This is a genomic window from Bacillus sp. EB01, from assembly GCF_000613125.1.
Taxonomy (GTDB): domain Bacteria; phylum Bacillota; class Bacilli; order Bacillales; family Cytobacillaceae; genus Bacillus_D.
In genome coordinates this window covers 88910-146580 of sequence record NZ_HG964497.1, presented here as the reverse complement: position 1 = coordinate 146580, position 57671 = coordinate 88910, and the positions used below count along the sequence as shown (strand labels likewise).

Below are 57671 nucleotides of genomic sequence, written 5' to 3'. Positions count from 1 at the left end.
TTAAGAGTAAGAAAACAATGATGGCACTGTTAGTTTTGGCATTCTCAATCGTTTCTTTGATGCACGGTTTGGCACAATCTTTCGCAGTTTTATTCGTTCTTCGCCTTTTAATGGGAATTGTAGAAGGCCCGCTGATTCCGCAAACACAATCCATTTTAGCAATTGAATCATCGGAGCGACGCAAAGGATTTAACTTAGGTTTCACAATGAACACTAGTAACGCGCTATTCGGAAGTATTTTAGCTCCAGTTGTAATCGTTGCTCTAGCAACCACCTTTGACTGGCACACTGCATTCTATTTAACAATTATTCCAGGAATTATTTTGAGTTTTGTCATCTTAAAAACAGTGAAAAATCCTGACCCAGGAAAACTCCATGCCATGCATGAGTTTAAGTCGACAGATAAAGTAAAAGTGAAAGATGTGCTAAAGCACCGCAATATTTGGCTATCTATTCTTATATTCAGCCTTGTCATGACAACATTGATGGCATTCCAAATTTTTGGACCAACTTATTTGGTGCAGGCAAAAGGGCTGTCCGATACAACAATGAGTTTTGTCATGGCTTCATTTGGTGCTGGCTATGCAATCTTTGGTTTCTTAATCCCGACAATTTCAGAGCGTACCGGCCGTAAGCCAGCTTCATTGGTCTCCGGATTGGCATTAATTCTCGTGCCTCTAAGTATTGTATTTACGGATTCCGTTCCATTAATGATGGCGCTTTTGTTCTTGGGCTCTGCCGGTTCGGGAGTAATTGGTATGTCCATGTCCGTCATTCCGGTTGAATCCGTACCATTACGCTACTCTGGCCTTGCGATCGGCCTGACAATCGGTATAGGAGAGTTAATCGGCGGATTCCTGAATCCAATGATCAATGGCAAGTTAGCTGATATTTACGGGATTCAAACCCCATTATACGTCGCTGCTGCTGCCGGGGTTATTGCTCTTGCATTGACGTTCTTTTACAAGGAGACAGCACCTCTAAAACTAAAAAGTACCAAGGAAGAAGAAACACCAACAGCTGTCCAGGTATAGCATTAGCAATTAATCACTTAGCCCGCATCTACTTTAAGCCGCGGGCTAAGGATTAGTGAACAATATATTTAATAAATAATTCACAAATTAAGTTATTAAGAGGTGAAAAGATGAAAAAATATTTAGTCTTCATTGAAAGAAAGCCTTCCTTCACTGGGAACCTTATTCCTGGCCACCGGGAGTTCCTTGGAAAATTAAAGGAAAGTGAAAGATTATTAACAGCGGGAGCTTTTGAAGATCATACTGGCGGTGCCTATGTTCTTTCCGCGGAATCACTGGAGGAAGCGAGAGAAACTGTCAGCAAAGACCCTATGAACGATGAAAGTGAAGCCACTTACAAGATTAGGGAATGGAACGCCAACTAATTTACTAGAAAGGAAGTTTTTTATGAAACTGATTACATTTACAAAGGATGGCATTACCCGAATTGGTGCAGTTAAAGATGGGGAGGTCGTTGATCTCCATGAATCCTACAAGGCTCAACTGCGGGAGCAAGGGAAATTGAGGGCCAGTCAAATTGCCGAAGCGTTTGTTCCAGCTAATATGATCGGGTTTTTGCAGGGAGGGAAAGAAAGCCAGGAGCTTGCAAAGGAGGCTGCTGAATTCGGGCTTTGCAAGCGTGAAGATCAAGGTCGCAAACTTGTTTTTGCTTTTGACGATGTGAAAGTGGAAGCGCCGGTACCTGTGCCTGGAAAAATGATTTGTGTTGGCCATAATTACCGCGAGCATATTTTGGAGATGAAGCGCGAACTGCCACCGTATCCGGTCGTTTTTGCTAAATTTGCGAACACTGTTGTTGGGCCGCAGGACGATATTCCGTTTTTTCCGATATCAAAGCAATTAGATTATGAAGCTGAATTTGCGTTTGTTATTGGCCGGCGCGCAAGGAATGTTTCCAAAGAGGATGCCCTTGATTATGTAGCCGGTTATACAATCGTCAACGATGTTACATACCGCGACCTCCAACGCAGAACCCTTCAATGGCTTCAGGGGAAAACGGTCGAGGGCAGCGCGCCTATGGGTCCATGGCTTGTCACGTCCGATGAACTTGCAGATCCCGCGGGCCTTGAAGTTGTCCTATCAGTAAATGGTGAAGAACGCCAGCGCTCAAATACTGCGAATCTCGTATTCTCTGTGCAATACCTGGTTGAATTCCTATCGAACCTGATGACGCTTGAGCCAGGCGATGTGATTTTGACGGGAACACCCGGAGGAGTCGGTGTGGCGCGTGAACCTCAAGTGTTCCTGAAAGATGGCGATCTCGTAAAAATAGAGATAGTGAAAATTGGCGTCCTTGAGAACCGGGTAGCGGCTGTTAAAGAAGCAGTAGGGGTGAACTAGCATGAGCACTCCAACATTGACAAGCTCAATTGCATCTATTCATCAGTCTCTTGACGAACTAGTTTCGAGAGTAAAAGACCTGCCTGAGGATTTGTTGCGCTGGAACCCTTCTCAGGAAGAATGGTCAATCATGCAAATCCTCTGCCATGTGGAAGAAGCAGTTCAGTATTGGCTGGATGAAGTCGAGCGTCTGCTCGTTTCCCCAGGCAGCGAGTGGGGCAGGGGGCTGCAGGATGAAAAGCGGCTTGAAGCTGTGGGCCAGGAAAAGGTGGCTGGCACTTCTCGTGAGAAAATATTAAACGCACTTGTGGAACTGAAGCCACGGGTAGCCGAAACGTTGAATAAACTAAACGATGAAACACTCGCACAGGAAGCGCCTAGCCGAAACCCGCGTTTTGGAGTTAAGCCGCTTTCCTTTATTGTCGACCACTTGCTTGTTGACCACAGCGCCAAGCATTTGAGGCAGGTTGAACGGAATATATCAAAGGCAAACCTTTAATTATATTCAATAGGAGGTTAGTAGAATGGCAGAAAAAAACGATTTTTTTAAAAGTAAAATTGTACAGGATTTTACCCAGGATATCCGCCAATACAATCTCGGACCGCTTTGGGAGGCAATACCTGCATTGATGCACCACCAGCCAGAACCGCATGCTCAGGCGTATTTATGGAAATGGGATCTTCTCCAGAAAAAACTAATGGAGGCAGCACAGATTTTCACTCCTGACCGCGGCGGCGAGCGCAGGGCGATTTACCTTCAAAACCCTGGGCTTGATTACCGTCAGCCATGGGGGTGGGCGTCTACCTCACAAACGCTATATGCGGCAGTACAGCTATTACAGCCAGGGGAAGTAGCACCATCCCATCGCCACACACAAAATGCTCTTCGGTTTATTACCCACGGTGAGGGCGCATATTCAATCGTTGAGGGCGAACGTATTTTTATGGAGGAAGGCGATTTTGTCATTACTCCAAAAAATCTCTGGCATGGGCACGGCCATATTGGAACAGAACCGATGATTTGGATGGACGTATTGGACATACCAACCATTTATATGCTTGGCGGCACATTCTTTGAACCTTACCCTGAAAGAATTGAACAGCCAAAAGTTCCGGACAACTATACGGCCCAGCGCTATCAGGGAGGGATGGTTCGCCCAATTTCGGATCGCCATCCAAAGGTTGCGCCACTTGGCGCGTATAAGTGGAAACAAACCTTGAAAGCAATTGAGGGACTATCCCGCTTCGAGCCAGATCCTTTCGATGGCTACGCTGTCGAATTCATCAACCCATCAACAGGCCAGACAGCCAATCCCAACATCGGTGCCTGGATGCAGTATCTGCCAAAAGGATTTCACTCAAAGGCCCACCGTCATACACATTCAGCCATTTACCAGGTGTTTAAGGGATCAGGCTACAGCATCATAAATGGTGTTCGTTTTGACTGGACAAAAGGCGATTACTTTATCATTCCAAACTGGGCAGTCCATGAACATGCCGCAGAGGAGGAAACGTATTTCTTCTCGGTTAACGACCTGCCAATCATGGAAAAGTTTGACCTTGAGCGTGAAGTCGCCTTTGAGAGCAATAACGGGTACCAGGAAGCGAAAAATGAATTCAAACCTGTCTTAGTGTAAATAAACCTGTGAAATTTATTGAAGGGGGATAGAATCATGGTAAAACAGGATAATCCAGTTCTTGTAATCGGGGGAGGAATCGGGGGACTGGCAGCTGCTCTTGCAACTGCTGAAGCAGGTCACCGGACAACGGTGCTTGAACAGGCGCCGCAGTTTGGAGAAATTGGTGCGGGGATCCAAATGGGCCCGAATGCAATGGCTGTTCTTGATCGTTTTGGTGTAGCGGACGAGATTTCGAAACACGCTGTATTCCCTAATCGGCTTGTCTTAAAGGATGTATACACGGCTAAGGAATTGGCCTCGCTCGATCTGGGAGATGAATTCAAGGCGAAGTATGGATTTCCATACATTGTGCTTCATCGTTCAGATCTCCATCGTGTGCTGGTCGAGGCATGTGAAAAAAATCCGCTCATAAGCCTCGTGAATGGTCAGACCATTGATACGGTTGAACAAAATGAGGAAGAGGTTACGGTCATTAACAAAAATGGCGAACGTCATGTTGGGAAAGCCGTAATCGGAGCGGATGGCCTGTGGTCAAAAGCCCGAAAGTATTTTTCGGATGACAAGCCAATTTGTTCCCAATACGTTGCATATCGTGGAACCATTCCGATTTCTGAAGTTAGCGGAGACGCTGAAATGGACGATGTGATTATGTGGATTGGCCCTAACTTGCATGTCGTCCAGTATCCTGTGCGCCGCGGTGAACTTTATAATCAGGTTGTGGTTTTTAAGAGCACAAATTATAAGGAAGACTCCGATGATTGGGGAACTCCGGAAGAGATGGATAAGGTGTTTGAAGGCTGCCACCCTAAAGTGGAAACAGCTTTGTCCTTCATTCAGCGACAAATTCGCTGGCCGATGTATGACCGAAACCCGATAGACAATTGGACCAATGGCAAGTTTACGCTGCTGGGAGATGCTGCCCATCCAATGCTACAGTACCTTGCCCAGGGTGGTTGCCAGGCATTGGAGGATGCATCGTATCTAGCGGACATGCTAAAAGTTTATGGAGATAATTTTGAAGAAGCATTTAAGGAATATCAAAACGAACGCATTCCTCGAACAGCCAAAGTACAAAGAAGTGCACGAACATGGGGAGAAATCATTCATGCCACTGACCCTGTCTCAGTACTCTTACGAAATACGCTGCTAGAGAAAAAAGAAGCGAAAGAATTCGAGATGGTTGTCTGGCTATATGGATATAAAACTATAGGAGCTAAAGCAGTACAGCTTGGCAGCTAACCCTAATACACGTATAGAGGAGCAAGGGCGAGCAGCCTTGCTTCTTTTTTTATTTTAAGAAAAGTGCAATATGTTGGATCGGTAACATTTCAATGCTGGATTTCGAATAAAGCAATCTTTAAAAACTCTATTGGTAACGTTTCAGTGCAAGACTTTAGGTAAAACGATATCAATAAGCTTCATTGATAACATTTCAGTATAAAATTTAAGGCAAAACGATTCCAAGAGCCTCTATTAATAACATTTCATTGATAGATTATGAGCAAAACGGTGTCAAGAGAGTCGTTGGTACCATTCGATGCAGAAATATCCAGAATACAGAAGCACAAAACTTAAATCAGAAACTAAGGACAATTTTCTTTTCCAAGAAGTAAAATGTCCTTGGAATCCAATATCAAGGACATTTTAAATAGTTCTGCCGTATTTAATAAAACACACCAACCAATAAAAAAGTAACGGCTCCCATAAGTATAGATGAAAGCAGGCCAACTATTAATGGCCGTAAGCCGACGGATTTAATTTTTCCAATGTCAGTCCCAAGCCCAACACTAGCCATGACCATCAGGATAATATATTTTGCGACAATGGAAGTTGCCTCCACAGCTGCACCAGGTAATGGAACGATCGTGTTGAGTGCTGCAGCGCCTGCAAAGACGAGGATAAAGTACGGAAACACTTTTGATATCTTAACTTTATCTGACCCGACTGCCGAAGCTTTTGTTTTCATGGTAATCATAACAGACAATATGACTGCGACTGGCACGAGCATAAGTGTCCGGATTAGTTTAAAAACAACGGATGTGTCACCTGCTGCAGCGCTGTAATTATATCCCGCAGCAACAACAGATGATGTATCATGGATCGCTATACCCGCCCATACCCCGAATGCATGGTCAGTCATGGACAAGAGATGCCCTATAAGAGGATACACCAGAACAGCAAGCACGTTAAACGCGAAGATCGTATTGACCGCATATACGATTTCTTCTTCTTTTGCCTTTATAATCGGCCCTGAAGTAGCAATGGCAGTTGCACCGCAAATTCCGGTTCCCAGGCTGATGAGCAAGGGGATATTTCCTTCCAGTTTAAAAAGGCGGCCCAGAAAGTATGTAAGGAAGATACCAGTAAGGACCGCTATTATAACAATGATGAGAGCATTCAGGCCGAGACTGTAAATTTCTATAAAGCTGTAGCCGAAACCAAGTAAGACAATCGCTGCTTTAAGGAGTTTTTTTAATGTAAAGCTTATGCCTTTGGAAAATAAGGACGGTACACCAACCGTTTGTTTAATGATGACTCCCAGAAGTATAGCAATAACTGCTCCGCCAAGAATTGGGAAGGCCTGACCTAAAAAATGAGCCAAAATTGCAATAAGTGCTGTCAATATGATTCCTGGAATACATGATGAAAATTTGTTTTTGTCTATAAATGATTGCATTGTTTCATGCTTGCTCTTCAAGATGTGGACCTCCGAATAAGCTAGTTTCTTTTCAAATGCCTTTCCTATCCTACCATCGTACAACTTCTTTGACCAGCTAAAATACAGCTATTATATAAAACATCCAACCGTTTGCAGACTACAAGTTAATTGATACTTAGTTCATTAACTAATAGTAATGGGTACCAAGTGTTAAAGCTTGGTACCTTTTTCGTATCCTGTTAAGTTCTTGAAGAATGGCAAGCTGCGACACGGTTTGTTATGATAAATAGAAGATATTAGTCCTCGAGGTGAAAGACTTGAAATTGTATCAATCAGTTCTTGATTTAATTGGAAATACCCCAACCGTAAAACTGAATAAATTGCCGGATCCGGCTGGAGCCGAGGTATATATGAAACTGGAATCCTTTAATCCGGGGGGAAGTGTGAAAGACCGTGCAGCGTTCAATATGATTACCCGTGCAGAGGAAGAAGGAAAACTCATTCCGGGAAAAAGCACGGTCATTGAACCGACTTCAGGAAACACAGGAATTGGAATCGCAATGGTTTGTGCAGTTAAGGGATACAGATGCATCATCACAATGCCGGACAATGCTACACAGGAAAGGGTTAAAATCCTGAAAGCATACGGCGCGGAAGTTCATTTAACCCCGGCTGCCAAGCGGATGAGTGGGGCAATTGAGGAAGCCAATCAATTGGCTTCGAACTATTCCGATAGCTTTATCCCGATGCAGTTCGAAAACGAAGCGAATTCTGACGCCCATCGCAAGACAACCGCCGTTGAAATACTGGAGTCGTTTGAAGGAAAGCTTGATGCACTCGTCGTAACAGCGGGAACTGGAGGGACTGTAACGGGAGTAGGAGAGGAGCTAAAAAAAGCCAACCCGAACCTGAAAATTTATGTTGTGGAACCATTTGGTTCACCTGTTTTATCAGGAGGGGAACCAGGCCCGCATAAAATTCCTGGAACAGGCCCCGGTTTTATTCCCAAGATTTTAAACCGTGAAATCTATGACGAAATTCTCCATATAAAGGATGAGGATGCACAGGATATGGCCAGAAAACTTGCTGCCAAAGAAGGGGTTTTCGTAGGTGCCTCGGGTGCTGCCTCTGCATTTTATGCAGTTGAAATCGCAAAAAACCTTCCGCCTTCTGCACGTGTTTTATGCTTTGCTCCTGATACCGGTGAACGGTATCTATCTTCGGATTTATTTCCCGGTTAAAATATGATCTATAAAAAAGGCCCAAAGCATTAATTGCTTGGGCCTTTACTGTATAACCGCGCCAACTCTTTAATAAGAATATCAACTTCATCTTTTGTGTTCTCATATGAAAAACTGATACGGATCGCACTTTTAGCGATTTCTCGGCTTAACCCAAGCGATTCCAGGACTGAAGGCCCCCGCGATTGATTGGATTTGCAGGCAGCAGCAGAGGATATGTATATCCCCAATTCATCCAACTTTTCAACGACTTTTTTGTTATCATGGCCAGGCAGGGAGAGATTGACAATATGCGGGGCACCTTGTCTTGATGAGTTGATCACAGCCTGTGGGAGACGTTCCTCAATCTGATCCATGCAATAATTCCTCAATCCTGCTAAATAACCCATCGTTTCTCCGATAGTGGAAAAAATGATTTTGACAGCTGTACCGAATCCAGCAATAAAGGCCGTATTTTCTGTTCCCGACCGTAAACCTCGTTCCTGCCCGCCTCCAAACATAGTTGAGAACATGGTTGTACCCCGTTTTACATATAAAGCACCAATACCCTTTGGTCCGAGTATTTTATGGCCGCTTATACTGATAAGATCTGCCCCAAGACTCTCTGCGGAAAGGGGCAGCTTTCCATATCCCTGAACAGCATCACAGTGCAAAAGAGCGGGTGACGCCTTTTTTTCAATGATGTTCTTTATTTCATCTACAGGAAAAATTACACCAGTTTCATTCTGGACGAGCATAGCACTGACAAGGACAGTGTCTTGTTTGATAGAATGTTCCAATTCCGCCAAATCTAGTACACCATTTGGTGCTGGAATGTACGAGACCTTCCAGCCTTGCTTTTTCAAGTCGCGAATTGTTTTTGTAACTGCAGGGTGCTCCACTTCGGTGGTGACAATATGATTGCCAAGGTGAGAATTCGCCAGGCAGGCCCCTTTTATCGCTAGATTATCAGCTTCAGTTCCTCCGGATGTAAAATAAATCTCCTCCGGTTCCGCCCCAAGTGAATCAGCAATGATTATCCTTGTTCTTTCAATCTCGCGCTTGCTTTCTTTCCCATACTGATGAAGAGAGGAGGGATTCCCATAAACCTCAGCCAACATGCGAGTTATTGTATTGATAACTTCTGGATATGGCTTTGTGGTAGCGCTGTTGTCGAAATAAATCGTTGGCATATCGCTCATCCTTCTAAAATAAAATCTCATAATCATTGTAGCAATCAGATTAATACATAGTAAATGTCTAAACCAGTACAAAAATATGTAAACATTTTTTGGAAAGTTTATAGTTACATTTCCAATACTTATAAGGTAGAATTTTAATAGTGTGGTAAATTACTACCTTGAATATGAAGGGAGAAATATAATGAAGTCTTGGTTGTTAAAGGCAGGCATTGTTGGAACGTTGCTGCTTAGCAGTTTTCCTGTTATTCAAGTGTCAGCGCAAACGGAAACCGATAGTAGTTGTGCGAGAGATTTAAGTGGTGTTCCAGATAAATTTAATCCGTCTTATCAACAAGTTAATTCTATACTAACAAGTGCGGCTTTGGAGGCAAATATTCCTCCTGAAGTTGTTAAGTCAGTTGCGTGTCAAGAAAGTACTTGGAGGCAATTTGATTCTGAAGGAAATCCTTTGGTAACCTCAGATGGCGGCATCGGAATTATGCAGATTACCAATTATAAAAGGGAAGGATCTTCTGGTTTTACTGAAAAGGATGCTGCATATATAAAAGCTTTAAAAAATGACCTCATTTTTAACATTAAAGAGGGCTTGAAAATTCTAAATGCCAATTATAGCCGTACTGATCTTCCGAAAATTAAAGGAGCAAAACGGGAAATAATAGAGAGCTGGTATTTCCCGGTCATGGCTTATAACGGTATTAAGCCTGTAAACAGCCCTTTATATCAAGAAGATGGAACAAAGAATACAAACGCTTATCAAGAAAAAGTTTTTTCTAAGATAGTAAAAGAGAGCTTTTTGGGAGGTTCCGTCCTAGCTAAATTTCCTTTTAAAACTAGTGATTTTAGCTACGATAGGGAATCGGATGAAAATATAGTATTCAATGTAAAGGAATATACTCTGACAGGCCCATTGACCACATCTGCCTATTTATACAAAGCAAGGGATAGGGTTATTGTAACCGAGAATAATGTCAGTTTTAGGGATGGTCCAAGCAGTAGTTATAACCGGGTACTTTTAACAGAAGGTACATTTTTAATAGTAAATGGTAATTTCGTTTACGACTCCAATAAGGATAGTCAGAACCACTTTGTCTGGTATCCGGTTAAATCTGCTAGTGGCAAACTAGGTTATATTTCATCAGCCTATGTAAATAAGACCAACCCCTTGGCTCCAGTTATTGATAAGGTAACGAATAAAGCCACAAAAGTTACAGGAAAGACAGAGTCAAAAGCAACTTTAGCTTTGTCTATTTCCGGTAAGCATTATAAGACTGTAACAGCAAGCGAAGAAGGTAATTTTAGTATAACAATTCCAGTCCAAAATACCGGCACTGAAATTTCGGCTGTCGCAACTGATCGAAGAGGGAATAAAAGCCCGGCCAGGAAGATTAAAGTCACCAGAGCGGCGCCGAATATGCCGACTATGAATACTGTAACAAACAAAACAACTTTGGTTTTGGGAAAGACAGAAGCAAATGCCAAAGTAACGCTATATATTTCAGGAAAATCATATAAAGCGGTAACGGCGGACAAATATGGCGCTTTTAAAATTCCATTCACTGCCCAAAATGCCGGTACAGTGTTAACATTGACAGCAAAAGATGCAGCAGGGAAGGTCAGTGCGCCAAAATCAACTAAGGCATTGAAGGTCGCTCCGAATAGTCCTTCCGTTTCTACAGTAGATAACAAGGATTTTGCGGTCTCTGGGAAAACAGAAGCGAATGCTACAGTAACAGTGGCAATTGCCGGAAAAAAGTATGTAAAAAAGGCAGACAAATATGGTAATTTTAAAATTGGAATTCCAGTTCAAAATTGGGGAACAAAAATCTCGGTAACAGCCAAAGATAGTGCTGATCGTGTAAGTGCTGCTAAATCGGCAACGGTTGTCAGAATCGCTCCGAACCAGCCTGTCGTTAATAAGGTCCGTTATTATTCCACTTCTGTGACGGGTAAAACCGAGAAATATGCTACTATCACCGTAAAGGTTGGTACCAGGACATATACAGCAAAGGCGAATGTGTACGGCAACTTTTCGGTGAAAATTCCGAAATACCGCGTTGGAACGAAAATGTACATCAATGCAAAAGACTCCAAGGGTAAAATTAGTGTCACTCGTACGGTCACAGTCTCCTAAGGATGAAAAACTTAAATATCAAGCTTTTAAAGGCCAATTCTTTGAGAATTGGCCTTTTTTATAGCTGTTTTAGTTAAGACTGTTGCTATAGCTACAAAAGGGATTTTTTACCATTTTATGGTGGTATATAGCTTTATATATAAATTACTTTTTTAGTGAGGCGGTATAGTATAAGTAATAGTGAATAATCGTGATTGAAGCTGAAACCTTGTGTTTAATAAACCGTAAGTAATTTTTAGGGAGGGAGGGGTGTTGATGAAAAAGGCATTGTCCATACTAATGTTTTTATTAGTTCCATTGTTAATAGTTGGATGTAGTCAAAAAGAGATAATGTTTAACCATACTGAACTTAAAGAAGAATTAAAAAAGGAAGGAATTTCGCCAAAGTTGCCAACATCATTTCCAATGACCATAGTAGAGTACGAACGAGTTATTCCGCCCCATGAAACAAATATAAACGAGGTAATATTTAAAGGGGAAGAAGGAATGCGACTTTCATTGACTATAGAACCGCCCCAAGTTGAATATCACAATCTTCAATACCAAGAGGATGTTACGATTAATGGAAACGATGGTTTCTTTATAGAGGGTCCTGGACCATCGATTCATTGGACAGATGGTGATTATCATTACATCTTGACATACTTTACAGACGAAAAAGTCACCAAGGAAATGATGGTTGCAGTGGCAGAGTCATTTCAGTAAAAAATAGCATTCCTTTTTAACAAAAGTCATTGTTGAATAACAAAGCAAAGCCGCTTATACCTGGGAGTGGCTTTTTTTATACCTATTTTTAAGGTTTTCACTATAATCGCGGTGTAAATTATTCCAATCCAGTATATTTTTACAATATTTCAAAGTTTCATTTACAAAAGTTCATATTTTTAAAAAATATACTATTATAAATACCTATTATCTGAATTTACCTAAGAATCCCTGAATTAGCAATATAAAAACTTTATTTTTGTTCAAAATAGGTGAAACAAATGTTCAAAAATATGTTATAGTTATTTTGCAATAACGAAATAAATGAAAGCGCTAACGGTTTGGGCTTGGTTTTTTAGGGAATTGGAACTCCATCGTTAAACATAAAAGCCTGCTTGTTTGGAGATATATCATTTCTATTTTAGTTATGGGGGTAAAACGAATGACAATTTTACTTGGTATTATAGGAATCCTCGCACTCATTGGGATTGCTTGGGTAATGTCGAACGATAAGAAAAACATTAATTATCGGGCTGTCGGCATCATGCTGGCTGTACAGCTTTTTATAGCCTGGTTCATGCTCAATACCTCAATTGGTAAAAAAGTTTTGCAAGCAATAGTCGATGTCTTTAATAAAGTTTTGTCTTTCGGTCATGAAGGAATTTCATTTGTATTTGGTGATTTATCGACGAAGGGCTACTTCTTTGTTGACGTCCTAATGATGATTGTTTTTGTATCTGCATTGCTATCTATCTTAACGTATACGAGAATCTTGCCATTAGCTATTAAATATATTGGCGGTGCTGTTGCTAAAGTAACTGGCCTGCCTAAAATTGAATCATTTGTAGCGGTCAATTCAATGGTTTTTGGTGATACAACTGCGATTCTTTCAGTTAAATCCCAGCTGCATAAACTTTCTCCAAATCGTTTGTTTATAGTAGTAACATCTTCTCTGGTAGCGGTATCATGCTCGATATTAGGTGCCTATATGCAAATGATTCCCGCGGAGTTTGTACTGGTAGCTTTACCTATTAACGTCTTTTCTGGATTAATTCTTTCTTCAATGGTTTGCCCGGTACCAAAGGAAGAAGATGAAGAAATTGATATAAAAGAAATGATTCCTGAAAAATCATTATTTGAAGCAATCGGTAATGGTGCTTTAATTGGAGGAAAAACCGCTCTGATCGTAGGAGCAATGTTGATTACGTATATTGGGTTACTTGCGATGCTGAACTTCATTCTCGAAGGTTTGGTAGGGATGTCGTTCCAGGAAATTCTCGGGTACATTTTCGCACCTGTTGCATTCATAATGGGAATACCGACCTCGGAAATTGTAAGGGCAGGTTCTGTTATGGGTACGAAAGTTGCGGCTAATGAATTTGTTGCAATGCTTGATTTTATGAAAATAATTCCCGATATGACTCCGAAGACAGTCGGTATCGTTTCAGCATTCTTGGTTTCATTTGCGAACTTTTCTTCAATTGGAATTATCCTTGGAACCGTACAAGCCATCAATGGTGAACAGGCAAGCCGGTTGGCCAAGGTTGGTTTGAAGGTATTGTTAGTGGCTACTATGGGATCTGTTCTGACCGGAACCATCGTAGGCTTGTTCCTTTAATATAAAAATAAAATTAACCCTCTTTCTTATGAGAAAGGGGGTTTTTATGCTGAGTGAAAATTGGCATCGGCACTGCAATGCTCTAAACACTGCACACTTCTGATAGCCGGGCTATAGCCCTGCACCAAAATTATAAAACCCTTAACTCCACATGTATCGCCGTTATTAGAGAGGCTAAGCACTGAAGCAAGACTGGCTTATCGCCCGCCTTATCCAAGAATACCCTTTCTCATAGATTAAACAGTGTCTGGAGCAAGCAGAATAATCCAAGAGAACCTCTCTCATAGATGAATCGGAGTCTGGAACAAGCAGATTAATCTGAGAGAACCCGTCTCGTAGATTAATCCGTGTCTGGAGCGAGCAGATTAATCCAAGAGAACCTCTCTCATAGATTAAACAGTGTCTGGAGCAAGCAGATTAATCCAAGAGAACCCTCCTCATAGATGAATCGGAGTCTGGAGCAAGCAGATTAATCTGAGAGAACCCGTCTCGTAGATTAATGGTGTCCGGAGCAAGCAGATTAATCTGAGAGAACCCGTCTCATAGATTAATCGGTGCCAGGAGCAAGCAGATTAATCTGAGAGAACCCGTCTCATGGATTAATCGGTGTCTGAAGCCAGCTGCTTCACGGATAGTGACATGGTTCGCGATCAAAATTCACCTTTCCCGTGATAAAGAGCTCCCTGTTGTAGCGGAAATCAACACACTTTTTTTACACAGCAAAATAAAAAATGCCCCTCCATAAATGAAGGGACAATGACTTATTTAGATTGCTTCAGTTTTTCTATTGCTTCGCCCAGCTCGTCCTTGACGGTTGTCTCGGCCATTTTCACATTCGTAATATAAGCAGCCCTGGCAATTAAGTGTGCTGATACCGGGGCGGTCAGGAATACGAAGAAGATTCCAAGCAGCAGCCTGACGCTAAAGAAGCCATCACTAAAAAGGAAGAATATAAAAGTACCTACCAGTGTAAACAAAACACCCAGAGTTGAGCTTTTTGAAGCGGCATGGGAGCGTGTATACACATCTGGCAGTCTGACTAATCCGATGGCGCTTAAAAAACTAATGAACGTGCCCGCCAAAATAAGAATAGCCGCGATCATTTCACTCAGATCGTTTGGATTCAATGGCTACACCCCTTTCGAGGAATCTTGCAAACGCAAGGGTTCCAATAAAGGATAATATACCAATCAGCAATATCACTTCAAAAAAAGCATGTGTCCTAAGAAGGACAGAAGTAATGGCAACACCGGCTATCAAATTAATCCCGATTGAATCCAGCGCTTGAATCCTGTCAGGAGACGATGGGCCTTTGATGAGACGATAAAAGGTGGCAAGAATGGAAAGGGTCAGGAAGACCAATGAAATCTTTAATATTAAATCTAACATTTCCGTGTCACCTTCTTAATATAATTTTCAAATCGCAGTTTCGATTTAAGCACAGACTCACTTGATTCAGGGATATCCATTGCATGGACGTATAACGTTTGGCCGTCATCTGAAACCTTAATAACAACTGATCCCGGGGTCAAGGTTAACAGCAGGGAGAGAAGGGTCACCTCTGTGTCTGTCTCCAAATCTGTTTTCACAGTAAAGATTCCTGGTGTTATATTTAACTTTGGCCTTATGACTTGCCGAATCACAAGGTAGCTGGAGGTAAATAATTCTTGAATAAAAACGAAAAATAATTTAATGATATTTAAAAATGTAATCAAATAAAAATTGTCCGGAAGAAAGCGGCGCATTAAGAATAGGACGAGGATTCCGACCAAGTAGCCGCTGAAAAAGGTCAGAACACTCCAATCCTCCTGGAGAGCCGCCCAAAGCAAGGCGATAAACAGATTGGTTAATACCTGCATTGCCACGAAGACCACCCCTTTCCGTAATAATCAAAAAATCTTTTTGAGATCAACCTTTGTACTCTCCAAGGACTGCATCAATATAAAGTGAGGGATCCATCAAGCTTTCAACAGCAAGCTCTGCAAAGGAATGAATTCCCTCAGCCCCAAGCCCCAGTGCGATGGTAAGAGCAGTCAGGGCTGCAATTGGGAACAGTAATCCTTTCGTTTTCCCTTTTTCAGTTTCTTCATTAAGGTAGGATTCTCCCCAAAAACCATACATAAAGATTTTTAAAACAGAATAAAGGACCATCAGGCTTGTTAGGAGGCCTATTGCCCCTAGCCAGAAGTAACCAGCCTCGAATGTTCCTTCTGTAATATAAACCTTGCCGATAAACCCGCTTAACGGCGGAATCCCTGACAATGACAGTGCTGCTACAAAAAACATCCAGCCTAGATAAGGATATGTTTGGATCAAGCCGCTGAAGTCTCTCAGGTTAGCCGTTCCTATAATCGCGATAACAGTTCCCCCGATAAGGAAGAGAAGGGCCTTAATTATCATGTCATGAATAAGGTAGTAAAGGGATCCGGTTAATCCTTCCGGTGTGCTTGAGGCAAGTCCTGCTAAAATAAAGCCAACTCCAACAATTACGTTATACGTAAGGATCTTCTTAATGTCCCAATATGCAATTGCACCTATTGCACCCAATAGCATGGTAAGTGCACTCATGATTCCGATAATCAAATGGGTTATTTCCGGCTCGTGGTAAAACACGAGCGTAAAAATTCGAATTATAGAGTAAATACCCACTTTGGTAAGAAGCGCTGCAAACACAGCCGCAATCGCTGTGGGAGGTGCGCTGTAGGAACCAGGCAGCCAAAAGAATAATAACAATCCCGCCTTCAGGCTAAAAACAATTAAAAACAGCAGTGAAATAGCAGTAAGCAAGCCGTCTTGTCCGGCCTCAGCAACGCGGACTGACAGATGTGCGAAATTCAGCGTCCCTATTGTGGCGTACAAGTAAGAAATTACCACAAGGAAAAGGAAGGAGGATATTAGATTTACAAGCACATATTTAATCGATTCCCGCAGTTGCAGACGCGTTCCGCCCAGGGAGATTAATACGTAAGAGGATATAAGCATAACCTCAAAGCAGACAAACAGATTAAAGATATCACCTGTAATGAATGATCCGTTAACCCCTGTAATAAGGAATAAAAATAACGGGTAAAAATAATGCAGTTCCCGTTCCTTCCCAATAGAACGAAACGCGTAAAGAAAGCAAAATAGCGCAACGATACTTGTTGTAATTAGTAGAAGAGCAGAGAACATATCAGCAGCAAAGCTTACCCCGAAAGGCGCCTTCCAGCCGCCAATATGGAGAACCTGGATGCCATCCGTTTTAATTTGAAACATTAAAACGGCTGATACCGCCCCGGTAGCCACGATAGCCAGAATCCCCAGCAGCCGCTGCAGCATTATCCTGTTTCGAATGATGACCATGACCATCCCTATGATTAAAGGGATAATAATGGGCAGAATGAGTAAATTATTCATTTTCATTACCTCGCATTTGTTCCGTGTCATCAGTTCCAAGCACCCTGTATGCACGATAGCTAAGGACTAGGAAAAGGGCGGTGGTCGCAAAGTTGATGACAATTGCCGTAAGAATAAGTGCCTGCGGCAAAGGATCAGTAAAGGTATCCCCGCCAATTCCTAAAAGGGGAGCTCCACCTGTTTTTAATCCGCCCATTGTAATGATCAGCAGATTGACAGCATGGCTAATGACCGAGGTCCCCAGTATAATCCTCAATAGATTTTTAGATAAAATCAAATACGTTCCAATGGTAAACAAAACCCCGACAAGTACCGACATTAAAGTTTCCATAGTTATCGGTCCTCGCTTATCGTAATAATAATAGTCATGGCTGTCCCAATTACCGCCAAAGCGACACCGAGATCAAAAATCACCGCTGTTGCCAGCTCGGTTTTTCCGAATATGGGCAAGTTGAAGTAGTCGAATGCCTGTGTAAGGAATGGTTCATTAAAGAGCATTCCTCCAGCCCCTGTCATTACTGCAATAAGTACTCCTACTGCCGCCATTGCTTTAAAGTCGACAGGTACATTCTCCCGTACCGATTCAATATCATAGGTAAGGAACAGCAGTGTAACGGCAGAAGCAAGCGTAAGCCCGCCGATAAAACCTCCCCCAGGATAATGATGGCCAGAGAAGTAGAGGTTTATAGCAAAGGTGAGAATAATGACAACTGCAACTCTTGCCACACTTCGCAGTATGACATCATTTAGTTTCTTCATTCTTCTCACTCCTGTTCATTTCAAGTTTAATTAATGTAAAGACTCCAAGGGCGGCAATCGTCAGAACCGCTATTTCCATCATGGTATCAATTCCCCTGAAATCAACCAGAATGGCATTTACAATATTTCTTGCTCCGGCAAGTTCATAGGAATTCTCGTAATAGCTTGAAATAGGTTCAAATAGCCTGTTGCCATTGGCAGACAAAGCAAACAGTGTTACTGTTGCTCCTACACCAAGAGAAATAATCAGATTTAAAGGCTTAAATGGTACTCGCTCGTTGCCTTTAAAGAATTTCGGCAGGTGGTAATAACATAGCAGGAATAAAGCAGTCGTCACCGTTTCCACAACCAATTGCGTCAAGGCTAAGTCCGGAGCCCTGAATAAAACAAATAACATGGAAACGAGATACCCCAACCCTCCAAGAGCAACGATTGCAGTCATTCTGGATTTTGTGAAAAGAACCGTCAAGCCAGCTGCTATCATTGCGGCAGCAACTGCTCCTTCAAACAGAGTGACGGGCGCATTGTTTGCCGCATCAACTGAAAGCCGATTTGAAACCAGGAGAGCACCCCCGGCAAGCAGAACTAAAAACCCGAAAATATAGACTAAGTAATTCCTGATACTGCCATTCATATATCGATTGGTCAGTGACCTGGAAATCTCTTCGCTTCGTTCGAGCAACACATCATAGAAATGATTCAAGGTTAGCGAATGAGGATACTTCCTTAGGGAAACGACCCATTTTTTTAAATATACATAAAGCAGAACCCCGAATACGACAACTCCAATTGTCATGAATAACTCAAGATTAGGTCCGTGCCAAGCGCTGATTTCTTTGGCAAATACACTTTCCGGCAAGCCAGGCAGAACAGCATGTGCTGCTGGCTGGAGCAAATATTCGGAAAGGACATTCGGAAAGAAGAAAATAACTACAACAAGGATAGCCAGTACGATTGGCGGAATCAACATACCAATCGGGGCTTCATGTGGCTGTTTATCCAATTTTTCAGGCTTGTATCTTCCTCTAAACGTTTTAAACACAAGAATCATACTGTAGATGAATGTAAACACACTGGCAACCCAGGCGATGACAGGAAAAAGTATACCGAGTGTTTCCATATTGAAGATCGACATGCCTGAAGCATTCACCACAGCTGTGAAAAACATTTCCTTGCTTAAAAACCCGTTAAACGGAGGGAGCCCTGCCATTGAAAATGCTCCAATTACAGCAAGCGTAAAGGATATCGGCATGATTTGCATTAAGCCTCCGAGTTTACGGATATCACGGGTACCGGTTTCGTGGTCGATAATTCCTACAACCATAAAAAGTGCGCCTTTAAAGGTGGAATGGTTGATAAGATGGAATATCGCAGCAAAGACAGCAACACTGTAAACGGAAGATTCATCGCCTCCGTTAAAATACAAAGCCGCAGACCCCATACCGAACAGGCTCATAATGAGGCCCAATTGGCTTATGGTTGAATAGGCAAGCAGAGCCTTTAAATCAGTTTGTTTTACAGCGTTTATAGAACCATAAAGCAACGTAATGATACCTATACCAGAGACAAGCCAGAACCACTCGGCTTCTCCTCCAAAAACAGGCGTAAAGCGCGCAACTAAGTAAATACCTGCTTTTACCATGGTAGCTGAATGGAGGTAGGCGCTAATTGGTGTAGGAGCTTCCATCGCACCTGGCAGCCATATACTGAACGGGAACTGAGCGGACTTTGTAAAAGCACCCAGCAGTATCATGATCATTGCCGGTATGAACAAGGAATGAGCGGTGATATCATCAACCTGGCCAATCATTTCCCGAATGCTGTAGGTTCCAGTTATCATCGATAACATAATGAAGCCCGAAAGCATGGCAAGCCCGCCGAATACAGTAATAAGCAAAGACTTTTGTGCACCATAGCGTGACCGTTCACGCTGATACCAATAAGCAATCAATAGGAAAGAAGAGATGCTCGTTAATTCCCAAAAAACATAAAGAAGCAGGATATTGTCCGAGAAGACAACCCCGAGCATTGCCCCCATAAATAACAACAAGTAAACATAGAAATTATGGAGGGCTTCCCTGTGTTTGGACATATAATAAATGGAATAAAGTATGACAAGAGCCCCTATACCAGTAATCAGTAGGCCAAAAATCAAGCTGAGCCCATCACTATACACGGTATAGTCAATGCCGAGTGAAGGCATCCAGGGAACAGAGGCTAAAAGATTATCGCCATCTGGGAGCCGGGGGATAAACCGGAGAAAGTATAGGAAGATTGCTGCTGGAACAAATAATACAAACCATCCTGTGTGTATCCGCGGTGCAAAGTATTTATATAAAAACGGCACAAAGAGAGCGAATAGAAAAGGAAGTACTATCATTAGGTGTATGGAATGCAATTTGACCGCCTCCTTCTAAAAGAAATTTTTGTTGATTAAAAACTGATTTTTACCATTATGTTTTGGGTTACGGGATTAAATGGGATTGACTACCCAATTGGCATAGGCTATAGTCATACAGAGTCCACTTACATTCAATATTTGTTAAGTACATCACATCTATTCCGAGGTGACATTTTAATGAAAAAAATCAAGGGGCGCATGGACGAAAGCATCCTAGTCTGTGTTTATTACGGGCCAAATGGCGAACGGCTCATCCAGCGCGGCTGCAAAATAGCGAATATGCTGGACTGTCCGCTTTACATTTTGACCGTAGACCCAACTCCATTCAGTGAAATGGATGCAGAGAAATCACACTATATTTCCAAATGGAAACAAATCGCCGATGCTCACGGGGCTGACTCGTTCATTTTAATGGATAATGAAAAAAGGCCTATTTCAAAAGTGATTGCTCAAGTAGCAAGGGAAAAACAGGTCACCCAGATCATCCTTGGGCAGACTGCACAAAGCAGATGGGAGCAGCTTGCAAAAGGATCAATCATCAATTCTTTATTAAAAGAAGTACCTTTTGTCGATTTGCATATTGTATCTGTTTCACGATATTTAAGGGAGGCGGAAGGGACCTATGAAAAAGGTGTCCGTGCCTACCTTGTGCAAGATCAAGAAAACTTCAGGGTAATCTTTAAGCATACGAAGGACGTATTATATGATGGGATTTTCTTTAAGGAACAGGGAACAGATTTTAATACTGGAGTGTTCAAGTTCATGAAGGATAACCAAATGCTTCATGTCCAGGTAACAGATGATTTTGTCGTGAAACTAGAAAATGTAGATATGGAATTGGAACTTCAAGACGAAGAAGACCAATAAGTCCGATTTGACCTCCGCCATTATGGCGGGGGTTTTATTTTTAACAAAAACAATCAGTTGCTCACCTTAACAAAAGCCACTTAGTTGATAACTCTTTTCTTAATAAAAGGCTAAAGAACAGTATGGCTTTCTGATGGGATGGTTATTTAAAGGAGGTGGAATTCTCCCTGTTATAAATTTACATCAACCCTTATTAAATGTTCTTCTTCTTTGTCAATTCCAAGATACTTAAGCGTTTCCCTTGAGCTATGGTGGTTAAAAACCTCCATTAAAATAGAAATTGCTATCCCTTTTCGGTAGGCATGATACCCAAATGTCTTACGCAGCGTATGGGTACCGATTTTGCCAGACACGCCAACTTTCTTGGCAGCATGATTAATGATTCTATAAGCTTGCTGTCTGGTGATTGGAAGTTCATTCTTTTTAGACTTGAACAAATAATCCTTATTCTGGAGAGGATATTGCCTGAAGTATAATTCAAGTTCATTATTGATACTTTTGTTCAAATAAAAAGCCTTTGGTTCCTCACCTTCGCCATCATCGACATATAAAAATTCCCGAACTGCTTCTCCATCCCATACATCTTCAACTTTCAAAGAAAGCAAATCACTTACCCTAATCCCGGTATTTATTCCAAACACAAACAACAAAACGTCCCGCTGTGAATTCTTCCTTAATTCTTCCTTAATGGAATTAATAAGTTCAATGTCTTTTATGGGGTCAACATACTCCACCGGAATTCCTCCTAATGTTACTTAATTTAATTTTATCATAAGTTATGTAACATCACAAAGTCATATGAACTTGAAATCTATACCATATCTTTTAGGGTATCCAACGGGTAAAAACGCATTCTATTTGTAATAATGTACTTGAGTATTGCTGTTATCTAAGGTTTTTGTAATCCAGGGAGAAATTTATTTTTTATTCTATTCCTAAATCCCATCCCTTTTCAGCTGCTTCGTTTTGTTCGGTAAATAAGGGGTAAGTGTGAAAGAGAGCATAATAATCAGGGTTTTTCGTTTGTTTGATAGGGTAATGTTTTAGATGATTTTAAATTTCACCCTTGCCAGGAGTGACGTAGGATGAGAAAGAAACCATATTTAATTGATGGGCTGATTGGGAATTCCAAAATGCTTGCCTCCTTGACAAAGGATGGCCAGCTTCAGCGGTTGAACTGGCCGCGCATTGACTTCCCGCAGCACCTTAATAATTTTTACACAGGAATTTATGGGTACGACACCGAGAAACCAGCCTGTTTCATGCATGAGGATGGCTGGAATTATGAGCAATATTATGACGGGAATACAAATATCCTTGTGACGGTTGGTGTCAATACCACAATGGAGATTGAGATAAAACAGATCGATTTTGTCGTGCCAGGTATGGATGTTTTGGTGCGTGACTATACGATTCGGAGTTTATCAAGCTCAGAAAAGGACCTTACCTTTATCGTTTATTCAGATTTTACAATAGACGATCGAGAGCGATTCAATACTGTCTTATATAACAAGGATGAGGATTGTCTTGTGCACTACCATCGCCAATACTCTTTCGCAGTTGGCAGCAGCCTTGAAACCACGCATTACCAGTGTGGCCAAGCTTTCGCATCGGCCAAAGAAAATAAATTAAGCGGCCGTGAGGTGATGAACAAAACGGATGGGGCGCTATCCTGGAGTTTCGGTTCCGTCAATCCCGGGGAAGAAAGGCGCTTAACTGTTTTTATCGCTGCAGGAATTTCAAAAGACGAATCATCTGAAATGCTGGCGACAGCGAAAAGATTAGGGTCTGAGGAGCTTTACAGACGGACCGTGTTATATTGGGATGAATTCCTTTCACAGGCCACCCCGATAAATATTAAGGATGAAAAAATAAATAATGTTTATATTCGTTCTCTTTTAACGTTCAAACTTTTGAATGATGAGGTTAGAGGAAATTTTATAGCAGGACCGGAAGTTGATGAGGATTATGATTACTCGGGAGGATATGCCTATTGCTGGGGCAGGGATGCCGCCTATATTGCAACTGCGGTAGACCAGGCAGGCTATCATCAGCTTGTCTCAAAATTCTATTATTCTATGATTGCCACCCAGGGAAAGGATGGAGCTTGGGATCAGCGCCATTACATAGATGGAGTTTTAGCTCCAACCTGGGGCCTGCAGATTGATGAAACAGGATCGATATTATGGGGAATGAACGAACATTATACTCTTACAGGTGATGATGAGTTTATTCAAAGAGTATGGCCTGCTGTTGAAAAGGGAGCAAATTTCCTGAATACCTTCATTGATTCCGAGACAAATCTGCCACTGCCAAGTATGGACCTTTGGGAAAAACGCAGCGGTGAACATCTTTATTCGGCTGCGTCTGTTTATGGAGGGTTGATTGGGTCGGCTGAGATAGCCAGAAAGTTAGGGCATACAAAACTGGCCATTAAGTGGGAAAAGACTGCCCGGAAAATTAAAAAAGCGATACTAGATCACTGCTGGAACGAAGAAAGTGGTTCCTTCCTAAGGGCTTTGAAGCTCGCTGTTGATGAAGGAATGTATATTGAAGTCAATGAAGCAGGAAAGGAAACAATGGTTGAAACCAATACGAAAGGCTATAAGACGTATCGGATTATGAAGGATCCGGTAGTTGATATTAGCTTGCTTGGTCTTAACGTTCCATTTAACATGATAGACGAACAAGATGAGCGGATGATAAAAACAGCCGAGACAATTGAAAGGCTGCTCACTTCGCCTAAGGTTGGCGGAATCGAACGATTTACCGGAGATATATACATTGGCGGTAATCCATGGATTATCTCGACACTCTGGCTTGCGCTTTATTATGCAAAGATAGGCAGGTTCGAGAAAGCAAGAGGCTACCTCGACTGGTCCGTTAAACACGCCAATCATCTTGGGTTGCTTCCGGAGCAGATTGATAAAATGACGGGGGATCCGGCCTGGGTCATGCCACTCACATGGTCTCATGCGATGTACGTCCTTACAGTAATAGCCCTGGAGAAACATGGAGAGTTGAATGTTACTTAATCCTGCGATTTCGCAGGATTTTGTTTTTTAAAAAGCTGTATTAAACAAGTCTGTTGATTATAAGATGTCGCTGAAGTGTTAATAGAGGCGATAAATTTTTCATTCAGGGTTATTAAACTTTCGTTCAGGGCTATAAGTGTTGCGTTAAGTTTTATAAATCTTGCTACTCGAGTACGGGTGTTAAGTGCATTGTAGGAGAGGCATAAGGGAAGCTTGCAAGAATAATCCTTGCACGAAATTATTTGAAGCCTAAATGAGTATTTGCGAACGAGTCTTCGCACCATCCACTCCAATCCACACTATAAAAAAGTCTGCTGACACAGCCTATTTTTTAAAAAAACGGCCTGGTGTAATTTAAGGCATCATTTCATATAATCTCTCGAGGCAGAAATTTGCCGGGAGGTGGATGGGATGATGGAATCCAAAATGCGGAAAGCTATTTTACTCTCTGAAAATATTGAAGCCTTTGTTAAATTCATTTCGAAGCACCAAGAAGGCAATTTAGTACTAGAAAAAGATAAGCTGTACCAGCTGAAGCTTTTTTTGGAGGAGCACAAGTTCTTAATGATTGCAGATGAATTGAAGCGAATTAATCAATTTGATTGGGATGAAAAATATACTCTTTACTTGATAGGTTTATTTAAAAAAGGATTAGCGCCAATCTCTGAATATATTGAACGGAATTATTCCGAGCTTTTCCTCTTTTCGGCAAGGGTGCACACATTAATCAAACTTAGCGAATCGTTTGAATGATAGGACTGGGAAAACTGGGATCGGGGATGTCCTGTTCATGTCTTTTTTCTTTTCCTTGAAAATATCTAAAGTTAATAAATGCACAAGGCCTTTCCTTTGTAAAATAAACTTTTTAAATCCTTCCTGCTATCCTCATAGGTTTTGTACTCCTAATTTATTTGAATTTCTCACTTCGATTTGAGCAAACTCCAGCGTAAAAGTGATGTAAGAAGACTTCATACCTAGTACATTATGTATTAATATTTTTCACCATAAAAAAGTTGGGAAAATTTCTTGGTCCATGGAATGTTGCGATTCAGCGGTGAATAAGTATAAAGTACCATTGGCGAGGGGTGAAGCGTCCAATTAAGACGTACACCTTTCTTTTTTTGTCGTGATTCTAATACTTTAGACTCATTTTAATTTGGATATTACATTTGAAGGAGTGTGTATAGAATACAAGATGAAAAGACGCGAATTTGTTAAGTATGCAGGGGGGAGCCTTGCAACTCTGATTGTTGGAGGCATGATGCCTAAATGGATTGCAGGCAATTCATCGTTTGCGTCCGCCATACAGGTACAGGAATTAAAATTCACCATTACGGACGCAATAAAGAATATGGTAACACATAACTCAGAAAATAAGGCTCAGTGCTATTTTTGGATGTTCAAAGAAGATAATTTTCCTGCGGAAGTACCTGGGCCTAATATCTTTACGACTGTAGGAAGCCTTGTCAAAGTTACTATAACAAATACACTGGACGAATCGCATGCGTTCTATATCAACGGTATGGTTGATTCAGGGCCCATACCGCCAGGAGGAACAAAAACAGTTGAATTTGTCCCATCCGAGGCAGGAACGTATTTGTATTATGATAATTTGAATACGCCAGTAAACAGGATGATGGGATTGCATGGTGGAATCGTAGTAATGCCGAATGAAGCGGCAGCCGGGCATAAGTATACTCCATATACCAACCCTACACATTCTGTCCAGCAGCTATTTGATGATTTTGGAACAACAGAGCATTTCCCAGGTTTGTCATGGGAGGAAGGAGACCCGTCAACCCATACACCTGCTTTCAGGCAATATGTATGGATTCTTCATGAAGCAAGCTCACGATTGTTTGCAGAGGTTGGCAACTATTACCCCGGTAAGGATTATCCGGCTAACCAATTTATAAAAATCTTTCAAACTGACAGGTTTAGGTCTGATGGAAGAAATAAGAAGCCTGAATACTTTACAATTAATGGCCAATCCGGGTACTTTGCGGCTCATAACCCATATATAGCCCCTAGTCACAGAGTTGGGGAGCCAGCAGTTATCCGAATTCTAAATGCTGGCTTATCAATGCACTCCCTGCATATTCATGGAAACCATGTTTACGTAACGGGGTTTAAAGGAGAAGTGCTGAACAATGTATTATGGCTTGATACGTTTACCGTGAATCCTATGGATATAGTCGAATGGGTAGTACCATTTATCCGTCCGCCTGATGTTCCAAATGAAAGAGGTATTGGGATGCCGGATAAACCACTTCAGTCAATTGCAAATTCTTTAATTTCAGGTTCCGCTCCCCATCCGGTATGGCCACCTGTGGAGGAGCTTGGGATGCATTTCCCGAAAGTAGGGACAAAAGCCGGCAATTTTGATATTTCTGTCAGCCAGTCCCCGATTTGCTATCCGATGCATGACCATGCAGAAACGAGCCAATCCGCACAGGGAGGAAATTATGGCCTGGGGCTAATGAGTGGAATCAGTATTATTGGTGACCGGAACACGGATCAAGGGGTAATTACATTCCCTAATTCCCCGCATTATCATGGGCCGGAGAAAAGCGGACCAGCTGCTGGAATAGTTATGGATATGAAAAAGAAGAGCTGAGAACAAATTTTTTGTTTCTAAGCCAACTCGCGAAAAAAGAGATTGCTAGATTGAAACGAAACTAACAAAAGAATGCAATTCATGCTTTTAAAAGGAGAACTGCGATGTCTTATACGAAACCTGGATACCGAATTGAAAGAAGATCTGTTGCTGGTCACGAAGGTGAATGGGTAAAATCGTTCAATCCGCCCCAGGCAAGCCCTCCTACACCAGAGCTGCTTGAACCGAATAATCCAGTTCCGGCATTTGTTGCTGCTACAGTAGCTGGAGCGACAAACACGATTCCATTTACACAAAGAGTGTATTTAATGCATGGGACGGACTTAACAATGTGGGATGGGAAAAAGCTTGAATTTTTCTTGATTGGAAACCCCGATGTTCCAGCGGCGAAAGGTGGGACTTTCCCCGCTCCGACAATTAGGGTTCCGCGCGGTGTAGTTTTTCATAGCCATGTAGAGGGCCATGGGCAAACACCACATACCGTTCATTGGCATGGGATTGAACCAACAGCTATGAATGATGGGGTTGGCCATACTTCAATGGATTTGGGTGAATATACGTACCAGTGGCAGCCGAATCACATCGGAAGTTACTTTTATCATTGTCATCGCAATACGCTTCAGCATTTTGATTTTGGACTTTATGGTTTTTTGGTCATTGAGCCACCGGATGCATTTGATCCTTCCGATGGGAAAAATGTCGGTGGATATCCACGACGGACAGCAGCAAACTTAAACGATTATCCCAATTTTCCCGGTTTCATTGGCGGCGCTCTTGAAAGTGGGGATCCCCAAGCGATGACAGTCCCTTACGATGTTGAAGCATTGTGGGTAGTTGATGACATAGATTCTGTTTGGCGTGAACAGGCAAGCCATGCCCATCAGACGTTCGCAAAGTATGGAAATGAACCAGGTATCGATGATGAATTCCACGAAAATGATAGTGGAAAGTACGATTTTTTTGCATTCCATGATTACAACCCTAATTATTTCGTAGTGACTGGGGTGAACTTTCCCGGTAGAGTTGGAAGCACTGTTTCAATTAAGCCAGGGATTACCATACCTGCCGATTTGAATAGTGGTGTAAAAGGGATGCAGGTATCTATTAGTACAAAAACGGGCCAAACAATTTTGGTGAGGCTTCTTTGTGCGGCCTACGCAAAGATTAATGTCACTTTTCCAATCGATGTAGTCGTGATCGCGGTTGACGGGCGTGCGCTCGGAGTTCCTCCTTTTGGGAACTATAATCGCCCTTTTACTGTTAAGTCAGGGACGCCGATTGAAATGTCAACGGCCCAGCGCTTTGATATTATCTTCCGAACGAACGGGTCGTTAAACTCATTTGCACAGGTGGAATATAGACATCATCTCAGTGATGCATTCTTATTTAACGGCCGGATTCCAATCCAAATAACGTAAGCTACCTACGATTTTTTTTGCATAGCGCAGGGAATCTATTTGAACTGATTTCCCTGCGTTATTTTTAGAAAAATAGAAAAACAGGCGGGTGCAAAACTTGAGAAAATATATTATTCCACTACTTATTCTCATTCTACTCACATCACCTTCAATGGCTAATGCGCATACCGGGCTGTCCAAATCCATTCCAGCCAATGGGCAGGAAATAGCAGAACCTCTTGATAAGATTACTCTTACATTCGAGGGCTCCCTTGAAAAGATAAGCACGATGACCGTGTATAAAAATGGCAGTGAACATCCACTGGAAAATGTTGAAGTAAGTGGTTTAAATCTAATTGGATCCTTTTCAGAACCACTTGAGAAGGGTTCATATATTATTGATTGGCAGGTCACTGGAAAAGATGGTCATCCGATTTCAGGAAAGCTGAATTTTACAGTCATAGCAGAGACAGAGACAGAGACAGACTCCAAGAGTGATGCACCTCCAATTACTGTTTCCGAAGAGGGTAACAAGAAAAATAATAAAGGTACCGAGCCCTCTAAACCAGCTGATAGCCAAAAAGAAAGCAAAAAAGTGGAATCTGCTGAAAATCAAAAGCTTTTCATTGCATCTTCCGGATTCATCGGTCTGTTATTTCTCATAATAGGCGTTGCATTATTCCTAAGTCTAAGAAAGAAGTGAATATGATGGGCTATCTTATACCGATCAGTGAATTTGGGTATTATATATTATTTTCAATCATCACCGGCTACGTAGCGCTTCAATTTATTCCTCTTTCTAAAAAACCACTGATTGTTGTTCCAGAAGGAATACTGCTTCTTTGTCCGTTAGGTCTCATCGTGCTTTTATTTATGCCTATCCTTAACATCGCATTATCTTTCAAAGGAACCACTGGTGTCTTGATGGCTGGCTATTCGGCGATAACAGAGACTTATACTGGACGTGCCTGGATTGCAGTATGTATTCTCACTCTCTTACTGTGGGCATCTCTTTATTTTAAACGTTCGAAATGGATACAGGCTCATTTGATTCTTTTGATTATCTTTGCATCGGGCAATGCCAGCCATGCTGCTTCACTTTCGCAACTTAGTGGAGGGGTGTTTCATTCTGTTCATTTTTTAATGATCACTATTTGGGTGGGGATTTTGCTGATAGTAGGCTGGTTTTCAAAAGGATTAAATAATTGGCGATTTTTTTTGAGATGGTTTTCACCCCTTGCAATGATCTGTTTTATCTCAATAGTTATTTCAGGTTTTTTATTAATGTCTTTAGTACTAAATGATAAGACCTACCTTGACACTTGGACAATTCCATACGGAAGGATGTTGTTAATTAAGCATCTCAGTATTATTCCTGCACTGGCCTTTGCACTTATTAACGGAATACTTGCAAGAAGGATGCTATCAAACAATGATTTCAATCCGAAACCTTGGATTAGAGCAGAATGCATAATTCTATTTGTTGTCTTCTTTTTCACGGCAGTTTTGGGAACGTTTCCTCCCCCAAATGCAGCAGAGTCAGTCTCTGTTTCAGCGGACAAACTGACATGGCTGGATTGGATAATAGCCCAAGGTCCTTTTTCGCAATTTAATTTGGAATTATCACCTACACTCTTATCGGCTGCACTAGTTCTTATTTCGATACTATTTATTTTTCTGCTTTTCGTCAGTTTTAAAAGGAAAACGCGTAATTTTGCTGTCCTATTTGCAGGATGTTTTATTGCTACTCTCTATTTAGGTCTGCTTCTTTCGGTAAAGCCAGACTTGCAACAAATACAGCCAGCTCAAGCTGAACAACCACAAACAAATTCATTATTAAAACTTGGGCAATAAAGTTGTGAAAAAAAGAGCTGCATTAGGAAAGGGGAAGGCTGTTGAAAAGAGCAACACCAGATCTATTTCTTCTCATTTGTTTTAGTTCATTAATCGTTACAGCATCAATTATTGTCCTTTTTATCATGAACTCACCATTCCTTGCAATAGACGCAGACCTCATCTCATCTCAATCCTCGTCAGAGAACGACTCGACAACAAATGCAGACATAAAAATAAAGCATGTATCACAAAAAACGTCTTCCTCAGCCCAAACATTGAATCTTTCGGTTGGCAAAACGGAGACAAATGAAACAAATATTTGCGGGAAGGGAGAACGTATTCGTCATTTTACTATAGAAGCAATTGAAATCAACATGGTTTTCAATAAATTTGGGGACTATGACCCTGATGCAAAAATTTACGCCCTGCAGGAGGAAGTTGAAAAAATTAGAGAGGCAATTGCAGAAAATCCCGGCAAGCCAGTCAAAGAGGTTCAGCCCCTGACAATTAGGGCGAATATAGGGGATTGCATCAGTGTTTCTTTTGTTAACAAGCTTAAAGAAAAAGCATCCATTCATATTGATGGCGTAGATTATGATGTGAAAACCTCAGACGGGCTCGCTGTAGGTTATAATCCGAATTCATCAGCACCTCCGAATACAGAAATCCGTTATCGCTGGAAAGCCTCCGAAGAAGGAACCTTTTACTTTTTTTACGGTGCTGATCTAACGCATTTTACCGACCCTGCCAGAGGCAAAGGGACAATGGGTGACGGGTTATTTGGTGCCTTGATTGTGGAGCCAGAGGGTGCAAAATGGACAGATCCTGAAACGGGTGATGAATTAAGGAGCGGGTTATATGCAAATGTTGAAATTCCCGGCCAGCCTGATTTTAGGGAGTTTGCGATTTTCCTGCATGATGGGATATCTGCTATCCGAGGAAATTCACCTGCTATTGAGGAACAACTCCAAAACGAAAATGAAGACCATGAAGATACTGGTCACAGTGGTTTAGCGGAAATTAAAGAGAATCCTAATGAAAAAGAATTATATGCCGTCAATTACCGGGCCGAACCTTTAGATGAAAGAATGAAGAATGCTTTGACCGATGATGGTAAGGATCCCACTATGTTCTACTCATCTTGGGTGTTTGGAGATCCTGCCACACCGATTACTTCAGCGTATGTTGGTGATCCGGTGAATTTTAGGATTGTTGGTGCAAATAGTGATGAAAACCATGTTTTTCATCTTCATGGTCACCGCTGGAAAAGTGATACACGAAAAACGGATACTGTAGATTCAGAGACATTGAATATCGGGGATGCTCAAACCGTCAAAATTAAATTTGGTGCTGGCTATGTTCAAAATGGAAAGGGTGCTCCCGGAGATTATTTATGGCACTGTCATCTTTTCCCTCATTATCTTGAGGGCATGTGGGGGCTTCTAAGGGTTCACGATAAACTGCTACCTGGTTTGCTTCCATTAAAGGATAGGGAGGCACCAGAAGTTCCAACTGCTTCCAATCCGGGCTTTCCAAAGTTTATACCAGGAGAGCATGGGAAACGTCCTCCGACTGCACCGGACCCTGAACTGCGGCCTGCTACTGAAAAGGAAAAACGGGTACTTAAAACACTTCTTCCTGGTGCCCCAAATATAGACAGATGCCCAAGAGATAGTCCTGTCCGAAAATACAATGTAGTCGGTATTCAAAAAAAGATTATCTATAATAATGCTGGCGATTATGATCCAGAAGGGAGAATGTATGTCCTCGCTGAGGATGAACAAAAGGTTCTCTCTGGAGAAATAAGACCGAGGCCGCTCGTACTCCGTGCGAATGAGGGGGATTGTCTTGAAATTACTCTAGAGAATCATCTTTATGATGTACCAGAGCCAAATTCACTTTCAATGCACATCCATTTTGTCTCATATGATCCGCTTGGTTCAGATGGGACAGCGGTCGGTTGGAATTATAATCAGGGAATCAGACCCGGAGAGAAAATACGCTATCGCTGGTATGCCGATGAAGAGGGAAATGTCCTTTTTCACGACCATATGTCAGCTGGGGAAAAAGGGTTCCATGGCACCTTTGGAGCATTGATTGTGGAACCTAAAGGATCAAAATGGCTAGATCCAAAAACAGGTAAAGAAATTAACTCGGGAACCGAAGCAATGATTGTTTATCCCGACAAGGCAGATTTTCGTGAACAGGTTTTAATTTATCATGATTTTGCAAAGCTTTTGGATAAGAATGGTAACATGCTGCAGCTGGAAGCCAATCCATCCGACCCGGTCCACTCGCATGGGTACACAGCTGTGAATTACTCGAATGAACCTTTTTTCAGAAGAAGCAATGCTGACCCAGCGTATGTGTTCAGTTCCTGGGTACATGGCGACCCGCAAACTCCAATTATCGAAACGTATCCAGGTGATCCTGTTAAAATCAGGCTGATTCAGGGGGCGCATGAAACCCAGCATAATTTTAACTTACACGGGCTTTACTGGAGCAAGGAGAGCGGCAATAAAGATACGGAGATAACGTCGACCCAAACAATTGGGACTTCGGAACAATTTACAATGGATATTCAGCCTAATCCGGTGGGAGTCCTACAAAGGGATTACCTCTGGTCGTCGCAGCCGATTGAAGATTTATGGAGCGGTTTATGGGGCTTTGTAAGAGTCTGGGGAGAAAGAACAGATTTGAAGAAGCTACCCGATCGAGCCGATGTAAAGCAAAAGGTTGATCCTGATAAACTCAAAAAAATGAAACGGGATGGCAAGGATCCTCAAAAATCGAAAGGGGGTGACAAAATTTGTCCACCGGGGGCTCCTGTAAAGAACTTTGATATAACAGCGTTCCTTAAAGACATCGTCTATAACAAAGATGGCGATCATGACCCATTTGGAATGATGTTTGCTCTGACTGAAGATGTTCCTGATATTAAAGGTGGGAAAAAATCAACTGAACCATTGGTTATTCGGGCCAATGAAGGGGACTGCATCAAAGTGACACTTAGAAACAATCTTCCAATCGACCCGCCAGAAAATAGTGAAGATCCAGATCTGCTAATGGCCAAAAATACGAATTGGATTTATTCCAACCGAGTTTCCCTTCATCCGCAAATGGTTCAATATGATGTCCAAAATTCAGACGGTGCAACAATTGGCTTTAACTATGACCAAACCATTGGTCCTGATGAAACCATTTCCTACACTTGGTATGCAGACAATGAATATGGTGGGACGATCCTTTATGATTATGGGGACATACGAAGCCACCGCCTGCATGGAGGATATGGAGCACTTGTTATTGAACCTAAGGGTTCCACATATCGTGACCAAAAAACAGGGAAAGCTGTATTGGCTGGGGCTCGCGCTGATATTTTAGTTCCAGACAGACCTGATTTTAGGGAGCAGGTTTTAATGTTCTCTGATGGTCTTTATACGATTGGAAAAGATGGAAGCAAGCCGACTCCTGGAGAAATAGATCCGATAACAGGTAAACATGCTGATATGGAGGACAGGGGAGAGAAAGGAATTAATTATAGTTCTGAGCCTTTTAAACATCGCCTTTCAGACAATCAGGATAAGTCACTTGTTTTTAGCTCAGTTATTCATGGTGACCCTTCAACTCCAATACCGGAAGCCTACATAGGTGATCCTATTAGATTAAGGGTCATGCAAACGGCTGACCGGTCAAGAGGCAGTGTTTTTACACTTCACAGCCATAAATGGCGATATCAATGGACAGATCCAAACTCAAAACTTGTTTCAAGCCAGGGGTCCCTGACACCAGGAGAAACATCGGATATTATTCCTGCAAAATTTGAAGGGGCGGAAAATCCGGCTGGTGATTATCTGTATCGTGAAATGAAACTGAGAAGGTACCTTGAAGGTGGACTTTGGGGAATACTCCGTATTCATGGTGAGCCTTTGAAGCATCTGCTTTCACTGCCAGATCGATTGCCAGAGCCTCCTAGTAAAGTGAAGTCTGGAAAAGATAATGCAACAATACAATGGGAACTCCCACTGAATAATAACAATGTAGGTGTGAATGTTTACAGAAGGGCTGCTACTGAGAAAACTTTTGAAAAAGTAAATAAAGACTATGTTAAAGGCAATTCATATAAAGATGTGCTTTTAGCAAATTCAGTGAGGTATACCTACAAATTGACTTCGGTTGATCGCTATGGCAATGAATCACCTTTCAGCAAGGAGGTAGTTTTAAAAAAATAAATTGCTAAATATCAAGTTTGCTATATTCGTAATAATTCTGTAGGGGTGAGGCTAGATAATGACAGATTTCATTCAAGAGAAAAAACTCGTTTTGAAAAGTCTTCTTCTGGTGTTGCTGTGTGTTCTGGTAGCATTTAGCGGAGGATTTTTCTGGGGGAAAGCCTCTGCAGATGATCCACCTTCTGGAGAGAAGCTTGTGAAAATGGGGCCAATTGGTGCGAACGGGTTCCCGGTTTGGTTTAAAGATGCGAATGGTACTAGGTTGGAATTATGTTTGGATGCTAGCGACCCTATGTGTGCAATTGCTCCTGAGGATCTTCCAAATCCAAATGCACCGATTTCATGGCCGGATAACTTCCCATCCGAGGCATTTTATCAACTTGCAAGTGCCGAAATGGAAACTGGAAGCGGCGGAAGAGTAGTAGGCAATTTCCAGCTAGAGGCAGCATTCACCCAGGAGGTCCCTACTGATGGGCAGCAAATGGTCTTTGGCCGTGTACGGTTTAGAATGGACGGATTAATTGCTGGTGAGGAGTACAAAATCATTCACCCTTATGGAATTGATGTGATAAAGGCCGAGGATGATGGTGAAGGTAGCGGTGAAATCAGATTTACTGAAGATATAGGGGATATGGGCGGCGGCAATCCCCATCTTGCCCTAAATAGTAGGATTGGAACCTTCCTGAGGTGGACAAATGATCCAGATGATGGATATATTGGTGATCCAAATGTGGAACAACAGGTAACGGGGAGTGTCTACACGTACAATGGAGAAAAACAGAATTTCTTAAGGGTAGAGGGAAAGGATATTGCTGTTATATCTCTTGATAGACTGGCAGATTCGGTCTGTATGGATCCCGATGAGACCGGCAAATTAGTTGCAAACAAAGATTGTATCATGGTCAGGGATTTTTCCTTAATGGGGAAAGAAGCTGTTAATTCCGGCATAGAGATTCAGGAAGTCACATATAGCCGTACTGCAGGCAAGACTGGCGGAGTACTTGATGTATATGCATTTTCTGAGGATGATAAGGAATCTATAGAAGTTAGTGGCGAGGGGTTTGAACCAGTCAGGATGATTGGCGGCAAAGACGGCCAATATTATGCAAGGATTCGCTTTACTGGCGAAGTACCGCCAGAAATAACGGTCACAAATGTGGGTGATACGCCTCATAGTGTAAAGACTTTTAATCCTGCAGATTTCTTAACCGCAAAAGCGGAGTATGATTATGATGCTAAAACCCTTACTGTAACTGCTGAATCAAGTGATGAAGCAGGGAACCCAACTCTGACTGCCAAAGGATTCGGAGAATTAACAGAAGGGAAGTTGGAAAAGACTGAGGTTAATTTTAGCCCCCGCAGAGTAACTGTAACCTCAACTTCGGGTGGCACGATTACTGTTCCTGTCAAAGTAACAGGAGAAGTATTAACTCCGATTAAGGTTGTCGCTGTTCCAACAGTGGATCAAACAGAATTTTTACAGGGGGATGAGGTAACTCTTGACGGAACAAATTCAAGCGGACCGATAACAACCTACTTATGGGAACAGATAAGTGGTCTTGAACCTGTGCAGTTAATTAATCCGAATGAGAAAACAGCTACTTTTACTGCTCCATCAACTCCTGGGGAATATGTGTTTAAATTAACGGTCAAAGGGTCGGATGACACGTCTATCTCTAGTGGGGAGGTAACCTTGAAAGTTCTTGACAAAAGCGATCTGGTGCCAATTGTGGAGGCTGGTCCCGACAAGACTGCCGAGCAGGGAAAAGTCGTTAACTTAAGCGCAACAGGACAACATATATTGAAATATGAATGGACAGTAGTGAATGACGGAGTTGAAAATCAGATTACAAACATTACCCTTGCAGGTGCTAACACAGCATCACCATCGTTTACTTTCCCTAAGCAGGCTGGAACCGTTAAACTGGAAGTAAAGGCTAACGGACCGGGGGGAAGTGTTACCGATACCGTATCAATAACTGCACTACCAGATGATCTTACTGTTTCTGGCGCGGAATACAGGCGGGATAAAAGGGAATGGAGAATCGATGGTGCTTCAAATGTCTTTGGGCCTGGTGTGAACGTTGATATATTTATTGGGGATACCGCAAATGGAAAGAAAGTGGCAACAGTTACAGTTGATGCAATAGGGACCTTTAGATATCGAGGGGCAGGGAACGCAACCGCGACGGTTCCAAATGGAAACACAGTACAATTGACGTTTGTTTCAACATCTGGTGGCAAGGAAACATTCAACGCCAGAGCAAAGTAATAAATTCGTCAAGAGAGGGACAGAAGCAAAATCTTCTGGCCTTTTCTTATTGAAAAAACTTGAAAATAAAAAAGCCTCCTTTTCACCGGAAATGGTGAGCGGAGGGCCTTTCTGCTTTCCTAATTTAGCGTTTTCTAACTCGGAAATTCTCCTAAAGGATAGTTCTGATATAGGGTATGCACATGATCATTGTCCATATTTTATTTAGAGTAGGGGGGTTGTTTAAAGTATCTCTTGCTTAATACAAACAAGCTGACGCAAAGGGTTAAGAGGGAAATAATCTTGCTACCGAGGATTAACTGGCCCGCAGAGCTTTTATCAACAGGAATGAAAGGGAGTATAATCATTGTAATGGCCAAAACAATGGTAATAAAAAGGACTAACAAAGCATTCGTATAAGATTTGTTTATTACTAAATAGCCAGTTCTGCTCTGTTTTGAGAAATATATATAAGCTATAAACCCAAACGCGACGATCATCAAATAGATTAACAAGATAATGCCAATTCCAATATTCATTAAATCCCTCCTTAAGGTGAATGAAAAGAGTTTATATCCGATTGAAGATCCAAGGGAAACCGTTATAGGAAGTACCATTCATAAATTGGTCAGTACCTCCAATTTATTAGAAGTAATGCTAAATATCTCCTTTAGATCATTTGCAGAGAAGAGTTATAGTAAAACCGAGTAAATGGAGTATTACGCCTAGGGTGTTATTCATGGAATTGTTAGGTGAGTTAAAAGAATAGAGTGCTGCGATTAATGCTCTGCAAAGTGGAGGAGTGCTGATTTTTGTGTCCAAAAAGGTAGAAAAAAGCTTTGCAATCTTCTTTACTATGTTACTTAATATTATTTTAACATATGATTAAGTAACATTGGACTTTTTTGCATGAAAAAATTCTGATTAATTCACTCTAAATAAAACAATTTTGGGTGCACTTTTCATTTTATTTATTTAATATTATTTAAGAAAAATTTAATGGGTACTTAATCCCAGACTAACTTCTGACAAGTAAACTAAGCTAAAGAAATTTTTAATAGAGATTTCAAGAGGATGTTATCTTAAGAAAACACTGACTTTCATTCTCATTGTTCATAATTCGGTAATAAGATTTTGAACAGTATTAGAATCTTATTTGTGAAATTCTGAGCATAGTTAAAAATCATGTAAAATGAAAAGTGATCATGGATATATTTTACATTGAAAGCAAGTTGAAAATGGTGGAATTGGCGGTGAAAAAATGATTGAAGCTAAAAGCTTGGCCGACGACCAGAATAGTTTGTTAACCAGATATTATATGAACAGCTTTCTCCGCTTTCTTCTTGATGCAGCACCTGATATAGACAGGGCAGAGGCATTGAATGCTGATCAAAACTCTCAAACCTTAGCTGAAAACAGTGCTGGAGGCGCAATAATAAAGGAGTTTCTTCTTGCCCTTAATCAAGATCCTGAGAAGCTTATCCAGGAAGGCCGGGATGAATTTAATTTCTTTTTTGTCGGGCCTAATGTCCTGCCGGCGCCCCCATGGGAATCTGTTAGCATGGATTGCAGTGGATTCGTCATTCAAGAAAAATAGTAATAAATAATTTTCCCAAGTAGTCATGTAACTATTTTTAATTCAATTTACTAGCCTCCGGTACATGAGCATGACTATCCACCTAATGGTCCGGGCCAGACCCTTACTACTCCTTACCTGAAAAAAATAGTGATAAACAACCATCCCATACATAGTCATGTAACTATTTTAAATTCAATTCACTAGCCTCTGGTACATGAGCATGACTATGCAACCAATGATCAGGGGCGGCCCTCACTACACTTTCGTCTCCAGCACCCCAAATGCGTACTGTTAAAAGAAAGACATTCAAGTATTTGTCTTTGGTTAACTTATATGTACTGTAGGTGTGGGAAGATTAAGGAACTAGATGTTTAATACAAAACAAGGAAGGTAAGAACATAACAACCCAATTCAATATTTATAGGGGATTGATATTTCATTTGGTTTTTAAAGTGAATTGCGGTTTGTTATGATGAACACAGGCACAAGTGAGGAGTTGAAAGCATGACAATGAGAGTAAGACTAGGCAAGACAGAGCTTTTTATAAACCCGGTTGGGCTGGGAACTAACTATGTTGGAGGCCACAATATATATCCGGATGCTGATGAGGAAGCAGGACGTGAATTACTCAGGACAGGTATCAACAATGGGTTAAACTTTATTGATACAGCTTTTATGTATGGGCCAAAACGTTCCGAAGAGCTGATCGGGGAAGTGGTTAAAGAACTTGGTGTACGGTCTGAAGTCGTAATTGCGACAAAAGCATCTTACAAATTTGTTGGTAAAGATGTTGTGCATGATAATTCACCTTCCTTTTTAAAACAATCGGTGGAAGATAGCCTTCAGCGGCTGCAAACCGATTACATAGATTTGTTTTACATTCATTTTCCGGACAAGGATACATCTAAAGATGAAGCTGTAGGTGTATTAAAGAAACTAAAGGATGAAGGGAAAATCCGTGCAATAGGGGTATCGAACTTTTCAATTGACCAGTTGAAAGAAGCAAATAAAGATGGTCATGTGGACGTTTATCAGGGTGAGTACAATTTAATCAACCGCTCGGCTGAGATAGAGTTATTTCCATACGCTTTACAGCACGGAATCTCATATGTGCCATATTTTCCACTCGCATCAGGGCTTTTGACAGGTAAGTATGACCTGAATACCGATGTAAGCGGAAAGCGAGGGAAGTATTTTAAGGAAGGTGTATATGAAAGGAATATACAGAAAGTAGAGCGCATCCGAAAAATCGCTCAAGAAAAAGGGGTAGAGGTCTCGCATATCGTGCTAGCCTGGTATTTGTCGAGAGACGCAATTGACGCCATCATTCCTGGTGCAAAGAAGGCGGAGCAGGTTTTGCGTAACTTGAGGACACTTGAGGTAAATCTGACAAAGGACGAAATTGACCAAATCGACCAAAACTTTAAAGAGTTAATATAAGTAGTTAAATAGGAGAAGTAAAAGGGGAGCGGCTTTTGGCCGCTCCCTTTTGCGTATTATTTACATTGGTACAGGACCTGCATATATGCCGTTAATAAATACATGGAATACAGTTGAGCCAGTAGGACTCTTAAAAGGAACACCTACCATAATCATTCCTTCTTTCGGTACCACTACTTCAATTGCGACAGCCCCGGTCCAAATTGAACCAGATGCCATCAGCTCTGCTTTTTTTGTTTTAAAAGCATCACTACTGAGCAATTCTGCAACAATTTGATTTCTAACCTCACCTGTAACTGGACCTATTTCATGACATGCACATGGCTCCTCAGCTTTCACCACATTCCCCGGAACCGCAAATACTCCAAACGCAATGGCTCCACTGAACAACATAGCAAGTAATTTCTTCTTCATCTAATCTCCTCCTTTATTTAACTACTCTAAAAGGTTCGAGTTTTGACTGCCAGAGTCCTTCATTTTAGGAGGAATTTCTTGAGAAAAATCACAAATATTGGCGAATTAGTGACAGCGAAGCATAGAAAAAAGTCGAAAAAAAGTTTCATTAAAATTTGAACATTTTGTGACAATTTACTATTAATTCTGTTAATATAGTAAATACCAAACATCTGGGGGGATGGTTAATGGGTCAAATCCTTAAGTATTTTTATTTGGCTCTAGGGGTTTATTGTTGTGCAAGCATTTTTGTCCTTTTATACACTCACGCATATCAACAAATGGTGTTGGCCTTCTTTTTGGCGTTATTCAATTTTTCTATGTTTACCATTTTCAAAAGAGAAGGAAGCATAGTACAGCCACAATTGAGGCTTATCAGAGGCGGAAAAAGATAAACACAACAAAAGGCGGAAGCAGCTGTTTAGCGGTGAATGGTCACGAGTACTACAGCCGGCAGGTGCTGAAGCAAATTCATTAAAAAACCAGGCTGCCACTGCGGGGGAGCTTGGTTTTTTCCAAATCGAAACAAAAAAGCCATTCGCAAGGTAGCGAATGGCTTTTTTAAATTAGTGTGAATGCCCTGAGGTCAATACCCAGATAGTTCCAGCTACAATCACGATAATCATGAAAGCGGAGAACATTACGTTGATGTTGTTGACAACTTTATTTCCGCCCTCAGTCAAGTGCATGAACATGTAAAGCTGGATGGCTGCCTGGATAACTGCCAGCGTACCAATAAACCACATAATCGTTTGCACCGGCAAGGATGTTTCCAACGCAACCCATGCAGCACCGAATGTTAATACAAGGGAAAGCAGGAAACCAAGGACATTGCTTAATGGAAAACTTCTAGTGTTATTTTTCATATTAAGACACCAACCCTGCTAAATAAACAAATGTGAAAATAAAGATCCAGACAACATCAAGGAAATGCCAGTACAGACCGAAGATGAAAATCTTTCGTGCTGTAACAGTCGTGATGCCGCGCTTCAAAAACTGGATGGCAAGCAGAATAGCCCAGCCAATCCCGATCGAAACGTGAACTCCGTGGGTACCAAGCAGAACAAAAAAGCTTGATAGGAAGGCGCTGGTTTGCCAAGTTGCACCCAGATCGACGTAGTGCATGAATTCCTTAATTTCCATGAAGAGGAATCCCCCGCCGAGCAGAAGGGTAAGGGCCAGCCAAGTTAGCATGCCTTTCATGTTGTTGCGGCGCATTTCCCAAATTGAAATTCCCATTGTAAAACTGCTCGTTAACAAAAGGAATGTCATAATCAGGACATCTTTTACAATGAAAAGATCCTGCTGGGTAGGGCCGCCGGCATACCGTTCACCAAGGATGCCATAAACAGCGAATAATGTTGCAAACAGAACGATCTCGGCGTGGATGAAAACCCAGAAGCCAAGAATATTCATTTGGTTTTGGTGTGTCTGATATTCCAATGGCAATGCAGCATTTGTTTTAGCCGACATGGTTCTTCACTCCTTTACCTGGTGTTCTCCAGCCGTTTTCAGTCTTAACAATTTCATCCTTATGGACATGGAAACCTTCATCATAATCGAAGGAACGGAAGGCCATGCCCGCAAAGAATGCGAGTAACGCAATACCTGCAGCAACTTTCCATTCAAAGACGAGAAGGAATCCTGCTAGCAAGGAAACCATACCCATATAAAGTGGAATCCAAGTATTGCTAGGCAAGTGAATTTCCTGTATATCTTTTTCCTCAAGAGGAAGTTTTGTAATTTCGTTGTTCTTTTTCATGTGCCAGAATGCATCACGAGTCTTTACTTCAGGAAGGAAAGCAAAGTTATAATGCTGAACTGGTGTAGCTGTCGCCCATTCAAGCGTACGCGCATCCCAAGGATCGTTTCCAATATTGCGGTCTGCGTTCTTCCAGCTGTAGTAGATGTTGTAGCAAAGTGCTCCAAAGCCTGCTGCCAGGATCAATGCACCAACAAATGAAAGCATCTGCAATGGCCCGAAGCCGGTTTCTGCAGAATACGTATAGGCACGGCGTACTGCACCATCAAGCCCAAGGAAGAACATTGGGAAGAATGTCAGGTTAAAGCCGATAACAAACAGCCAGAAATGCCATTTCCCGATTTTCTCGTTGAGCATGAAACCGAACATTTTAGGCCACCAGTAATATAGGCCGGCAAAGATAGGGAAAACAACGCCCGGTATGAGAGTGTAGTGGAAATGGGCTACCAGGAACAATGTGTTGTGATATTGGTAGTCAGCAGCTGCACTCGCAAGCATGACGCCAGTTACCCCGCCGATAACAAAGCATGGGATAAAGGCAAGTGCCCACATCATCGCGGTAGTAAATTTAATTCGCCCTTTTCTCATCGTAAACAGCCAGTTGAATACTTTAATTCCCGTCGGTATCGCAATAGCCATTGTTGTAATCGAGAAGAAGGAGTTGGCTCCTGCACTGTTACCCATTGTATAGAAGTGGTGAACCCATACAACCATACTCAGGACAGAAATCGCCAGGATGGAAATTACCATCGATGCGTAACCATAAAGAGTCTTACGTGCGAAAGTCGAAATAACATCAGACAGTATACCAAAGGCAGGGAGGACAACAATGTAGACTTCCGGGTGTCCCCAAAGCCAGAACAGGTTTGCCCAAAGCATATCCATACCGCCGCCGGAAACCGTAAAGAAGTGGGTTCCGAAAATACGGTCAAAAGTCATAAGCGCGAGCGCAACGGTAAAGATAGGGAAGGCAGCGACAATAATCAAAGAAGATACGAAGGATGTCCATGTAAACATTGGCATCTTCATCAATGTCATGCCTTTTGTCCTCATTTTTAGGACAGTCACAACAAAGTTAATCCCGGACATTAAAGTACCTGCACCAGCAATCTGCAGTCCGACAGCATAGAAGTTATTCCCAATACCTGGACTGAACTCCTTGCCGGCGAGAGGGAAGTAGGATGTCCAGCCTGCGTCAGGTGATCCGCCAATAACAAATGAAATGTTGAAGAGCATCGCACCTGCGAATGTTAACCAGAAGCTCAAAGCATTTAGCTGCGGGAAGGCAACATCGCGTGCGCCGATCTGCAGCGGAATGAGAAAGTTCATTAAACCAATTAACAACGGCATTGCAACAAACAGAATCATAATAACGCCGTGTGTTGTAAATACTTCATTATAGTGCTGTGCATTTAAGAATTCATTCTCTGGTACGGAGGTTTGAGCCCTCATCATCAGGCCGTCTACTCCGCCTCGGAAAAACATAAGCACACCCATGAGGATATACATAATTCCGAGTTTCTTATGGTCAACAGTTGTCAGCCAATTCGTCCATAGCCAATTCCACTTTTTAAAATAAGTGAGGGCGGCAACGATACCAATTGCTGTCAAGAATATCGCAATCTGAGACGCAAAGATTAATGGATCACCAGTGACAAAAAATTCATCCCATTTAATGCCCACTATGGTCACCTCCATCTGAAGTTTCTTCATGATTCATGCCTTCGTGGCCCTCATGGCCATCCTGGCTCTTATCGGTAGTTTTTGAATCATTTTTATAGTTGTTTTCGTCTTCAAACACTTCGCCCTTCCAGCCATGACCGCGGTCATACATTTCCGGGTTCAAGTAGTTTGGTGAGTTAGGGTCAGAGTGATCAACCCACTCAAGGTGAGTGTTTGAAAATGTTTCACGGCCAAGGTGGGAAGGCTCAAGCTTTTTTTCATACTCTTGTTCTGTAAGCTTTGGAGCAGTTTCCTTAACCTCAGTTACCCACTCGTCAAACTCTTCTTGTGTTTGTGCAAGTACTTCAAATTCCATACCAGCATATCCCTGTCCATTAAAGTTGGTGTTTTTACCAACATAAGAACCTGGGTTGTCCGCAACAAGGTAAAGCTGTGTTTCAGCCTTTGCCATCGTGTACTTCTGCCCAGCTAAGGATGGAATCCAAAAGCTCTGCATGGTACCGGCAGAAGTTAACCGGAAGTCAATTGGCCGGTCTTCCGGGATATTAACATAGTTAATCGTTTCAATACCTTCCTCGGGATAGCTGAAGATCCATTTCCAGTCAGCTGATGTTACATGGATCACTAACGGTTCTTGATCTTCGTAACCTTTTGGAATATCTTCAACTGCATAAATCGTTTTAATGGTAGGTATAGTCAAGGCGATAACAATGATAATAGGGATAATTGTCCAAGTAATTTCCAATGCCTTGCTGCCGTGCTCTTCGGGAGGCTCGTAATCCATATTGTCTTTTCTCTCACGGTATTTCCAAACAATGATAACGAGCAGCGCGAACACAACTATAACAACTATTGACATCAGTAGGATTGAATAGTTGATCAGCCCGGCAAGTTCCCTGGCAACAGGACCCTGCGGATCAAATACAACAAGCTGTTCACATCCGCTCAGGACAGCCATTGATAAAATCGCAATCAATGAACCTAACAAACTCTTTTTCTTCACTTCGTCCTCTCCCCTCGAAATTTGGTTGCATGATAGCAATCACAATCTCAGACTATAGTTATAACATGCAAACTATTATTTTAAATAAGGTAAACAGTGGAAGATTGTGATTTTTATCACACTTGCTCATACTCCTATTCTAGCATAAGTCTAATTTGTCACAGTATGTTCAATTGTGAACAATTTATGAAAACATTTAATGTAAAACCAAGATTCACCAAAATTCCATTGCAATTTTAAAAAAAGAATACACTAAAACTTTATTAAAAACTTGGCTTAGTGAAATGATTCACAAATAAAACTGACAAATTATTTAGGAAGTTTATCGGAAAGGTGATATTCCATGCAAACAGTAAGGATTATTGTGATTGGCCAATCAGTTTTCTCCATAAAACCGTATCTAGAATGCCATATAAAATCGTGTAAGTAAAGCAATCGAATTTTTACCTATGAATAAGATGTTAAAAGCGAATTTTAAAAAGTGCGAAATGTTGTCACAAAGATTTGGAGAAATTGTTAACAGCTTCCTTCCTGGTTTGAACTTACTTTCTTCCCAATCTACGATTGAAGTAGTGTGATTAAACTAACAGGGGGAAAGGCAATGGAAATAAAACGAAGAACGTTATTGAAAGCCACTGCTATTTCAATGGCAATGGCAGCTGCCGGTTGTCAGCAAAAAGAAGCTAAGCCAGCGGGTGCCCAAGCCAAGGCTGCTTCAATAGAACCAGATGAATGGAAAAAGACGGTCTGCCGTTTTTGCGGAACCGGCTGTGGAATCCTGGTTGGCGTGAAGGATGGAAAGGTGATCGCTACGAAAGGAGATCCGGAAAATGGTTCAAACAAGGGGCTAAACTGTGTTAAGGGCTACTACGTCGGAAAAATTCTTTTTGGCAACGACAGGCTGACTAAGCCTCTCATTCGCGAAGATAAATCAAAAAAGGGAACAATGGAAGGCTTCAGGGAAGCAACCTGGGAAGAAGCACTAGACCTTGTATCAACTAAACTGTTGGAAGCGTACAAAAAGGACCCGAAATCAATTGCCTTTTGGGGTTCTGGACAGCAAACCATCATGGAAGGATATGCAAGTGTAAAGCTTTGGAAGGCCGGCCTCCTGAGCAATAATATCGATCCGAATGCGCGTCTTTGCATGGCGAGTGCCGTAACCGGCTTTATGTCCACGTTTCAATCGGATGAACCAATGGGCTCGTACAGGGACCTGGATGAAGCCGATGTCTTTGTGACATGGGGAGCCAATATGGCCGAGATGCATCCCGTTTTGTATTCGCGTTTGACGGCACGAAAGCTTAGCGAGCCAGGGACGAAGCACTATGATTTGACCACTCGGGTTTCGCGCACCTCCGAAACCGCCGATGTGAAAATGGTCTTCAGGCCGCAAACCGATTTGGCCATTGCAAATGCAATTGCGAACTATCTTGTTCTAAATGACAAGTATGATAAAAAATTCACAAAGGAACATCTTCAGTTCAAAGCTGGTACTGAAAACCTTGGGCACTCCTTCAAGGATGATTACGATGTAACAGAGCCTGGTGCTTCCGCTGACAAAGACTGGGTTATTAGTTTCGAAGAGTACAAGGAAAAGCTTAAGCCATATACGTTCGAGTATGTTGAGAAATTATCCGGTGTTCCTGCTAAAGATCTCGAAGCTTTGGCAAATGAATTTGCGGACCCATCGAAAAGAATCGTTTCCCTTTGGACAATGGGCGCCAACCAGCACACGCGAGGAACCTGGATTAACAACCTCATTTACAATCTTCATTTATTGACCGGAAAAATTTCAAAACCAGGAAGCGGGCCATTTTCCTTAACAGGACAGCCAAGCGCCTGTGGCACTGCCCGGGAAGTCGGGGTCTTTTCCCATCGCTTGCCTGCGGATCTGGTCGTTAAAAATCCTGAGCACCGCCGCTATTCCGAGTTGATCTGGAACCTGCCAAAAGGATATTTGGATCCAATTGAGAAGCCAGGCTATCATACTGTGAAAATGTTCCGTGAACTCGGAAAAGGGAATGTGAAGTTCCTTTGGAGCATGTCGAACAACTGGGGGCAAACGATGCCAAAGCTGAACCGCTTCCGTGGAAATGATGCTGACGGTAAAGGAGTTCTTGACGGTTTTATTGTTGTCTCAGAGGTGTATCCGACCCGCTCCACCGAGCTTGCCGATGTTGTTTTTCCTGCCGCTATGTGGGTAGAACGCGAGGGCCAATTCGGAAATGCCGAGCGGCGGACAAATGTTTTTGAAAAATGCATCGATGCACCTGGTGAGGCAAAATGGGATTTATGGACCATTGTCCAGGTAGCAAAAAGAGTTCTTGATGGCAGGAAAATTGACGATAAACCTGCGTTTGATGTGCTGTTCGGTATGATTTGGGATAAGGGAAAGGCAGACATGATCGAGGATCAGCGTGAAGTAAATAAACTCCTTTGGGAGGAATACCGCCAGTTCACGAACCCTCATGAGCATAAAAATCCAGAAGTGCAGGAGCTGGGCAAAAAGCTGAAGCTTCTCGGAAAGCAAATGGCACCATATGAGGAGTATGTCAAAAAGGGATTGTGCTGGCCGGTTAGAAATATCAACGGTACGTGGGTTGAAACCAATTGGCGTTACGCTGATGGGAAGCAGGAAGACGGCTTTGACCAGATTGGCATCGAACAGTTTGGGACAAAAGGCAAATACGATAATATCGATTTTTATAAATCTGCCGAACATAGGCCATCTGTTCTTTTCCGGCCATTCGAGGATGCCGCAGAAATCCCGGACAAAGACTATCCATTCTGGCTGTGTACAGGAAGGGTGCTTGAACACTGGCACAGCGGCTCAATGACAAGGCGTGTGCCAGAATTGCACCGCGCAATGCCGGAAGCCCTTTGTGAAATACATCCTGATGATGCCAAGGCTCTCGGAATTAATGAAGGAGATAAGGTCAAAGTCGTATCACGGCGTGGCGAGGTTGAGATTAAGGCAGTCACGAAGGGAAGAGGCAATCCGCCGAAGGGATTGATATATGTTCCATTCTTTGCCGAAGAAACATTGATCAACCTTGTCACTTTAGATTGTTATTGCCCGATATCCAAACAGCCTGATTATAAAAAATGCGCCGTCAAGGTCGTAAAGGCATAGGGGGAGAGGTCATTGAAAATGAAAGAATTAAGCTTTTTAGGTTTGTTCATTCTTGTCCTTATTGCCGCGATCGGATCATCAAAATTATACACTGCAAGCCAGGAAGCAGTTGTGCCGAAAACTCAAACTGCAGGCCTAATCCAATTGAGTGAGGACGGAAGGCAGGATGCGGCCACGATGCAGCTGATCAGTCCGCCGCCAACCCAGCCTGCTGACCATATTAATAGATGGAACCCGGAGCTGCGCCATGAAAGCTGCCTTGCGTGCCATGGGGTGGAAGGGACAGGTGCGCCAACCCCTTCAAAGAATCATTTTTACGAGGAAAATACAAAAGGTAAGATTTTCAGGGATAATTGTATTCAGTGCCATGTCACGCAGAACGACAAGAAACCGGCATTTAACCGTGAAAAGTAATAGATTTGTGAAAATTTCAGCATCTAGAAAGGAAGCGGCTTAATGGTCATCTCTGGACTTTATATTGTTACGATTGATGGAAAAGCAGAATTAGCGGCGAATGAAATTAACAGGCTCCCGGGCGTTGAAGTACATCATGTTGAAGGAAATAAAATCGTCCTGGCCATTGAAACGGTTACTCTTGATGAGAGCTATAAGCTGGCTGATTCATTTAAGAAAGTGGATGGTGTTTTGGCAATCTGTCTTGTTTATAGCAACTTTGAGGATGAACCCTATTATAAAGGAGAGCAGCTATTGTGAGCGAACGGCTGAGCAGGCGCGCTTTCCTTGCGTTGAACTGGAAAAGCGCGGTTGGTTTCCTCGGTAACGCAATTATCCCGCAGGTTGAAGATGAACGTGATTTCTTCAGGCCCCCGGGTGCAGGGTCCGAGCTGGAATTCATCTCTTCATGCACCCGATGCGGTCTTTGCAAGGACGCTTGTCCAGAACAAACAATTTCATTATTTTCGGCTGCCAGCGGTGCAAAGCTCGCTATGACTCCGTACCTTGACCCAAATGACTTACCATGTACGTTTTGTGGGAAGTGTGTTGACGTATGCGCGGATGGAGCCCTGAGCGAGGAGAATTTTTCATTCGGACCAAAGCTTGGCACAGCCTCAGTGATAGAGGAAAACTGCCTAGCCTATAAAGAAGTCATGTGCGACTCTTGTTATCGTGCATGTCCGAAAAAAGGCAGTGCAATCCGAATCCTAGCAGGAAAGCCTGCCATTGCTGAGGAGGACTGCAATGGCTGTGGGCTGTGTGTCCAGGGATGTATCGCTGAATACAAAGGGATGATCGTGAATCCTTTTGTAGCTGACTAGAGTGCTTTTACTCTGTGCATGTTTCCTCGCATTTTACGTCATACTAACTATGGAAAACACAGGAAAGTGGTGGGTATGATGGTAAAATGGGATGAGCAGGGAGCGCCCAACAATAATCTGCTTCCAAACACGATAAAAAGTTCAAATCTGGTTGGGAAAAACGAGGAGCATGAATTTTCAGAGGAACTATCCGATGGCGGCGAACGAAATCGCAACATCCGTAATATGACAAATAAAAAATAAGACGATGCAGCAAGTCTGCATCGTCTTTTCTATTACTGTTTAGTTCCACAAGGAAAGCTTCCCCGAAATTGCATCGCACGAAATTACGCGATAGCTCACTGGAGGAGCGCCTAGCGCCTAGTGTACTTCGGTCCCCTCGTTACGATAAGTCAACTTCAATTCGCTAGCGTCCATCGTGTTTCCTTTATCTCCGTCGAGGCCCTCCACAAGGAAGGCTTCGGCAGCATCAGCATCGCACGAAGAAAAAGTGATAGCACAAGGAAAGCGTCCCCGAAATACATCGCACGAAATTACGCGATAGCGTAATGAGGATTTTCGAGGAGTCCATACGGCGCTGACCACAAAGGAAAGCTTCTGAGAATATTCATCGCAGGGACACAAAGGAAAGCATCCGTGAATTAACATCGCAGAGACAGGCGGCTCTTTGCCTGGCTCGAGGCGGTTTTTGCCTGTCACGAAGGCACTTCCGCTTTTCTTACTTCTTTTTTGATTTTAAGCTTTTCGCTTCGGCTAATTGCTTAACCGCTTGCTGTCCAAATACTGCGACTCCAGTTGCAATTATTCCATTTGTTATAGCCTCAATCGTATAACCAAAACCCAGGCCTGCAAGGACAAGCGAAAGTCCAAACAACACCCAGATAATTGCCCAATCCGGTACCTTTGGAGTCTGCTTCAATGCGTATCCAATCACCCATAAAACCGGCACAAGAAAAAAGTAATTTTGATTTAAAAACTGCAGTAAATCCATCATTTTTCACCTCCCCTAACACTTTATGGGACAAGTAAAGAGATGGCTTGTACATAACCCCAACCATTCAAATATTTTTAGTAAAGGCTTTTTTACGGCTGCTTGTTGATTTTTTACAAAATTGAAGGGGAGCGCGAAGATTGTTTTAAAATCCTTAGCTAACAGTTTGATAATAGGTTTATATTTGGAAGCTTTCCTTGTGCAGTGCACTTTCACCAGGGGGGATTCTTATATGCAGCCGTAATAAATAGCGTTGTGTAACAGAGCGTATTGACGACTCTATGAGCCAAATAAAGTGGTGTCGGGTCGCCAATAGAGGTTCTTGACGACCTTGCAAGGCAAATGAAGTGGTGTCGGGTCGCCAATAGTAAATCGGATAAATCCTGTGATAGGGTGCGTGCTACATAGTAAAAATATCGATTTAATTAAAGCTTGTTACTGCAATAGACAATTGAAACTATATCTTAAAATCGAAAAAAAGATAAAATTTTTTTTAGACCATGTCCTTTTTGCCTGTTCATCTATATATAAAGGGTGAAAGGAGGTGATGGACATGGCACAAGCAATTCTTGCTCAATCAACACTTCGACTAGTGTTCGAAACGGGCGTCGACGTGAAAGGAGAGCCGATCTTTAAGTCAAAAACCTTTACCAACCTGAAGAAAGAAGCGACACCGGATCAAATGCACCAGGCTGCTATCGCACTTGCAGCTCTATGCGTAGACCCGCTTACTTCAGTGGAAAGGAATGACCGCTCCGAGATTCTGGGCTAATGGGTTAAAGAACCTTTTAAGGAAGGAGGTGAAACATGATGGCCAAAACACTAGAGCTGAACTTTATGACGGAAACTGGAAAGGTTTCGAGGTTGGCAATTGATAATCCAAAAGAGCCAATTGACCAGGCTGTCGTTAAGCAATCAATGGAACAAATCATTGCTTCAAATGCATTCCATTCTCCGAATGGAAATTACACTGCAGTTGAAAGTGCCAGGGTAATCGAACGCAATGTCACAGACTACGAAATCGTGTAATAAAGTAAAATTTTAATTAGGATGGGGAGCTTCCTGCCCATTAATGAAGGTAAATGAGAAGCCGGATTCAAATTGAAGCCGGCTTCTCTTCAATAATTGACTTAAGGGAGGTGGTGGAAATGGATCAATTCGTGCCAATCATAAGTGAAGTCGGCTTTCCAATCGTTGTGACACTGTACCTGTTATACCGGATTGAAACCAGACTTGATATGGTTGTTCAATCGATCCAGGAACTGCCCGCAAAATTGAAGGAAAGTCTATAAAAACCAACCTGTCAAGACCCCAAATCTTGACAGAGGCTTAGCTGAGATGGTACATTCAAAGAAGCCGTTGCACTGAATTGAATGCAAACAACGTGCTTATTCAAAGGTGCCAAACCAGTTTGAATGGGAAGCGTCTCGTATGCTCTCTCCAGTGTAAATGGCAAAATTTTACGCATGGCTATAATAAGCCAATAGGAGGATTTTTTTACATGAAAAACGGTAAAGTAAAATGGTTTAATGCTGAAAAAGGTTTTGGATTTATCGAAGCTGAAGATGGAAACGATGTATTCGTTCACTTTTCCGCAATTCAATCCGAAGGCTTCAAAACATTGGAAGAAGGCGAAGAGGTATCCTTCGAAGTAGTTGAAGGTGCACGCGGACCTCAAGCAGCTAACGTAACGAAATTATAATTGAACGAATCCTATACAAAAACAGCCTGGCGAAATTGCCTGGCTGTTTTTTTGATAATTTAGGTATTTATAAAATCAAGCGTGTCTACGTCTAGCTCCAGCGCCTATCGCCTAGCAAACTTCAGGCCTCCTCCCTACGATAAGTCATCATCGAATCGCTATCGCTCTTCGTGATTCCTTTATCTCAGTCGAAGTCCCTCCATTTTGTACGGCGATGACCAAGGCGCTTCCGCTTTTATTCTTTGTTTCCTTTAATTGGGACACCCCGCCATGCGGCAATATGTTTTATAATGAGAGAAATAAGAGAAATTTGGAAGAGGTGGAGAAAGTGAAATTTATCCATACGGCCGACTGGCATCTCGGCAAGCTGGTCCACGGAATCTACATGACAGAATACCAGCGTGAAGTGCTTAACCAATTTATTGAAGCTGTTGAAGAGGAAAAGCCTGACGCAGTCGTCATAGCCGGAGATTTGTATGACAGGTCCGTACCACCAATCGATGCTGTAAACCTATTGGATGAGGTCCTGTTCCGCTTGAATGTCGAACTCAAAACGCCGATTATCTCGATAGCCGGAAACCATGACAGCGCCGATCGTCTTTCCTTTGGGAGCTCATGGTACAAGCAAAGCCAATTCTACTTATCTGGCAAACTTACAGACTCGTTTAAACCGATACATATAAATGGAGTAAACTTTTACCTTGCACCGTATGCCGAGCCTGGTGTCGTCAAAGAATTGCTCGACGATCCAACAATCCACACACATCACGATGCAACAAAAGCAATCATAGGGAAAATCGAAGAGACAATCAATCCAAACGAGCCGAACATATTTGTCGGACACGCATTTGTCACCGGCGGACAAAGCTGTGATTCAGAGCGGCTGCTGTCCGTTGGTGCATCCGGCTGTGTCGGGGCTGAACTTTTCGCTCCATTTTCCTACACAGCACTAGGCCATCTGCATAGCCCTGAAGCAATTAGGCATAACACAATTAAGTATTCTGGATCTTTATTGAAATACTCCTTTTCGGAAGCGAAGCATAAAAAAGGTATCTCAATCATTGAAATGGAAAACGACGGAAGTTTCAATCATCGGTTCCGCCCTCTCACACCGAAGCAGGACATGCGCGAGCTTCAAGGATACATTGATGAACTGCTTGATCCGTCATTTTATGAAAAACAAAAATGCGATGATTTTTTGAAAGTGACCCTGCTGGATGAAGGCAGCCTGATCGACCCGATGGGGAAACTCCGCCAGGTTTACCCTAATGTCCTTCATATGGAAAAAAGAATCGATGCCCTGGACCAAAAGAGAAAGCAATCCTTCTCGATCGGCGAATCCCGTCAAAAAAAATCAGAACTCGAATTGTTCGAGCAATTTTACCAGGAAATGACCTCGTCCGAATTCACAGAGGAAAAACGCTCGATCATCTCCAGTGTCATCGAAACAGCAGTCAAAGAGGAGGTGCCGGTATGAGGCCAATAAAGCTAACGATGCAGGCATTTGGCCCATATGCCGGCAGAGAGGAAATCGACTTTTCCTCACTCGGAAATAAGACAATGTTTGTGATTTCCGGAAAAACCGGCTCAGGGAAAACAACAATATTTGATGCAATCAGCTACGCGATTTATGGGAAGGCAAGCGGGGAAGACCGCACTGGCGCCGACCTCCGCAGCCAATTTGCAAATGATAATTTGCCAACCGAAGTATCCCTGGACTTTTCGCTTCGCGGTAAAATGTATACCATCGTCCGCACCCCGCAGCAAGAGCGGAAAAAGGAGCGGGGAGAAGGTACCAAAACAGTACCGGCAACCGCCTACCTATACGAAATGGACGACAGCGGCAAGCCAAAACTGGTCGCATCGAAAATTACCGAAGTAGAAGACAAGATAAAGGAAATCATGCTGATTGACGCTAACCAATTCAGGCAAATCCTGATGATACCTCAGGGAGAATTCCGGAAGCTGCTCACCTCCGACAGCCGCGAAAAGGAAGTCATCCTGCAGCGCCTTTTCCATACCCAGCTTTACAAGCTCGTCGAAGAAAAGTTGAAAGCCGAAGCGCAGGAACTAAAGAAAAAAGTCGATGAAACCACCAGTAAACGGAGCGACTCGCTAAAACGAATCCAGGCTGCCTATACAGAGGAACTGATGGAACTCCTTGAAGCAGGAAGCACCAACGATACACTTATCCTGCCGCTCCTTCGCGGCGAGATCTCGAGGATGCAAGCCGAAATCGAAACGCTTAGCCAGCAAGCCAAAGCCAAACAGCTAGAACAGGACAACCTGAAACAGCAGCACTTTGCAGCTGAAAACATTCTCAAGCAAATGAAGGCACGCGAGGAATTCAAAGCAAAACAACAAGATCTCGAAGGCCAGAAAGATCTTTTTTTGGAAAAAGAGAAGCACATCTCCCTCGCAAGGAAGGCAGCGCTGCTTGCATCGCAGGAAGAGCTTTGCCACCGCCTGAAAAAAGAGGTTGATGACGCCACCAGGGCCGCTGACGCCCTCCGGGAAAACATGAAGCGATTGACAGAACAAAAAGAACTTCGCGAAAAGGAATTTGAACAGGAAAAATTACGTGAGCACGAGCGCCAGCATGCAACGGAAGCCGAAAATAAACTCGCAGCCATCAGAGAAGACGTGTTTTCACTAGACTCCGTCCAAAAGGAAACCGAGAAAATCCGGATTGTCCACGGCAAGAAAAAGGATCAGCAAGCCTTTGCTGAAAAGAATCTTGACGGTACCGAACAAACTGAACAGTCACTTCTTTTACAAAAAGCGGACATAGAAAAAGCTTATATTGCCAAGCTGGAAACAGAGCATAAGTTGGAGAAGGTTCAAGCTGGCCTGTCAAGCCTTGCCAAGCTGGAGGAGTTGAAATCTCGCCATCAGAAGGCAGTGCGTGATGAAGAAGCAAAAGCGGGGATCTTTAGCCAGGCTGAAACGCGCTATAAGGCCGCCAGGGAAGAAGTCGAAAAAATCGAGGGAAAATGGCTGAAAGGCCAGGCTTCAATACTGGCTGCTACACTCAATGATGGCTCTGCATGTCCCGTTTGCGGAAGCACCCATCATCCGTTACCTGCGGCCAATGATAACAGCGAGATCCCACATGAACAGGACATCAAAAAGGCAAAACAGTTTGCGGCTTCACTTGAAAGAGAAAAAAGCGAAGCAGAAGTTGCCTATTCCGGCAGCAAAATGATTGCTGCAAGACTATCAGAGGATGTAAAGAGTACTGCCGAAGAGTTGTCCGGCAGCCATTCGGCATATCTGGCGGGCAAGGAAGATGATTTCAGGGCGGCACTTGTACAGGAGCAGGAGTCATTAATGGCAGCAAAAGGAAAGGCCCTCAAACTGCTAGCTGACAAGGACAAGGTCGAAAAAGCACTGGCAGCTTCAGTTGAAAAAAAGATTTCGCTACAAAAGGAAATTCAGGAGTGCAGGACAGCAATAAGCGGGCTTGCCATCCGCGAGGCAGAATTGAAAACAATGCTTGAGCGAATGCTCACTGTCGTACCGGAAGAACTTAGGACCGTGGAGAGGTACGAAAAAGCATTCAAGCAGGCGAAGGAAAAACGTGAGCTTTTATTTGAACGATTTAATAATGCCGTGAAGCACTATCAGGAGTCAATCCAGCGTCATGGATCCGAATCGGCCCGCCTTGAAGAAGCAGCACGTTACCATGAGCGGAAAACACTTGAACTGGCCGAAGAAAGAGAAACATTCAAGACACAAATGCTGGTGCAAGGGTTTGAGACGTATTCCGCATACGCTGGTGCACGGTTGACTGATATACAGATCTCAAGGCTCGAACAGGAAGTGAGCACGTATCATCAGGATGTGAGAATTTGTTCTGAACGCCTTGCGGAACTCGCTCATCTTGAAGGAGTGACCCCTCCGGATTTGGAAAGTCTAACTGCTGCAATCAAGGCTGCAGCGGATGAGATGGACCAAATTAACCAAAATGCTAGGGACATATTTTTGAAAAAGACCCAGAATCAAGACATTCTCTTAAATGTAGAAGCATTGAATGCGGAAGTTAAAGAGCTTGAAAATAGATTTAAGGTTCTCGGCCACCTATCAGACATTGCCCGCGGGCAGAATAGCCAGAAGCTGACTTTCGAACGATATGTTCTTGCAGCGTTCCTCGACGATATTTTACGCGAAGCAAATGGAAGGCTGGCAAAAATGACGTCAGGCCGATTCGAGCTTCGAAGGAAAACCGACCGTTCAAAAGGAAATGTCCAGAGTGGCTTGGAACTGCTTGTTTTCGACCAGTATACGGCACAGGAAAGGCATGTCAAAACATTGTCAGGCGGCGAAAGCTTTAAGGCATCTCTGTCACTCGCACTTGGACTGGCTGATATAGTCCAGGCCCACGCTGGCGGAGTATCGCTCGAAACTATGTTTATAGATGAAGGGTTTGGGACTCTTGATCCGGAATCACTAGATCAGGCAATTGATACGTTAATTGATATTCAATCAAGCGGCCGGCTAGTAGGGATCATTTCACACGTACCAGAACTGAAAGAGCGGATAGATGCAAGGCTCGAGGTAATCTCAACCCAGTCAGGAAGTAAAACTGAATTTGTACTCGGTGTATAGAGTGAAAGCCGCAGCAGCCGCTGCGGCTTTTTGCTATAAGTGAGATTAGTAGAAAAAGTAAATACAGGATTTACGGCTGATTCTTTTCTGTTTATAATTTATTTATCAGAATTTTCTTTAGACGAAAGCGGTGCTGCCATGGTACTAACAAAACTGGAAAAGAAGATGCTTTTGTATGCAATTTTTATCAGCCTTGCCTTCGTCTTTATTGTGTTTAATACAGAAAGACTTGCGTCAATCAGTAATCCAAGAAATGCTGTTGGGTTCCATACAATTTTCGAATTATTCTCGATCGCTATCTCTTTTGCAATTTATACATATTCCTGGAGAAGGTATAAACATACTAAATCCAGCCAACTGCTTTATCTATCTGTCTCATTTTTAATCGTTGGACTTTTGGACTTGTTTCACATGCTTACTTTTCCCGGCATGCCGTATTTATTCGGAGAAAGTTCTGCTCAGAAATCAATCTGGTTCTGGATACTTGCACGCTTAAGTGAATCCGTCCTGTTTCTCCTAATCCTCCGATTTCCATCACAATCCGGGAAGAAGGATAGGCGGCTCCCTATGCTTAGCGTTGCTCTCATATATGTTGCGGCTTCGGCAACAATTGTGTATATGTTTAATGAAATGCTGCCAGTTCTTATTAATGAAGGCGTAGGAACTAGCATTTTAAAAAATAGTGTTGAATATTTTATCTCTATTCTCCATTTAGTTGCGATGTGCATCACATTGGTTCTTTATCGGAAATCTGGTAAAAGCCTTTACCTGTACCTTGCTCTTGCCTGTTTGTGCATGTTCCTTTCAGAGATAGTTTTCACGATGTATCAAAGTGTATATGATGTGCTTAACTTTATGGGGCACTTGTACAAAATTTTCGGGTATTATTTTGTCCTTCAAGGCGTTTTTTTTAAGCTAATTGATAATGACAAACAAAAAGAAAATGAACTCCAACGTGCAAAGCAGGAACTTAACCTGATTATTTCCGAAGTAGATGGAATCATTTTTAAAATAAAAAAAATGGATGGAAGATTCGTTTTCACCTTCTGCAATGGTGATATTCTGCGATTGTTAAACCTCCGGCCCCAAGAGGTAGCTGGAAAAACAATGGGAGAAGTCATTCCAGCTCTTAATGATAAGCTAGAGGTTTATTATCAGGAAGCGTGGGAGAAAGGGCATTCTGTGGAATATGAGTTTGATTTAGATTCTACCAAATATTTTGTATCGCTGAAGCCCCTTTTCCTAAATGGGAGAGTGGATGAACTAATCGGGTCTGCTTTGGATATTACACGGATTAAAGAAATGGAAGAGGCAATCCGCAATAATGAAAAATTAGGTCTCCTAGGGGAACTTGCTGCAGGAATAGCCCATGAGGTACGGAATCCGCTTACAACCTTGAAAGGCTTCCTCCAGCTTTTGAATTCCGATTTGGACGAGCATAAGAAAACCTTCGTCAACCTGATGTTATCTGAGGTCGACCGGATCGAAATAATCACCGATGAATTCATGACCGTTGCCCGTCCGCACGCAAGGCCGCATACTCATGAAGAGGTTCTTGAGGTTATCGAACAGGTATATAAATTCATGCAGCCGCAAGCCTTATTAAAAGGTGTCACAATGAAGATTGAAATTAAAAGCGAGCCAGAAGCAATCCTCTGCGAAAAAAACCAACTTAAACAAATTTTTATAAATATCA

50 protein-coding genes (1 of these 50 cut by a window edge) are annotated in these 57671 nt (G+C 42.4%); 33 read left to right on the top strand and 17 right to left on the bottom strand.

Annotated elements, in window-relative coordinates:
• The 6 genes from TY16_RS00640 to TY16_RS00615 form a co-directional block, all read left to right on the top strand.
• Window positions 1-1034 carry the 3' portion of an MFS transporter gene (locus tag TY16_RS00640; protein WP_043929736.1) on the top strand. 220 nt of this gene lie to the left of the window's left edge, so only the last 1034 of its 1254 coding nucleotides appear in the window; the start codon falls outside the window, past its left edge; it ends in the stop codon at window positions 1032-1034.
• 110 nt (window positions 1035-1144) lie between these two features.
• Entirely contained in the window at window positions 1145-1399 is a 255-nt protein-coding gene (locus TY16_RS00635; protein WP_043929735.1) for a YciI family protein, read from the top strand.
• 22 nt (window positions 1400-1421) lie between these two features.
• Complete coding sequence (locus TY16_RS00630) at window positions 1422-2375, top strand: fumarylacetoacetate hydrolase family protein (RefSeq protein WP_043929734.1); 954 nt, start codon at window positions 1422-1424, stop codon at window positions 2373-2375.
• Between the two features lies 1 nt (window position 2376).
• Window positions 2377-2874 (top strand): DinB family protein, encoded by a 498-nt coding sequence (locus tag TY16_RS00625; RefSeq protein WP_043929733.1) that lies wholly within the window; start codon window positions 2377-2379, stop codon window positions 2872-2874.
• Between the two features lie 25 nt (window positions 2875-2899).
• The gene (locus TY16_RS00620) at window positions 2900-4012 is read left to right on the top strand and encodes a cupin domain-containing protein (protein ID WP_043929732.1); all 1113 of its coding nucleotides are present in this window, start codon (window positions 2900-2902) and stop codon (window positions 4010-4012) included.
• A 36-nt stretch (window positions 4013-4048) separates the two neighbouring features.
• Window positions 4049-5254, top strand: coding sequence for an FAD-dependent monooxygenase (locus TY16_RS00615; protein ID WP_043929731.1), 1206 nt, complete (start codon window positions 4049-4051; stop codon window positions 5252-5254).
• 424 nt (window positions 5255-5678) lie between these two features.
• Here the strand turns inward: TY16_RS00615 and TY16_RS00610 are convergent, their stop codons facing one another.
• Entirely contained in the window at window positions 5679-6713 is a 1035-nt protein-coding gene (locus tag TY16_RS00610) for a YeiH family protein (RefSeq protein ID WP_081772835.1), read from the bottom strand.
• A 278-nt stretch (window positions 6714-6991) separates the two neighbouring features.
• Here TY16_RS00610 and cysK point away from each other — a divergent pair, with 278 nt between their 5' ends.
• Window positions 6992-7915 carry a cysteine synthase A gene (gene cysK, locus TY16_RS00605; protein ID WP_043929730.1) on the top strand — a complete coding sequence of 308 codons (924 nt, stop codon included), beginning with the start codon at window positions 6992-6994 and terminating at the stop codon, window positions 7913-7915.
• A gap of 29 nt (window positions 7916-7944) precedes the next feature.
• On the opposite strand, the gene TY16_RS00600 is transcribed toward cysK, so the two are convergent.
• Window positions 7945-9087, bottom strand: a complete 1143-nt coding sequence (locus TY16_RS00600) for a cysteine desulfurase family protein (RefSeq protein WP_052342537.1) — start codon at window positions 9085-9087, stop codon at window positions 7945-7947.
• A 190-nt stretch (window positions 9088-9277) separates the two neighbouring features.
• Between TY16_RS00600 and TY16_RS26000 the strand changes: the two genes are divergently transcribed.
• The 3 genes from TY16_RS26000 to TY16_RS00585 all read left to right on the top strand — a co-directional run bounded on the left by TY16_RS26000 (window position 9278) and on the right by TY16_RS00585 (window position 13550).
• Window positions 9278-11227, top strand: a complete 1950-nt coding sequence (locus TY16_RS26000; RefSeq protein WP_155922100.1) for an Ig-like domain-containing protein — start codon at window positions 9278-9280, stop codon at window positions 11225-11227.
• A 255-nt stretch (window positions 11228-11482) separates the two neighbouring features.
• Complete coding sequence (locus tag TY16_RS00590; RefSeq protein WP_043929725.1) at window positions 11483-11932, top strand: hypothetical protein; 450 nt, start codon at window positions 11483-11485, stop codon at window positions 11930-11932.
• Window positions 11933-12374: 442 nt separating this feature from the next.
• Entirely contained in the window at window positions 12375-13550 is a 1176-nt protein-coding gene (locus tag TY16_RS00585; protein WP_043929724.1) for a NupC/NupG family nucleoside CNT transporter, read from the top strand.
• Window positions 13551-14311: 761 nt separating this feature from the next.
• On the opposite strand, the gene TY16_RS00580 is transcribed toward TY16_RS00585, so the two are convergent.
• The 7 genes from TY16_RS00580 to TY16_RS00550 are packed head-to-tail and all read right to left on the bottom strand — an operon-like array spanning window position 14312 to window position 20103.
• A complete protein-coding gene (locus TY16_RS00580; protein ID WP_043929722.1) occupies window positions 14312-14677 on the bottom strand; it encodes a Na+/H+ antiporter subunit G in 366 nt (121 codons plus the stop codon).
• Complete coding sequence (locus tag TY16_RS00575) at window positions 14655-14939, bottom strand: Na(+)/H(+) antiporter subunit F1 (RefSeq protein ID WP_043929721.1); 285 nt, start codon at window positions 14937-14939, stop codon at window positions 14655-14657. Before TY16_RS00575 ends, TY16_RS00580 begins: the two co-directional genes overlap by 23 nt.
• Window positions 14933-15415 (bottom strand): Na+/H+ antiporter subunit E, encoded by a 483-nt coding sequence (locus tag TY16_RS00570; protein ID WP_197028339.1) that lies wholly within the window; start codon window positions 15413-15415, stop codon window positions 14933-14935. The genes TY16_RS00575 and TY16_RS00570 overlap by 7 nt, the downstream gene beginning before the upstream one ends.
• Before the next feature lie 43 nt (window positions 15416-15458).
• Entirely contained in the window at window positions 15459-16946 is a 1488-nt protein-coding gene (locus TY16_RS00565) for a Na+/H+ antiporter subunit D (protein WP_043929720.1), read from the bottom strand.
• A complete protein-coding gene (locus tag TY16_RS00560; protein ID WP_043929719.1) occupies window positions 16939-17277 on the bottom strand; it encodes a Na(+)/H(+) antiporter subunit C in 339 nt (112 codons plus the stop codon). The genes TY16_RS00565 and TY16_RS00560 overlap by 8 nt, the downstream gene beginning before the upstream one ends.
• Window positions 17278-17279: 2 nt before the next feature.
• The gene (locus TY16_RS00555) at window positions 17280-17705 is read right to left on the bottom strand and encodes a Na(+)/H(+) antiporter subunit B (protein WP_043929718.1); all 426 of its coding nucleotides are present in this window, start codon (window positions 17703-17705) and stop codon (window positions 17280-17282) included.
• Entirely contained in the window at window positions 17689-20103 is a 2415-nt protein-coding gene (locus tag TY16_RS00550) for a Na+/H+ antiporter subunit A (protein ID WP_155922099.1), read from the bottom strand. The genes TY16_RS00555 and TY16_RS00550 overlap by 17 nt, the downstream gene beginning before the upstream one ends.
• 180 nt (window positions 20104-20283) lie before the next feature.
• Between TY16_RS00550 and TY16_RS00545 the strand changes: the two genes are divergently transcribed.
• The gene (locus tag TY16_RS00545) at window positions 20284-20973 is read left to right on the top strand and encodes a universal stress protein (RefSeq protein ID WP_043929716.1); all 690 of its coding nucleotides are present in this window, start codon (window positions 20284-20286) and stop codon (window positions 20971-20973) included.
• 170 nt (window positions 20974-21143) lie between these two features.
• Here the strand turns inward: TY16_RS00545 and TY16_RS00540 are convergent, their stop codons facing one another.
• Window positions 21144-21707, bottom strand: coding sequence for a tyrosine-type recombinase/integrase (locus tag TY16_RS00540; RefSeq protein ID WP_043929715.1), 564 nt, complete (start codon window positions 21705-21707; stop codon window positions 21144-21146).
• A gap of 351 nt (window positions 21708-22058) precedes the next feature.
• Between TY16_RS00540 and TY16_RS00535 the strand changes: the two genes are divergently transcribed.
• From TY16_RS00535 to TY16_RS00500, 8 genes are all read left to right on the top strand, one after another.
• A complete protein-coding gene (locus TY16_RS00535) occupies window positions 22059-24008 on the top strand; it encodes a glycoside hydrolase family 15 protein (protein ID WP_043929714.1) in 1950 nt (649 codons plus the stop codon).
• A gap of 411 nt (window positions 24009-24419) precedes the next feature.
• Window positions 24420-24761: a hypothetical protein gene (locus tag TY16_RS00530; RefSeq protein ID WP_231505540.1), complete on the top strand. Its 342-nt coding sequence runs from the start codon at window positions 24420-24422 to the stop codon at window positions 24759-24761.
• Window positions 24762-25269: 508 nt separating this feature from the next.
• Complete coding sequence (locus TY16_RS00525) at window positions 25270-26625, top strand: multicopper oxidase domain-containing protein (protein ID WP_197028338.1); 1356 nt, start codon at window positions 25270-25272, stop codon at window positions 26623-26625.
• Between the two features lie 104 nt (window positions 26626-26729).
• Window positions 26730-28043, top strand: a complete 1314-nt coding sequence (locus tag TY16_RS00520; protein ID WP_043929711.1) for a multicopper oxidase domain-containing protein — start codon at window positions 26730-26732, stop codon at window positions 28041-28043.
• Window positions 28044-28140: 97 nt separating this feature from the next.
• On the top strand, window positions 28141-28725 hold the full coding sequence (locus TY16_RS00515) for a copper resistance CopC family protein (RefSeq protein WP_043929709.1): 585 nt from the start codon (window positions 28141-28143) through the stop codon (window positions 28723-28725).
• Between the two features lie 5 nt (window positions 28726-28730).
• Complete coding sequence (locus tag TY16_RS00510) at window positions 28731-29876, top strand: copper resistance D family protein (RefSeq protein ID WP_197028337.1); 1146 nt, start codon at window positions 28731-28733, stop codon at window positions 29874-29876.
• A 41-nt stretch (window positions 29877-29917) separates the two neighbouring features.
• Window positions 29918-34090: a multicopper oxidase domain-containing protein gene (locus tag TY16_RS00505; protein WP_052342535.1), complete on the top strand. Its 4173-nt coding sequence runs from the start codon at window positions 29918-29920 to the stop codon at window positions 34088-34090.
• Window positions 34091-34148: 58 nt separating this feature from the next.
• On the top strand, window positions 34149-36362 hold the full coding sequence (locus tag TY16_RS00500) for a PKD domain-containing protein (protein WP_052342534.1): 2214 nt from the start codon (window positions 34149-34151) through the stop codon (window positions 36360-36362).
• Window positions 36363-36562: 200 nt separating this feature from the next.
• Here TY16_RS00500 and TY16_RS00495 read toward each other — a convergent pair whose 3' ends face one another.
• Window positions 36563-36880: a hypothetical protein gene (locus TY16_RS00495; protein WP_043929708.1), complete on the bottom strand. Its 318-nt coding sequence runs from the start codon at window positions 36878-36880 to the stop codon at window positions 36563-36565.
• A 722-nt stretch (window positions 36881-37602) separates the two neighbouring features.
• Between TY16_RS00495 and TY16_RS00490 the strand changes: the two genes are divergently transcribed.
• Entirely contained in the window at window positions 37603-37938 is a 336-nt protein-coding gene (locus TY16_RS00490; protein WP_043929707.1) for a hypothetical protein, read from the top strand.
• Between the two features lie 486 nt (window positions 37939-38424).
• The gene (locus TY16_RS00485) at window positions 38425-39360 is read left to right on the top strand and encodes an aldo/keto reductase (RefSeq protein ID WP_043929706.1); all 936 of its coding nucleotides are present in this window, start codon (window positions 38425-38427) and stop codon (window positions 39358-39360) included.
• Between the two features lie 60 nt (window positions 39361-39420).
• On the opposite strand, the gene TY16_RS00480 is transcribed toward TY16_RS00485, so the two are convergent.
• The 5 genes from TY16_RS00480 to qoxA form a co-directional block, all read right to left on the bottom strand.
• Complete coding sequence (locus tag TY16_RS00480) at window positions 39421-39774, bottom strand: hypothetical protein (RefSeq protein ID WP_043929705.1); 354 nt, start codon at window positions 39772-39774, stop codon at window positions 39421-39423.
• A gap of 605 nt (window positions 39775-40379) precedes the next feature.
• Entirely contained in the window at window positions 40380-40679 is a 300-nt protein-coding gene (qoxD, locus tag TY16_RS00470; RefSeq protein WP_043929703.1) for a cytochrome aa3 quinol oxidase subunit IV, read from the bottom strand.
• A gap of 1 nt (window position 40680) precedes the next feature.
• Complete coding sequence (gene qoxC, locus TY16_RS00465; protein WP_043929701.1) at window positions 40681-41286, bottom strand: cytochrome aa3 quinol oxidase subunit III; 606 nt, start codon at window positions 41284-41286, stop codon at window positions 40681-40683.
• Window positions 41276-43258, bottom strand: a complete 1983-nt coding sequence (qoxB, locus tag TY16_RS00460) for a cytochrome aa3 quinol oxidase subunit I (protein WP_043929700.1) — start codon at window positions 43256-43258, stop codon at window positions 41276-41278. The genes qoxC and qoxB overlap by 11 nt, the downstream gene beginning before the upstream one ends.
• The gene (gene qoxA, locus TY16_RS00455; RefSeq protein WP_043934396.1) at window positions 43248-44216 is read right to left on the bottom strand and encodes a cytochrome aa3 quinol oxidase subunit II; all 969 of its coding nucleotides are present in this window, start codon (window positions 44214-44216) and stop codon (window positions 43248-43250) included. The genes qoxB and qoxA overlap by 11 nt, the downstream gene beginning before the upstream one ends.
• A gap of 646 nt (window positions 44217-44862) precedes the next feature.
• Here qoxA and napA point away from each other — a divergent pair.
• From napA to TY16_RS25995, 5 genes are all read left to right on the top strand, one after another.
• Window positions 44863-47397, top strand: coding sequence for a nitrate reductase catalytic subunit NapA (napA, locus tag TY16_RS00450; RefSeq protein WP_043929698.1), 2535 nt, complete (start codon window positions 44863-44865; stop codon window positions 47395-47397).
• A gap of 18 nt (window positions 47398-47415) precedes the next feature.
• Window positions 47416-47811: a nitrate reductase cytochrome c-type subunit gene (locus TY16_RS00445; RefSeq protein WP_231505670.1), complete on the top strand. Its 396-nt coding sequence runs from the start codon at window positions 47416-47418 to the stop codon at window positions 47809-47811.
• Between the two features lie 42 nt (window positions 47812-47853).
• Window positions 47854-48111, top strand: coding sequence for a chaperone NapD (locus TY16_RS00440; protein ID WP_043929695.1), 258 nt, complete (start codon window positions 47854-47856; stop codon window positions 48109-48111).
• A complete protein-coding gene (locus tag TY16_RS00435) occupies window positions 48108-48674 on the top strand; it encodes a 4Fe-4S dicluster domain-containing protein (protein WP_043929694.1) in 567 nt (188 codons plus the stop codon). The genes TY16_RS00440 and TY16_RS00435 overlap by 4 nt, the downstream gene beginning before the upstream one ends.
• Before the next feature lie 75 nt (window positions 48675-48749).
• A complete protein-coding gene (locus TY16_RS25995) occupies window positions 48750-48917 on the top strand; it encodes a hypothetical protein (RefSeq protein WP_155922098.1) in 168 nt (55 codons plus the stop codon).
• Window positions 48918-49392: 475 nt separating this feature from the next.
• Here the strand turns inward: TY16_RS25995 and TY16_RS00430 are convergent, their stop codons facing one another.
• On the bottom strand, window positions 49393-49668 hold the full coding sequence (locus TY16_RS00430; protein ID WP_331281050.1) for a phage holin family protein: 276 nt from the start codon (window positions 49666-49668) through the stop codon (window positions 49393-49395).
• Between the two features lie 550 nt (window positions 49669-50218).
• Between TY16_RS00430 and TY16_RS00425 the strand changes: the two genes are divergently transcribed.
• The 7 genes from TY16_RS00425 to TY16_RS00395 all read left to right on the top strand — a co-directional run.
• On the top strand, window positions 50219-50437 hold the full coding sequence (locus TY16_RS00425; RefSeq protein ID WP_043929693.1) for a DUF1659 domain-containing protein: 219 nt from the start codon (window positions 50219-50221) through the stop codon (window positions 50435-50437).
• 38 nt (window positions 50438-50475) lie between these two features.
• The gene (locus TY16_RS00420; protein ID WP_043934394.1) at window positions 50476-50694 is read left to right on the top strand and encodes a DUF2922 domain-containing protein; all 219 of its coding nucleotides are present in this window, start codon (window positions 50476-50478) and stop codon (window positions 50692-50694) included.
• Between the two features lie 119 nt (window positions 50695-50813).
• On the top strand, window positions 50814-50957 hold the full coding sequence (locus TY16_RS00415) for a YvrJ family protein (protein WP_043934393.1): 144 nt from the start codon (window positions 50814-50816) through the stop codon (window positions 50955-50957).
• Window positions 50958-51166: 209 nt separating this feature from the next.
• Window positions 51167-51367 (top strand): cold-shock protein, encoded by a 201-nt coding sequence (locus TY16_RS00410; protein WP_043929692.1) that lies wholly within the window; start codon window positions 51167-51169, stop codon window positions 51365-51367.
• A gap of 328 nt (window positions 51368-51695) precedes the next feature.
• Window positions 51696-52844: an exonuclease SbcCD subunit D gene (locus tag TY16_RS00405; protein WP_043929691.1), complete on the top strand. Its 1149-nt coding sequence runs from the start codon at window positions 51696-51698 to the stop codon at window positions 52842-52844.
• On the top strand, window positions 52841-55975 hold the full coding sequence (locus tag TY16_RS00400) for an AAA family ATPase (protein ID WP_043929690.1): 3135 nt from the start codon (window positions 52841-52843) through the stop codon (window positions 55973-55975). Before TY16_RS00405 ends, TY16_RS00400 begins: the two co-directional genes overlap by 4 nt.
• Before the next feature lie 138 nt (window positions 55976-56113).
• A partial coding sequence (locus TY16_RS00395; protein ID WP_043929689.1) for an MASE3 domain-containing protein occupies window positions 56114-57671 on the top strand: 1558 nt, incomplete at its 3' end.

Excerpts from the sequence above, each read along its gene's own strand:
- TY16_RS00420 (WP_043934394.1), top strand. The coding sequence starts at position 50,476 with ATGGCCAAAACACTAGAGCTGAACTTTATGACGGAAACTGGAAAGGTT.
- TY16_RS00555 (WP_043929718.1), bottom strand. The coding sequence starts at position 17,705 with ATGAAGAAACTAAATGATGTCATACTGCGAAGTGTGGCAAGAGTTGCA.
- TY16_RS00445 (WP_231505670.1), top strand. The coding sequence starts at position 47,416 with ATGAAAGAATTAAGCTTTTTAGGTTTGTTCATTCTTGTCCTTATTGCC.
- TY16_RS00635 (WP_043929735.1), top strand. The coding sequence starts at position 1,145 with ATGAAAAAATATTTAGTCTTCATTGAAAGAAAGCCTTCCTTCACTGGG.
- TY16_RS00415 (WP_043934393.1), top strand. The coding sequence starts at position 50,814 with ATGGATCAATTCGTGCCAATCATAAGTGAAGTCGGCTTTCCAATCGTT.
- TY16_RS00425 (WP_043929693.1), top strand. The coding sequence starts at position 50,219 with ATGGCACAAGCAATTCTTGCTCAATCAACACTTCGACTAGTGTTCGAA.
- TY16_RS00530 (WP_231505540.1), top strand. The coding sequence starts at position 24,420 with ATGATGGAATCCAAAATGCGGAAAGCTATTTTACTCTCTGAAAATATT.
- TY16_RS00400 (WP_043929690.1), top strand. The coding sequence starts at position 52,841 with ATGAGGCCAATAAAGCTAACGATGCAGGCATTTGGCCCATATGCCGGC.
- TY16_RS00585 (WP_043929724.1), top strand. The coding sequence starts at position 12,375 with ATGACAATTTTACTTGGTATTATAGGAATCCTCGCACTCATTGGGATT.
- TY16_RS00625 (WP_043929733.1), top strand. The coding sequence starts at position 2,377 with ATGAGCACTCCAACATTGACAAGCTCAATTGCATCTATTCATCAGTCT.
- TY16_RS00620 (WP_043929732.1), top strand. The coding sequence starts at position 2,900 with ATGGCAGAAAAAAACGATTTTTTTAAAAGTAAAATTGTACAGGATTTT.
- TY16_RS00630 (WP_043929734.1), top strand. The coding sequence starts at position 1,422 with ATGAAACTGATTACATTTACAAAGGATGGCATTACCCGAATTGGTGCA.
- TY16_RS26000 (WP_155922100.1), top strand. The coding sequence starts at position 9,278 with ATGAAGTCTTGGTTGTTAAAGGCAGGCATTGTTGGAACGTTGCTGCTT.
- TY16_RS00440 (WP_043929695.1), top strand. The coding sequence starts at position 47,854 with ATGGTCATCTCTGGACTTTATATTGTTACGATTGATGGAAAAGCAGAA.
- TY16_RS00560 (WP_043929719.1), bottom strand. The coding sequence starts at position 17,277 with ATGGAAACTTTAATGTCGGTACTTGTCGGGGTTTTGTTTACCATTGGA.
- TY16_RS00565 (WP_043929720.1), bottom strand. The coding sequence starts at position 16,946 with ATGAATAATTTACTCATTCTGCCCATTATTATCCCTTTAATCATAGGG.
- TY16_RS00510 (WP_197028337.1), top strand. The coding sequence starts at position 28,731 with ATGGGCTATCTTATACCGATCAGTGAATTTGGGTATTATATATTATTT.
- napA (WP_043929698.1), top strand. The coding sequence starts at position 44,863 with ATGGAAATAAAACGAAGAACGTTATTGAAAGCCACTGCTATTTCAATG.
- TY16_RS25995 (WP_155922098.1), top strand. The coding sequence starts at position 48,750 with ATGATGGTAAAATGGGATGAGCAGGGAGCGCCCAACAATAATCTGCTT.
- TY16_RS00600 (WP_052342537.1), bottom strand. The coding sequence starts at position 9,087 with ATGCCAACGATTTATTTCGACAACAGCGCTACCACAAAGCCATATCCA.
- TY16_RS00525 (WP_197028338.1), top strand. The coding sequence starts at position 25,270 with ATGCCTAAATGGATTGCAGGCAATTCATCGTTTGCGTCCGCCATACAG.
- TY16_RS00615 (WP_043929731.1), top strand. The coding sequence starts at position 4,049 with ATGGTAAAACAGGATAATCCAGTTCTTGTAATCGGGGGAGGAATCGGG.
- TY16_RS00480 (WP_043929705.1), bottom strand. The coding sequence starts at position 39,774 with ATGAAGAAGAAATTACTTGCTATGTTGTTCAGTGGAGCCATTGCGTTT.
- TY16_RS00430 (WP_331281050.1), bottom strand. The coding sequence starts at position 49,668 with ATGATGGATTTACTGCAGTTTTTAAATCAAAATTACTTTTTTCTTGTG.
- qoxC (WP_043929701.1), bottom strand. The coding sequence starts at position 41,286 with ATGTCGGCTAAAACAAATGCTGCATTGCCATTGGAATATCAGACACAC.
- TY16_RS00545 (WP_043929716.1), top strand. The coding sequence starts at position 20,284 with ATGAAAAAAATCAAGGGGCGCATGGACGAAAGCATCCTAGTCTGTGTT.
- TY16_RS00410 (WP_043929692.1), top strand. The coding sequence starts at position 51,167 with ATGAAAAACGGTAAAGTAAAATGGTTTAATGCTGAAAAAGGTTTTGGA.
- TY16_RS00500 (WP_052342534.1), top strand. The coding sequence starts at position 34,149 with ATGACAGATTTCATTCAAGAGAAAAAACTCGTTTTGAAAAGTCTTCTT.
- TY16_RS00490 (WP_043929707.1), top strand. The coding sequence starts at position 37,603 with ATGATTGAAGCTAAAAGCTTGGCCGACGACCAGAATAGTTTGTTAACC.
- qoxD (WP_043929703.1), bottom strand. The coding sequence starts at position 40,679 with ATGAAAAATAACACTAGAAGTTTTCCATTAAGCAATGTCCTTGGTTTC.
- TY16_RS00590 (WP_043929725.1), top strand. The coding sequence starts at position 11,483 with ATGAAAAAGGCATTGTCCATACTAATGTTTTTATTAGTTCCATTGTTA.
- TY16_RS00535 (WP_043929714.1), top strand. The coding sequence starts at position 22,059 with ATGAGAAAGAAACCATATTTAATTGATGGGCTGATTGGGAATTCCAAA.
- qoxA (WP_043934396.1), bottom strand. The coding sequence starts at position 44,216 with ATGGCTGTCCTGAGCGGATGTGAACAGCTTGTTGTATTTGATCCGCAG.
- TY16_RS00485 (WP_043929706.1), top strand. The coding sequence starts at position 38,425 with ATGACAATGAGAGTAAGACTAGGCAAGACAGAGCTTTTTATAAACCCG.
- TY16_RS00495 (WP_043929708.1), bottom strand. The coding sequence starts at position 36,880 with ATGAATATTGGAATTGGCATTATCTTGTTAATCTATTTGATGATCGTC.
- TY16_RS00520 (WP_043929711.1), top strand. The coding sequence starts at position 26,730 with ATGTCTTATACGAAACCTGGATACCGAATTGAAAGAAGATCTGTTGCT.
- TY16_RS00575 (WP_043929721.1), bottom strand. The coding sequence starts at position 14,939 with ATGTTAGATTTAATATTAAAGATTTCATTGGTCTTCCTGACCCTTTCC.